Genomic DNA, 57,671 nt, shown 5'->3' on the forward strand with positions numbered 1-57,671 from the left:
CGGGCATTGCATATGCAATGCCCGCAAACATTATGTAATGAAATACAAAAAGACTTAACTTTTACAGATTTTTACTTTTTGCCTGTGGAGAATCCGGATCCATTTGCATGAGCTCTATCCTGTTTCCGTCAGGATCTCTGATCCAGCTTTGATAGTTTAAATCCTTTCCCCTTACGGGTTCGGAGTCGATATGCACGCCCTTTGATCTTATACTTTCAACAGTTTTATAAATATCGTCCACTTCCAGGCACATGTGCGAATAGCTCCTATCACCATTTGCCTTTTCTTTATCAGCTTTTGCGTAGAATAATTCTATGAACTGATTTTCTGAAACTTTTAAATACTGTATGAATGGATTCCCCTTTTCGTCCCTTAAATCAAAAGCCTTTTTCAATCCCAGTGCATTGCAGTAAAAATCCATCGATTTATCCATGTCTTTTACTTCAAATGCAAGATGTCCAATACCCTTTATCATATTTTAGACCTCCGATATAAATAATTTTCTTTAATTATAATTATACCACTTCTAACAGGCAGACTTCATCCTGAGATTGACGGTCGCTTCATATAAAAACGCTTCCCCGATTCTGGTTGCATCAGATAAGAAACATGTATCCAAAGTCGAATTGCTCTCGTGTAACAAGTTAAGGAGGTGATAAATAAAATAAATTATGACAAAAGTGAGGAGATTAAAATGAATTATATCGAGAAGTTCAGAAACATTGTCGTTGGGATAGATACAATGGTGCCCATAGCAGGGGGCAGATTTACAAAGGCGATAAACTTTGATAATGCTGCCACAACGCCGCCTTTCACCACTGTACTCCATGAAATCATAAATTTTGCGCCATGGTATTCTTCGGTACACAGGGGAACAGGGTTTAAGTCAATGGTATCTTCGGACGAATTTGAAAGGGCAAGGTCCGTTGTCCTCAAGTTTGTGAATGCCGACTCCGATAGTGATACGGTTATTTTTGTAAAGAATACCACAGAAGCACTTAACAAATTATCATATAGATTGTGTCAGGACGATAGAGAATGCGTGATATTATCAACCGATATGGAACATCATTCCAATGATTTGCCGTGGAGGGGCAAGTTCAAGGTAGATTATATAAATACGGATAGTTTCGGAATGCTGGATATGAATGATCTTGAGAGAAAGCTGAAAAAATACGGGGGCAGAGTAAAGCTGGTTACGGTTGCAGGTGCTTCAAACGTTACAGGTTATATAAATCCAATATATAAAATCGCATCGATCGCCCATCACTACGATGCCCTTTTATGTGTAGATGGTGCGCAGCTGGTACCCCATGTCTCTGTAGATATGCATCCTCGTCATGCCGGTGAGGATATAGACTTTTTGGCTTTTTCAGCCCATAAAATGTATGCTCCTTTCGGCGCAGGGGTGCTTATAGGACCAAAGCATATCTTCCAAAAGGGGGAGCCTGATTATGTGGGAGGCGGAACTGTAAAAGTTGTGACCCACAACACTGTATTATGGGATGATCCGCCTCACAATGAGGAGGCCGGTACGCCGAACTTAATGGGTATAGTAGCGCTTTGCGAAGCGATAAAGACTTTGAATATGATAGGCATGGACAGAATACACGAATATGAAACATCAATCACCCGTTACACACTTGAAAGGTTGAAAGTTATTCCAGGGGTAAAAGTGTACGGGGATATATCGGGCAGATGCAAGAGGGTCGGGGTTATACCATTTAATATAGAAGGAATGCATCACAGCAAGGTTGCAGAAATACTCTCCCATGAAGCCGGAATAGCAGTCAGGGACGGCTGCTTTTGCGCCCAGCCATATGTTCAGAAACTTTTGAATACAAAAGATGAAGAAATACAAAAATATTTAAAGGATCCTGATATGTTAAGAGCAGGGATGGTGAGGATAAGTTTCGGCTTTTACAATAATGTCAGGGAAATAGATGTATTTTTGGATATGCTAAGAAAAATTGTATATAATATGGAATATTATTCAAAAAAATACAAAAGCTAAAAACAGTATTGAAATTTTACTATATGCATGAGTATTAAAATTATAGTATAATGGAGGATAGAAATTATGGATAAAAAGTTAAATCTGCTGATATTCAGCGGGGAATACGATAAAGCTCTTGCAGCGTTTATACTGGCGAATAATGCGGCCGAGCTTGGTGCCAAGGTAACCATGTTTTTCACATTCTGGGGGCTTCTTTTAATGAGGGATCCTGATAAAATGACGCTTAAGGATAAAACAGCTTATGAAAAAATCCTTGAAATTACAGTTCCCAAGGGGCTTGAAGGACTGCCCCTATCCAATATGAATATTGCAGGTTTGGGCAAAAAGATGCTTCTTGGGATGATGAAGGATTCAAAATCTCCTACGCTTAAGGAATTTGTATCAAACGCTAGAGATAAGGGAATAAGATTTTGCGGTTGCCAATTATCTATCGAAGTCATGGGCTTTAAAAAGGAAGAGTTCATACCAGAGCTTGAAATAGTCGATGCAAAGGAGTACTTAAAGGATGCCATGGAGGCAGATATGCAGCTTTTTATATAAATACTGCGGGGGTGTTGTTATTATGAGCGTTGGAACGATACTTATTCTGACGGGTTTTTTTATTATAATATTAGTAAATATAGTCAGCATGAAAAAGAATAAGAGGTATTGACTTGTGTTTAGGGGGGTATCTGATTGAAGGAAGTTAAAGAATGGATAAAGAGCTTTTTATTTGCGCTTGCCATCGTAATACCGATAAGCATATTTTGCAGGCCGACTGTGGTCAGGGGATCGTCCATGCAGCCTACCTTATATGATAGGAATATCGTTGTAACCCAGAAAAACATCGGGAGTTTAAAACATGGTGAAGTCGTTATTTTTGATGCAAGGCCCATCGATGATGAGCTATACATAAAGAGAGTCATAGGACTTCCGGGAGAAACAGTTGAAATAAAAGGCGGTTTTGTCTATGTCAATAATAAAAAGTTGGATGAGCCGTATCTTGAGAGCGACACAAGGACGGATCCGGATATGAAGGTAATCGTCCCCAAGGGGGAAGTCTTCGTGCTCGGGGATAACAGGTTGGTAAGCCAGGACAGCAGGGTGATAGGTACAATACCGATAAAAAAAATCAAAGGGCATGCATACTTCAGGGTTTTTCCATTTAATAAAATGGGAAAGTTTTAAAGAAAAGTATTTTGAACAATGGGGGAGAAAATATGTTGATATTAAAAGCGATAATAATGGGAATCGTAGAGGGCATTACGGAATTTATACCCGTATCTTCAACGGGACATCTCATAATCACGGGAAGCATAATAAATTTTACAGGTGACTTTGCAAAGATGTTTGAGGTTGTGATACAGCTTGGCGCGATACTTGCAGTAATATACTATTATAGAAAAAAGATAGCAGGTTCATTAAAGAATTTGGCTCCCGGCAAATGGGGTTTTAGCATGTGGTCTAAAATTCTGATAGCTTTTATTCCCGCAGCCATAATAGGAATACTTGCCGATAAATACATACAAAAGTATCTGTTTTCACCTTTTACCGTTTCAATTGCGCTTATTGTCGGTGCCATAATGATGCTTTTAGTAGAAGCTGCGTTTTCAAATTATAAGACGAACACCATGGACGGCACGACAACCGGCCAGGCATTTACGATAGGCGTTGCCCAGTGTATGTCTTTGTTTCCGGGCATGTCGAGGTCGGCCTCGACTATAATGGGAGGAATGATGGCAGGCCTTTCAGTAAAGGCTGCCGCCGAATTTTCATTTTTCCTTGCCATGCCTACCATGATAGCGGCAACGGGTTACTCGCTCTTAAAGGGTTTTATGGCAGTTACCGCAATTGAATGGGCGGCACTTGCCGTCGGATTTATAGTATCTTTTATTGTGGCCTTGTTAGTAGTCGATATGTTTTTAACATATCTTTCAAGGCATCCTTTAAAACCCTTTGCGTATTACAGGCTGTTTGCAGGTGTACTGATGCTTGTTCTTGTATTGTGCGGCATCGTAAAATAGGAGCCTATCTTTATAACTCTCATAATCCTCTCCGCTGTTTGCTGAAGATAGGAGCTTCCATTTTTAATTGCTTCGTCAAGGGTCATAGGTTTATCTACAATTGAAAATATGCTGTCGAATCCCTTGTCATAGAGCGTGCGGGCATCCTTACCTATACCGCCTGCTATGGCTATGACGGGGATATTTTTTTCTTTAGCCGTTTTTGCAACACCATAGGGAGTTTTACCAAATGCAGTCTGGAAGTCTATCATTCCCTCTCCTGTTATTACAAGGTCAGCTCCTTTTATTTTTTCTCTTAGATTCGTCGTCTCTATTACAATATCGATTCCATTTTTTAATTTTGCATTCAGGAAGACTAGAAGACCTGCGCCGAGCCCTCCTGCAGCGCCGGAACCGGGTACATTTTTTATATCCTGTTTTAAGTCTTTCTTTATTATATCGGCATAATTTGAAAGGTTGCTGTCCAGGACTTTCACCATATGGTCATCAGCTCCTTTTTGAGGACCAAATACGTATGATGCGCCATCCGGTCCGCACAATGGATTGTTGACATCACATGCTGCTACAAAATTGCATTCCCTTAATCTTTTATCCATACCGCTTGTATCTATCTTTTCAAGTCTGCCCAAGGCCCCGCCCCCAAGACATATATCTTTCCCGTCTTTATCTTCAAACTTTGCACCAAGTGCTTTAGCCATGCCTTCGCCGCCATCGTTTGTTGCGCTGCCGCCGATGCCTATAATGAAGTTTCTGCATCCTCTGTTTATAGCATGCATTATAAGCTCCCCCGTTCCATATGTAGTTGTCTTTAGCGGGTTCCTTTTATCTTCCGGTACCAGAGGAAGGCCTGATGCAGCCGCCATTTCGATTACGGCTGTTTTCCCATCGCCAAGTATGCCGTAAAAGGCCTCCACATCATTGAAAAGCGGGCCCTTTACATTTGCTTTTATGATTTTTCCACCCGTGGCATCTGCCAGCGATTGTACGGTGCCTTCACCGCCATCAGCCATTGGTATCTTTGTTATTTCTGCGTCGGGGAAAACCTTTCTTATCCCTATTTCTATGTTGTCCCCAACCTCTTTGGCAGTTAAACTTCCCTTGTATGAATCCGGAGCTACTACAATTTTCATATGAAAACCCCCAATCAAATTTAATACCTATATAAAATATAATCTGTATTTATAATGATGTAAATGCCAAAATATATAAAAAATAATAAGAACTTTTAGGCTTATGATATAACCGCAAGATAGCCACTGAAATGATATTATTAAAATATAAAATATGCGCATGAACGTTTTCGGTGCAATTGAAGGCAAATATACTTTCAATTCGTAATTTGAAATCAGGCATAAATAGGATAAGCTCAAATTACAAATCGAAAGAATCGAAGATAAATGTATCAAAAGCTGTGAAAAAGGTAGTAAAATAGTATTAGAATTTCAGAAGGGGGAAGGGGTTAATATATATGGAGTACTTAATAGGTATAGATATAGGCACATCAGGAACTAAAACGGTCATATTCAATAGACTTGGAGAAACAATAGCATCGCATACTGTTGAATATGAGCTTTTTCAGCCCGAAATAGGCTGGGCTGAGCAGCGTCCTGAGGATTGGTGGAATGCCGTATGTAAAACCATAAAGGCAAGCATTGAAAAAGCAAAAATTTCTCCGGAGGATATCAAGGGCATCGGACTTTCAGGGCAGATGCATGGTTTGGTATTACTGGACAGGAATAACAATGTTATAAGGCCGGCACTTTTATGGTGTGATTTAAGAACCGCAAAAGAGTGTGATGAAATAATGGACGGGGTGGGCCGCAGCAGGATTCTTGATATAACAGGCAACCCCGTGTTGCCGGCATTTACAGCTCCCAAAATACAATGGGTGAAAAACCATGAAAAGGAGAATTTCAATAAAATAAATAAGGTGCTTCTTCCGAAAGACTACATAAAATTCATGCTAACAGGTGAGTATTGCTCCGAATATTCTGATGCGAGCGGAACATCCATGCTTGATATCAAAAAAAGGGAATGGAGCTTGGAAATACTGGATTTCTTGGGCCTCAGAATAAATCAACTTCCAAGCCTTAAAGAATCGTGCGAGGTTATGGGATATGTAAATAAGCGTTCATCCGAACTTACAGGGCTTAAAGAGGGTACGCCCGTTGTAGGCGGAGCAGGGGATCAGGCGGCAGGAGCCATCGGAAATGGAATAGTAAAAAAAGGCATGATTTCCGCAACAGTCGGGACATCGGGGGTCGTTTTTGCATATACGGATAAAGTTACAATAGACAGAGAAGGCAGAGTGCAGACATTTTGCCATGCAATTCCAAATACTTGGCATGTGATGGGAGTTACAAATGGCGCCGGTCTCTCTTTCAGGTGGCTCAGGGATAATCTCTGTGATATTGAAAAATCGATGTCTTTGAAAATGGGCAGGGATCCTTATGAATTTATGACAGCGGAGGCGGAAAAGGTTCCGGCAGGGTGTATGGGCCTTATTTATCTTCCATATATTATGGGGGAGAGAACGCCTCACTTGAATACAAAAGCAAAGGGAGTCTTGTTCGGCCTGTCTGCCATACATACCAAGAATCACATTATAAGAGCCTTTATGGAGGGAGTATCATACAGCCTCAAGGATTGCCTGTCGGTTATTAATTCCATGGGAATAGATGCCGCGAATATAAGGCTGTCCGGCGGAGGGGCCAGAAGCGAACTCTGGAAGCAAATATTAAGCGATATATTCGCATCAAGAGTATCGACAGTGAATTCAAAGGAAGGTCCCGCTCTCGGCGTTGCCATACTTGCGGCAGTTGGGACAGGGATCTACAAAAGCATCCAGGAAGCATGCGATGCATGCATAAAGGAAGTATCGGTAAAGATGCCTATCATGGAAAATGTCAACATATATAAAGACTTTTATGGTGTGTACAAAAATTTATATGTATCTTTAAAGGAACAATACGATATAACGGATGCGATAATTAGAAAATATGGCAAATGACAAAAACAAGCGGCCCCTAATCTAAAGGGGCCGCTTGAATCAGAATAGAAGGCTATAGATCTAAATCGAGTTCAATGACCGTATCATTTTCATCAGGCAGTTTTTGGCTTCCAAGTTCAATAAAAAGATCGTCCGGGTAGTTGCCGGTATTCCACGGCTTTAATAGTTTTACTTCAGAACCGTCTGACAGCAGCCGTGCTTTTGCAACCTTACCGTTTAAGCCCTTAAAATTGATGGGCCCTATGCCTCTATCGTAAATATGCGCATAGAGTTTTTTGCCGTTTTGGGTGTAACGTCCCCATTCAGGTTTAGCATATTGGGATTTTCCGCAGCCATAAACGCTCTTGCTGTTTTGTTTCATCCATTTGCCGACTTCGGACAGTACCTTAAGAGATTCCTCGGGTATTTCGCCTTTTGAATTAGGTCCGACATTTAGAAGCATGTTGCCGCCTTTACTTACACATTCGACAATGGCCCTTATAATTTGTTTTGGAGACTTGAAATCCTTATCTTTTGAGCAGTATCCCCAGTTGTTGTTTAATGTGATGCAGGCTTCCCATGGAAGGGGCAAACCGTCTTCATTCAGTACCCCTTCAGGAGGTATTATCTGTTCGGGACATTCAAAATCTCCTGCATATATTTCGGGATTTCTTGATCTTAGATTTCCTCCAAGCCTGTTATCGATTATAATATCGCTTTGAAGCGAACGGACCATTTTAACAAGTTTTGATGCTTCCCATTTTTCACCCCTGTTATCATCATAGGAAAAATCAAACCATATGATATCTATCTTGCCATAATTTGATAATAACTCTTTGACTTGCCCGTGAAGATATTCTATATATCTTGAGAAATCATGCTTTTTATTTTTAAAATTCTCATTGCCTCTCATTGGATGATGGCTGTCTGAATATGCGGGGTAATCTTCATGATGCCAGTCCAGAAGCGAGTAATAAAGTCCTACTTTGAGGCCTTCCGCATGGAAAGCATCGACATATTCCCTGACGAGATCCCTTCCTGCAGGCGTATTTGTAGCTTTATAGTCTGTAAGCTTGCTGTCGAACAGGCAAAAGCCATCATGATGTTTGGCAGTCAGCACCGCATATTTCATTCCGGCATTCCTGGCGGCCCTTGCCCATTCTCTGGGGTTGTAGTTTACAGGGTTGAATTCTTTAAAGAAAGGCTCATAATCTTCAATGCTCATCCTTTCTTTTGATCTTACCCATTCACCCCTTGCGGGAATCGAATAGAGCCCCCAGTGTATGAACATCCCAAATCTTGCGTCGGTGAACCATTTTGTTCTTTTCTGCCTTTCAAGGTAGCAATCTGTAAGAATATTATCTCCCATTTATATTACCTCCATTTATTTGATGGCAGGATACATTATAAGTTTATCTGAAAAATATTATGGAAAGAACCTTGCAGCTTAGCGATCGAAGTAACATTTTTCAAATAATATTGATATGTAACCGGCCGCGAGCTATCAAAATAAATTATACTTATACTGTGATATAATGTGAATGTAGTTAATTAACAATAATCTGTATAAAATTAACCTGTTGTATTGATTGAAATCAGGGTGAAAATATGAAAAATGAAATGGTAATCCTTAAGAATTATTTTGATAATATGCAGGTGAATTTGCTTACAACAGCATACACCAAATGCTGGAATGACTGGAGAGAGATCGACTATATACCCCAATTCAACAAGTTCTATTACATATGCGACGGCGAGGGGTGGCTTAAAATAGGCAACGACGAGTATTACCCGAAACCGGGGGAGCTCTACCTCATGCCTGCCGGAGTTTTGCAATCCTATTCTTATATAAGCAAAAATACATTTTTGAAATACTGGTGCCATTTTACTGCAACTGTCGGAGATATAAACATATTTGATATTATCAAAACGCCGCTGCATATAAAAATCGAAAACAGGGATGAAATAGAAAACGCGTTTAAAGAACTTATATTAAGCTATAAAAGTACAGGAATTACATCCTCCCTCAGGATAAAATCGGAACTTCTTGGCATAATAGCATTATTTTTTGAGAATTTTTCCGCGGATGATATACATATTTCAAGTTCATCGTCTGTCGGTGCGTTGAGCACGGTAATGAATTATATAGAAAAAAATATCGGGAAAAACATAAATGTCGAAGAACTTGCCAGGATCGCAGGGTTTCACCCAAACTATTTTATAAAATTTTTTAGAAAGCATCTGGGAATTTCCCCCATGCAGTATATAAACAGAAAGAGGATGGAAATGGCCAAAGGGTTGATTAAAGCGACAGATATGACCATATCGGAAATTGCACGGCGGACAGGCTATAAAGATCCTTTCTACTTTTCTAAGCTTTTTAAAAAATATACCGGGTTTTCACCTTCGGAGTATCGTAAAATTTGATGTACGAGTGCAATATTATTATAGTTTCAGGCAATTATTTGTGATGTAATGCAATGTTGCCCAATATATAATAAAATAGAAATATTTCTCGACTGCCGTGAAGATGTAGGAAAATTTATATTTTGTGGGGTGATAAATTGTCTATTAAGCCATGCAGGCCGAAATGGAGAGGCACGATGACGGACAGGGAAAGATTCAACAGGCAGATGCATTACAAATCCGTAGACAGATGCTTTAACATGGAGTTTGGATACTGGGATGAAAATTTTAAGGAATGGCCGCTGTTTTACGAAAACGGAATCAAAAACAACTATGAAGCCGATATATTTTTCAACTTCGATACTATGGATGTAATCGGAGGCAATACATGGATGAGTCCGCCGTTTCCAGATACAGTAATAGAAGAAACTTCGAAGACTAAAGTGATGATGAACGGCGATGGGCTTATTGCTGAAGTCCCCAAAGACGGCCACGATACGATACCGCATTTTATGAAATCCACTATTGTGACGCCGGATGACTGGGAAAAATGCAAAGAGGAAAGGTTCAGGAGGGATGATCCGAAAAGAAGAGTCGATATTGAAGCGCTTAAAAAACAATATCCAGAGGACAGGGATTATCCTCTTGGTGTAGACTGTGGATCCATGATAGGCAAGATAAGGAACATGTTGACATTTCAGGGGCTTGCCTATGCATGTTATGACTATCCTGAAATGGTTGAAGACATGGTAGAGACAAGCTGCATCCTAGTCGAAGACTTCTTGGATCAGGTGCTTCCAAACTTCAGCTTTGATTTTGCATCCGGATGGGAGGATATATGTTTTAAAAATGGTTCCATAGTGTCGGTTAGTTTCTTCAAAGATGTTGTTATGCCGAGGTATAAACGGATCAGCAAGAAATTGCATAACCATGGAATAGATATCTGGTATATAGATTGCGATGGCGATGTAAGGCCGATACTGCCCTATTTTCTAGAAGGGGGAGTAAATTGCCTGTTCCCATATGAAGTAAACAGCTGTATGCATCCTGCCCAACTTTTAAATGAATACGGCAAGGACCTGAGGATAATGGGCGGCGTTGACAAAATGGAACTTGGCAAGGGAAAAGAAGCGATCAAAGCATATCTTGAGACACTGGTTCCTGCAGTTGAAAGGGGAGGGTATATCCCTTTCTGTGACCACAGGTGCCCGCCTAATGTAAAACCCGATGATTATCTGTATTATCTGGATTTAAAGGAAAAAATGTTTGGAATGAGATAAATTAAAACACCCGGCATGATGTAATGTGATATGCCCCCATTATGGTCAACAGTTTTATTATTTTAACTGCCTGCCGTAATGGGAGCATATCAGTATTCCGGGTGCTTTTTTATCTCCAATATTTCCTGAACCTATATGGGGTTACCTTTTCTTGTTCTTTGAAAGTCCTGATAAAATTGCTGACACTTTCAAAGCCTATCCTATAAGCTATTTCACAGACTGTAAGGTCAGTATTCTTAAGCAGTATTTTACTTTGATTCAACCTGTAATTGATGAGATATTCGTAGGGGCCAAAACCAGTATATTTTTTGAACTGCCTTGAGAGGTAATATTTGCTAATGCCGAGTTTAGAAGCTAATGTATCAAGATCAATAGGAGTGTTGAATTCATTTTCAATTTCATTTATGGCCTTTTGTATGATCTCAGGTAAAAACTTTCCGCTGTCATTGCCGTGTCTGCTTATCAAGAAAAGCTCCGTAAGCATTTCAACTATTAAGCATGATGATAAAATGTCTGCCCTTTTGTCTTTTTCCTTTAGAAGATTTTGTATTTTATTCATATTATTATATATAATATTATCTATGCTTTTAAAAGTAAAAACAGGGCCGTTTTCCTTCAATATTTCTTCTGCATAGCCCCTGCTTTCCCCTCCGTTAAAGTGCAGCCAAACCATTTCCCACTGCCCATCCTGATGGCAGCCGTAATATTGGTAGTTCATACAGTCTATCAGAAAAGCATCATTTGCCGATAACGTATAATCCTTCTTCATATATTTTAAATGCCCTTTTCCGCTTAATGTGTACAAAAGAAGTATTGAATTATACCCTTCGCGGTCGGTAAAATAACTTTTCCTGCACATAAAATGCCCAGTGCTTTGAACATAATAAAACAAAGATCTTGCAACAAGAGCAGGAGTATTTTCAATACTCCATGAACAGTCTTTCAAATCCATGGTGTTTTTTGCCCTCATAATTTTACTCCTGATATAAATAAATTGGTTATACAATGTGAACGCAAAATATCACTCAGATATAAAATATAATTGCTCTTTCCATAATATTCTTCAAATAATCTTTATGCACTCTTCCTTTCGGTACGGATGACTGACGATTTTTGTTATGTTATAATTATAATATAAAAAAATATAAAATAACAGTGATTGAATGGTGTTCTATTTAAGAAGGGATTCATAAATGGGTATAAATAATGATAAAAAAATACTGATGAGCAGGACTTTTACAAAGATAATAGTATCTTTTTTTATGATCATCTTTTTTACTATATTGATGGTTTCGACGATCGTTTATTATAAATTCACCAGGGCTACTATATCGGATGTGCAGGTCAATATACAGGAAAAGCTTTCACAGAATATGAACCAGCTTGAATTTATGAGAAATCAGGTGAATGGTGTCGGGGAACAGTTATTAAACGACAGCGATATTATAGATTACCTTTATTTGGATATGCCAGATTCAAAAAATGAGTATATAGTCTCAAGGAAGCTGATGCAGACCGTTGATGCCAATCCCATGATAAATTCCATATATGCTTACAACGGCGGTACCAAAAAGTTTGAAAGCAATATAGGATCGTCAGGTTCCCCTATAGATAAAGAAATGGGGCATGTGGTAACCGAATATGACGGCAGGAGCAGGCTGAAATTTACTCCTATGACATTTACGGATGTGGATGGGAGTGAGAAAGGCATCATCTCGATTGTTTTTAATGACTACTCTAATTTGGACTCGGATAAAAGTAAAAGTATGCTGATAATAAATCTGAAAGCTGATTATGTACGGGATTCTTTTACGCTTTTATCAAATACCAAGGATTCCAACGTATTGATAATAGATAATAATGGTGATGTAATATGCGATTCGAATTTTAAATACTTTGGGAAGAATGTATCTAGCTTTGACTATGTAAGGGATATACTAAAGTCCGATAGGGAAAACGGCTACATGATAGTAAAAAATCCTGGGGGTAAATTTCTGGCAAACTATGTAAGATCGGCCGCAAATCCCTTTATATTTATTTACAACACAGATTATAATAAAATATTGCATGAGAATAACGCGCTGTTGAGAAATATTATCCTGATCTGCCTTGTTATATTGTTGATCTCTGCTTTGATCTCTGTTTTAGCCGCTTATAATATATATTTGCCGTTTTACAAATTGATTAAGAGCGTGAAGCTTAAGTGGAATCTTAGAGAATCGGAGACAAAGAGCGCTGTCAGCTCCGGAAATGATGCTGAATATTTGATGAATGCTTTTTTGAGTATCATAGACAGGACAAACAAACTGGAAGATTCCATCAAAAACAATGTGCCATTTATTAAAAATATGTTTTTGAAGGTGCTTCTGGAAGGGAATATGCTGATACCTTCCAAAGATGTCAATGCAAGGGTTAAAGAGCTGAAATTGAACATATCGAACAGCAGGGCCTCTGTCATATTGTTCAGTATAGATGGTTTTAGGAAGATTTATCAAATACAGGATCAGCTTATGGGAAAGGGTTTGGTATCACAGATCGAAAGCATTATCTATGGCGCTCTTTCAAAGGATAATAAGATTGAAGTTGTAAGTACTGCACAGGATCTGGTTGCCGTTATTGTAAATGTTGACAATGCGGAAAAATTTACTGCAGGTATAAAAGATAAAATAAGGTTTATCCAGGAGCAGATAAAGGTAACATTAGGTGTATCTGTAACGGCTGCAATCGGACTTATGACCAATAGTATCGAAGATATCAATATGTCATATAACGATTGCCTTGAGCTTATAAAATACAGGTTTGTATATGGCTACAATTCCATTCTGGATAGAAGTATAGTTACAAATATGGTAAATAAAAAGATAACTTCTGTAGACAAAATAAAAAAGAAAATCATACAGAATGTTAAAAATTGCAATATAGATCTTGTAAGAGGGGAATTGGATAGACTTTTTGAAATGATTGCCGATAACCAGTACGATTATATAAGGCTTACCATAAACCAACTGGCTCTCGATATCATAATGGCTGTAAAGTCCATTTTAGTTTCTGAAGATTATGATATCGACTTTGGAAATATATATACCGATATTAATGATATCGATACGCTTGAAGACATAAAGACATGGTTTATTTCATACTGCAGCGACATTATAGAAAAATTGAAAGAAAAGAAGAATACAAAGCAACTTGAAATGGTAAAGATTGCCGTATCATATGTCAAGGATAATTTCTATAAACCGGAAATATCCACGGAGTGTGTATCGGACATTGTAGGCCTGACACCGGGTTATTTCGGCAAATTGTTCAGCGAGTACATGGGTAAATCCCTAAACGAATATATTGTGGAGCTTAGAATGATTAAGGCGGGGGAATTGCTTAAAAACAGCGAGGTGTCGGTAAATGATGTCGCCATCGATGTCGGCTATACCAATCAATCTTATTTTACCGCTACATTTAAAAAACATTTTGGCGTGTGACACCGAACCAATACAAAATCGATTATAAAAAAGCACAGGGATTAAAATAGGCTGTTTACAGGGTTTATAAAGGTTAAAAATAGTATGGTAATAATTTACTATACTATTTTTTTATTGTTCTGGAAATATTATCAGAGTATAGGATATATCTTTGATGAATAGCATTATTACTTATGAATTGTGAAATTTTGTGATTATTATAAAAATATAAAACAACGAAATAAATGTATTTATTTTAAAAAGTTGTTAAACATTTTTATAAAATTACAATAAAATATTCAAATTTTGTTATGTTCAAACCGGTAAGAGGGCTATTATAATAAAAATGCTGAAACAATTTGAGATAATTGTTAAAATTATAAATATTGCGGAAGGAGGAACTTTACTTGACTACAAAAATAAAAACAAACAGTGCAGATAAAAATTCGGTTGCAGGAGTTAAAAAACATGGCATTATATTTGAACTGAAGAAAAACTGGGTTTTATATATGATGACATTGCCTGCAGTTGTTTTCCTTTTAATATTCAGCTATTATCCTTTGACGGGACTTCAAATAGCGTTCAGGGATTATAATGTGGTAGATGGAATATGGAAAAGCCCTTTTGCGGGTATAAAATACTTTAAGGATTTTTTCCAATCTGCCTTTGCATCACAGGTAACTTTTAATACATTGTATTTAAATCTGTTGTTTATTGTTGTCGGGCATGTATTTGCCGTGACTATAGCAATATTATTAAATGAAGTGATAAATGAAAAACTGAAAAAGGTATTTCAGGTTTCCATGTTTTTCCCATATTTTTTATCGTGGGTAATAATAAGCGCTATTGTCTACAGTTTTCTCAACGATAAATTCGGGGCTTTGAATACTTTTTTAGCCGGCATCGGTTTGCCGACTCATGCGTGGTATAATATGCCGCAGCTATGGAGGGGCATACTTACCGTTATAAATACATGGCAGTCCTTTGGATATAACGTGATAATATATTTAGCCGTTATTGTATCTATAGACAGTCAAATATACGAAGCGGCAAGAATCGATGGCGCCAATAAGATGGATGAAATATTCAAGATAACCATCCCGCAGATGATGCCGACTATTGTGTTGCTGTTGCTTTTAGCTCTCGGGAAGATATTCTATGGTAATTTCGGCATGCTGTATGCCATAATCGGGGATAACGGAGTATTGCTTAAAAATACCGATGTAATAGATACTTATGTCTTCAGGGCTATGAGGACGGACGGTGCGTACAGCCTTGCAACTGCAGTGGGATTATACCAATCAGTGCTGGGATTTGTTCTGGTTTTGATTTTTAACAAGTTGGCAAAGATGTATGATGATACCATGGGATTGTTCTAGGAGGGTGAATCGAATATGAATAGAGGTTTAAAAACATTCAATGTAATAAATACAATTTTTCTGGCTCTGGTATCGTTAGTCACACTGTTGCCTTTTTTAATAGTTTTGTCCGTGTCGTTCAGCGATGAACGAAGCATTGCAAAGTATGGCTACAGTATAATACCAAAACAGCTGTCATTAGCCGCATACAAGGGATTGTTCGGTGCGGGAAGCACTATATTCAATGCATATAAAGTAACTGTATTCATAACGGTCGTAGGTACGCTACTGGCAGTTTTGATTACATCGATGATGGGCTACGCGTTGTCAAGAAAACAGCTTAAATACAAAAACTTTTTTAACATGCTTGTATATATACCCATGGTTTTTAGCGGAGGATTGGTTCCTTTTTATATTGTGCTTCTAAAACTTCATCTTTCAAACAACATATGGGGTTTGATCGTACCGATGCTGTTTAATCCTTTTAACTTATTCCTGATACGAAACTTTTTCAAAGGATTACCTGATTCGATCATGGAATCTGCGAAGATTGACGGCGCAGGCGAATTTCGCATATTCTGGAGCATAGTTTTGAGACTGGCGCTGCCGGGGCTCGCAACCATTACTCTATTTTATGCCCTCGCATTTTGGAATGACTGGACTTTAGCATTACTTCTTATAGATGATACAAGACTGTATCCGCTGCAGTATCTTCTGAGGCAGATACTTTCAAGGGTAACATTTGTGGCTACATCCGGTGCACATGTTACAGGCAATATACCTGCAGAGAGTACGAAAATGGCTACGGTCATCGTGACTATAGGCCCAATAGTTTTAGTGTATCCTTTCATTCAAAAATATTTTATAAAGGGGATAACTATCGGGGCTATAAAAGGTTAGGCTATTTCCGGCAATGCCGGTTAGCATAATAAATACTTGTTGTGCTATAATAATGAAATATTTAGACTGGCACAATCAGTAAAATTGAAAAGGAGTGTAAAGAATGAAGACAAAGAGGAAATTGATGTGTATGCTCATAATAATGAGTATAATGGTTTCTCTGGTAGTTGGCTGTGCTAAACAGGGTAAAAAAGCTACTGAGAGTCCATCTGGCCTGAAAAAGGTGCCTATTACCATTTATGTGGCAGGAGACAGGCCAAAACAGCAAGATGAAGTTTTAAGGAATATCGAGGATAAAACGAAGGATGAATTGAATATCAGCCTTACGGTAAATTATATCCCGTGGAGTGATTATGCAAATCAGGTTAAGCTTAAGGCTTCCGCAGGGCAAAATTTTGATATCTATTTAAGCTTTTTTGGTGATTTATCCGGGAATATCGCAAGGAAACAGTGCATGGATATAACTTCCCTTGTGGATAAATATGGTCCGGACTTGAAAAAACAGATACCGCAGGATCTGTGGGATACGCTTACGATTGACGGTAAAATCTATGGCGTTCCGGCAGTATATCCTATGACGGAAATGGGCAGAGGATTTTTGGACCGCAAAGATTTGAGATTAAAATACAATCTTCCTGAAATAACGGATCAGGCAAGTTTGGAAAAATATCTGGATACCATAGCTAAAAACGAGAAGGGTATGATACCATTCCTCGGCGACGGCTTGAATGTAATACTTGCCGATAAGAGCCATTTAGGACATGTGGAGTATCAGTTCAACGGGATGTATATAGATGTTGATAAACAACCTTACAAAGTTGAAAACTGGTACAAGACGGACGTGTTCAAGACAGTATGGGAAGAGGATAAAAAGGCTATGCAAAGAGGTTGGTTTGAAAAGGACATACTTACAGATACCGACCGTGATGGAAAATTCATACAGGGCAAAGCAGCGGCAATGGCGGGAGATTTATTCAACATAACCGACAGGCAGAATGCTCTTGCCAAGAATGTGCCGGGAGGAGAAATAGAGCTCTCTATCATTAACAAAGACGGCAGATGGGTAAATACGCAGCCTGTTAATAACTATGCGCAGATTTCATCTACGAGCAAAAACCCTGAAAGGGCTATAATGTTTTTGAACTGGCTCAGAAAGAATCCTGACAACTATAATATGTATATGCTTGGAATTCCGGGGAAAACATATAACTTAAAAGGCGATGAGGCCGAAGTGCCGGCAGGAACTAACCCCACCGACAGGTTTGCTCCTACTCCGTGGTTTACAATGCATACACCTTATTTGAAGACATGGACGACAGATCCTCAGTCATTTAAGGATGCGTTGAAATTCTGGAATAATTTGAAGCCGGAAGCTTCGCCTTTGATGAAGTTCTCTTATTCAAATACTAATGTTGTTGCTGAGTCAACAGCAGCCGCAAAGGTAATGACGGAGGAAGGCAGGCCGATAAGCTGCGGGCTTGTAACTTCAGATGCTGCATACCAGAAATTCTTATCCGATCTTGATAAAGCTGGAATGCCAAAGATAATTGAAGATACACAAAAACAGCTTGATAATTTCATGGCAAAACAAGGTAAATAATGGCATAATAGAGGCTGTCTCGAAATAAAGAAATAATACAAAATATTGAGTAGATTAAATTTGTGAACTCAATATTTTGTATATAAAATTTATTTTGAGACAGCCTTTTATAAATAGTGCGAGGATTTGATGTGTATGTATTATTAGAATATAAAATAGGTTATTCGGACATTTGTAACTTTAGTAAATGATATTGGAGGTATTCTATAATGATAGGAAAAGGCAGAGAGAAAGAGAAAACAGGCTTTCAGGAATCCAGACCTTATAATCCCAGGATAGATCTTCAAACAGACTTTGTAATGGTTTATGGCATAGGAGACGATATGCCCGAAAGGATTAAAAAGTGGAAAGAAAGAGGCTATGTCGTACACCTTATGACAGGTGTTGCTTGGGGAGGATATCAGGATTATCTGAATGGAAAGATAGATGGAAGGACTCACTGGGATGAAGCGCAAAAAAACAGCGAATATGATAATATAATTCATGGGACATCAGTTGATATGCCATATATGGTACCTACCATAGCGTATTCCGATTTTCTGACACTTCGGATTAAACGGGCTGTAGACGCCGGAGTAGACGCGATTCATCTTGAGGAGCCGGAATTCTGGGTAGAGGGCGGATACTCCGATGCTTTTAAAAGGGAATGGGAGATCTATTACAAGGAACCGTGGAAGGAACCTCATGAATCTGTGGACGGGCAATATAAAGCCTCGCGTTTAAAAGCATATTTATATACGAGATGTCTTGACAGGTTATGCAGCAATCTGAAGGAATATGCAAAGGTGGAATATAACCGCAATCTGCGTTTTTATGTTCCCACCCACAGCCTCGTCAATTATACCCAGTGGAGGATTGTAAGCCCCGAGTCCCACCTTATTGATCTTCCGTCGGTCGATGGCTATATTGCCCAGATATGGACAGGAACATCGAGGACTCCTAATGTATATGAAGGAGTGAGAAAGGAACGTACTTTCGAAACTGCTTTTTTGGAATATGGAATTATGCAGGAGCTGGTGAGGGGGACGGGCAGGAATATGTGGTTTCTGCATGATCCTATAGAAGACAATCCAAATCACACATGGAAGGACTATAAAGAAAATTATTTTAAAATTGTAGCCGCATCGCTGCTGCATCCGGATGTATCAAACTATGAAGTTTGCCCATGGCCCAACAGAGTATTTAACGGCACATACCCATCAGGGGATGGAAAAGGCAAAGAAGGTATCCCGGGGGAATATGCTACAATACTTTTAACATTGATGAATACTTTAAGGGATATGGAACAGAATGATATCAGGTGGGACAATAAGAGCTCCAAGATAGGTATTTTGCTTGCGGACTCCGCGATGTATCAGAGAAATTACCCTGACTGGCATAAAAGGGTCAAATCTTTTAAATACGATGGAACATCATATGATCAATTGAATGATTTAGAGGTATCAGAGCTTATAGACTGGTCATCCTTTTATGGCCTGGCTCTTCCGATATTGAAGCATGGAATACCCATAAGGCCGGTACAGCTTGATAATATCAGGCGCTTTGCAGGGTATATCGATGATTATAAAGTCTTACTTTTGAGCTATGAGTTTATGAAACCTGAGCATCCTGATATTCACAATGCAATTGCCGAGTGGGTCAAAAACGGAGGAGCGCTGGTGTATGTTGGGGATGGAAGCGACAGCTTTCATAATGTGCATGAATGGTGGAACTCGGGGAAAAGAAAATATAAGACCCCTGCAGAGCATCTGTTTGAATGTTTAGGTTTAAAGGCGGATATTAAACCGGGATTATATAATATAGGAAAGGGCGTATTGGCATATTTGGGAGTACATCCTATAAAGTGCGCCAAAAGCAGGGAATATGCGGATAAGCTGAGAGAGACTGTAAAGGCTGCAGCCGATGCATTAAAGGATGAAGGCGTTAAGATAGAGCCTAGAAATTCTTTCGTACTTCACAGAGGGCCTTATATAATTGCATCCGTAATGGATGAATCTATAAGCAATGATCCTGTAGTGCTCAATGGAAAATTCGTAAATCTATTCGATGAACTCCTGCCTGTATGCGATACTTTTACCATAAGGCCGGGAGAGCAAGCTTTGCTGTATGATCTCAAAAAAGTCAGAAAATCTTTACAGCTCATTGCAGCTTCTTCAAGGATAGAAAATATCAGCGCTTTGAAAAACGGATTCAGCTTCAGTGCAACAGGACCTGAGGCGGTGACAGCTTCCGCAAGGTTTTACTGCGCTCAAAGACCCATTAAAGCGGAGGCTCATGAATCAAAAAGCAGCAAAAATACAAATATCGAACTTAATTGGAATGAGGAAAGCAGCACTGTTCTGCTCAGGTATCATAACTGCCATGATGGGCTGACAATCAGTGTAGAATGGTAGATCCCGCCTGTATGTTAAGAGTTAGCAGCAGAATCAGGTTACAGTGCTTTTATGGAATCGTTTACAGTGATCTTTACAGGAACCCTTACAGTTCTTGTTCCTATTTTATTATTGCTGTCGATTCTATCCAAAAGCATTTTGGCTGCGTTCATGCCGATACCTTTAGACGATTGGGAGACCGATGTCAATTTTGGCTTGAATACTTTGCTTAGCTCAAGGTCGTCGAAACATATTATTGAAATATCATCAGGAATAGAAATATTGTTTTCATTTATCGCAATGATCGCGCCTACAGCCATAAAATAGTTTGATATGAGTACGGCTGTAGGCATATTTTTTTTATCGGATATTATTTTTTTAAATGAATTATATCCGCCTTCTAAGTCATATGAATTTTTATATATATAGCGATCAAAAATCGGTATTTTATGATCTTTCATCGCATTTTTGTATCCCTTAAGCCTCTCGCCGGCGGAAAAGTTTTCTTCTTCTCCTGTTATTATGGCGATTTTTTTATGCCCTTTTAATATAAAATGTTCTGTTGCCTGGTATGCTCCGGATATGTTATCGGAGGTGACAAAGTCGCAGTCGACGCCATCCGCTATGCTGTCTACAACGACGATAGCGGCCCCTTTTTTTATATAATAATCCAGAAAATCGGCCGAGATATTTGTAGTGAATATAATAAAGCCGTCCACACCTTTGCGCAGCAAAAAATCCATTCTCTTTCTGCGTATATCATCATTTTCTTTGGTCTCACAAACTATGCTGGCATAACCCTTTTCATTAAGAAATTCCTCAATGACTGAAATTATACCTGTGTAAAATGTATTTGTAATGCTGTCCACGACTATTCCTATGGTCATTGCCCTGTTGATTTTGAGGCTCCGCGCGAAATTATTGACTCTGTAATCCAGTTTATCGATGGCATTTTCAATATTTATTCTGTTTTCTTCCTTTACGTTGCCGCCATTTAAATATTTTGAAACTGTTGCGATAGAAACATTTGACAATCTGGCGACATCCTTTATTGTAGCACTCAATTTTATAAATCAGCTCCTGTGTTAATATGTCTAAATATTAATTTAATTAAAATGCCGTGTCAAGCGCTGCTGTATTATTTCAATTCGTAATTTGAAATTATGATAAATAGGGTTATGTTATTTTGAGCAACAAATGAGTGCTCAAAATAACATAGAGCTCATATTACGAATCGAAGATATTATTTCAATTCGTCAGATAGTTCATTTGCAAGATAAACCATACTGCTTTATTTATATGAAATTGCAAGTTGCAAATTTGAGTTCTGGCGTATATCAAAAATATTCTTCAAATACAAAATATGCACTCGATAAAAAATTTCCCTTTGACGGACATAAGATTGATTTTAGAGAAACAATGGCATATAATTACATTAAAAGCTAAACGTTTAGCTTTATTGGAAAATCATCTTTTGTGCATAAACTTTATATGCACTGCGGATGAATTCCTTTTATATTTTTAAGGAGGAAGCAAAAATGGCTAACGTTAAAGAGATCAGTGTAAATGAACCTGTAAAAAGGCTTAGGGGAAGTTTACCAAAAGTAGGCATAAGGCCGATTATTGACGGAAGGCGAAGGGGTGTCAGGGAGTCTCTTGAAGGCCAGACGATGAATATGGCAAAATCGGTTGCCAGGTTGATAGAGGAAAATTTAAGGCATCCAAATGGAATGAAGGTCCAATGCGTAATTGCCGATACATGCATCGGCGGTGTTGCAGAGGCTGCGGAATGTGCCGAAAAGTTTGCAAGAGAAGGCGTTGGGTTATCGATAAGCGTTACTCCTTGCTGGTGCTATGGTACCGAAACTATAGATTATGACCCTTACATACCAAAAGCCGTATGGGGGTTTAATGGTACCGAGAGGCCCGGTGCAGTTTATTTAGCAGCCGCTCTTGCAGGGCACAGCCAGAAGGGGCTGCCTGCATTTGGAATTTATGGAAGGGACGTAAAAGATGTATCCGATACCGAAATCCCCGAAGATGTGAAAGATAAATTGTTGAGGTTTGCAAAGGCGGGGCTCGCAGTTGCGGAAATGAGAGGAAAATCATATCTTTCCATGGGGTCGGTTGCAATGGGCATCGCCGGCTCGACGGTAAATCCGGACTTTTTCCAGAAATACCTCGGAATAAGGAATGAATATATCGATATGTCCGAATTCGCCAGAAGGATAGAGGAAGAAATATATGACAAAGATGAATACAAAAGAGCATTAAAATGGGTAAAAGAAAATTGTAAAGAAGGTCCAGACAACAATCCGATAAATTTGCAGCATACAAAAGAGCAGAAGGAAAAAGACTGGGAAACAGTTGTAAAGATGACTTTGATCGCTAGAGATCTCATGATCGGCAACCCGAAGCTTGCAGAAGCGGGATTTGAAGAAGAAGCATTGGGGCATAATGCCATAGCCGCAGGTTTTCAGGGACAGAGACAGTGGACAGACCATTTTCCAAATGGAGATTTCATGGAGACGATTCTAAACACTTCATTTGACTGGAATGGGATAAGGGAACCCTTCATAGTGGCTACGGAAAATGATAGCCTAAATGGGACAGCTATGCTTTTCGGGCATTTATTGACCGGTACGGCGCAGATTTTCTCAGATGTCAGGACATACTGGAGCCCTGAATCTGTAAAAAGGGTTACCGGTAAGGAATTGACCGGTCTTGCCAAAAACGGCATAATCCATCTTATAAATTCAGGATCGACGACGCTGGATGGTACCGGTGAGCAGAGCAAGGATGGAAAGCATGCGATGAAACCTTTCTTTGAGATTACGCCTGAGGAAGCAGGAAAATGTCTCGACGCGACTTCATGGAGGTATGCAAGCCTTGGATATTTCAGAGGAGGCGGATATTCGTCCCAGTTTGTGACAAAAGGCGGCATGCCTGTCACGATGTCCAGGGTGAATATAATCGATGGACTAGGGCCTGTTCTCCAGATCGCAGAGGGTTACACCGTTGAACTTCCCAAGGATGTTCACGATATACTCGATAAACGTACTGATCCAACGTGGCCCACAACCTGGTTTGCACCGAGGCTGACAGGAAAAGGCGCATTCAAGGATGTATATTCGGTTATGAATAACTGGGGCGCAAACCATGGGGCAATAAGCTACGGCCATATCGGGGCGGATCTGATCACATTGGCTTCGATGCTCAGAATTCCTGTTTGCATGCATAATGTACCTGATGATAAGATTTTCAGGCCGAGCACATGGAATGCATTCGGGATGGATGCTGAAGGCGCGGATTACAGGGCTTGTGCAAATTTTGGCCCGTTGTATGGTAAAAGATAGATAGATTTTGGTCTTATAAGCCACGGTGATATTTATAAAAGTCACCGTGGTTTTTTATGCAAAGTAATCTAATATGACCAAAAGTGTAGTAAGATATTATATATAAACTAAATATTGGAAAGGGGATACAGATGTGCAGACTTTAGAAGATAAATTAAAAAGCGTTAAAGATTCCGGTACGGATTATTACGGCAAACGGTTATATTCAGAACTGGAATTTGCGATCGAGCTTTCTAAGGCAAAATCGGGAAAATATGACGATTTGATCGATAAGGCGATGGATTATTCCGTTGCTGAAGTGAGCAAGACCGGCAGTATCAGCGAAGAAATATGCAGCCATGCGGAAAATATGCTCTTCCAGGTTGCAAAAGAAGCTAAAAGATACAGAGTCATATGTGCCGCCCATGCACATATAGATATGAACTGGATGTGGAGATGGGATGAAACCGCTGCAGTTGCATTGGACACATTCAGGACCATGCTTAATCTGATGGATGAGTATCCTGATTTCAAGTTTTCACAATCGCAGGCTTCGGTCTATAGGATCATGGAAGATTACGACCCTGACATGCTCTCTGAAGTAAAGAAGAGGATTGATGAGGGAAAATGGGAAGTCACTGCATCTACATGGGTGGAATGTGATAAAAACATGCCAAATGGCGAAAGCCTCTCAAGACAGTTGCTATATACAAAGAAATATCTTTCCAAACTTCTTGGGATAGATCCTAATAGTTTGAAGATTGATTTTGAACCCGATACGTTCGGACACAGCGTCAATATTCCTGAAATATTGTCGGATGGCGGCGTAAAATATTATTATCACTGCAGGGGATATGAAGGATACAACATTTACAGGTGGACTGCGCCGTCAGGGAAGTCCGTAATTGCATATCATGAACCTTATGGATACAATTCGGATATTAATCCGTCGATGTTTTTATTCGTTCCGGAGTTTTGCAGAAACTACAATATAAATACCGCACTCAAGGTATATGGCGTCGGAGACCATGGCGGTGGGCCTACGAGAAGGGATATAGAAAGGATAATCGATATGAATAAGTGGCCTGTATTCCCAAGGATAGAATTCGGCACTTTTCATGAGTATTTCAATTATCTTGATAATTCCGGAGCCGATTTTCCAGAGGTTAAGGGGGAGCTTAATTTTGTATTTACAGGCTGCTATACCACGCAAAGCAGGATTAAAGCCGGCAACAGGATAACCGAAGCTGTACTTAACGAAGCAGAGGCTTTCTCGGCTCTGTCATCGCTTTATACAGGTTTTAAATACAGAAACGGTTCTTTTTCGAAAGCGTGGGAGGACGTACTGTTTAACCAGTTTCATGATATTATCCCGGGATCGGGCATCATAGATACGCGGGAATATGCCATGGGTAATTATCAGAGGGCACTGGCAATTGCAAACAGTGAAAAGAGTAAAGCCCTTAGAAATATTGCAAATTTGATAGATACAAGAGAATATGCCGATCCCGATATCGATATTAAGGAAACGACATCGGAGGGGGCGGGTGTAGGGTTTGGCGTTTCGGACTTTAAGATCTCCCAGTGCGACAGGGGAAAGGGTACCAAAAGGGTGTTTACAGTATTCAACCCGGCGGACATAGACAGAGAAGAAAATGTTGAGATTACAGTTTGGGACTGGCAGGGAAACATAGAATCCATCATATTTATGGATAGCTATGGTAATACCGTTCCTCATATGCTCCTTAAAAATGGATTTGACTATTACTGGGGGCATTCGTATATAAAAATCTTGCTCGAAGTGAAAGTACCGTCGTACGGGTATTCAATTTATGTGATGAATGGCGGCAGCAAGGGAATCGAAGTACCCCGCAGCGAATACCCTCGTGTTGAAAAAGAGGATAACTTCATACTGGAAAACAGCAGAGTAAAAATAGTATTTGATAAAAATAATGCATCCATAAGGTCGTTTATAGATAAGAAGAGCGGAGAGGAAATGATAGATGCGGGCAAGCCATCCGGCATATTCCGGCTTATAGAAGAGGATACCAATAAGCAGATGACTGCATGGATTGTAGGAAGGTATATGAATATAACAAATCTCAACCGGGATGTCAGGATAAAGAATATCAGTTATCCAAGTGGAAATTTAAGGCAGGGCATTCATTACGAGATACCCTTTAGAAACTCATACCTTAAAGTAGATGCATATTTAGATGATAATAGCACCGCTTTAAAATATGATGTTGAATGCCGCTGGCTCGAAGTTGGGGAAAACGGAATATGCATTCCGCAGCTTAATTTCATAATGTCTGTAAACTACAAGGTTGCATCTTATGTATACGATGTACCTTTTGGAACAATTGAAAGGCAGCCTATGGACATGGATGTACCTGCAGGAAATTTCTCTCTTGCAAAACGCAGCGAAAGAGGCAAGAAAGCCGTGATGCTTGTGACAAACAACAAATATGGATTCAGGGGATTTGAAAATTCCATAGCGGTGACGCTGATCAGAAGCTCTTATGATCCGGATCCGTATCCTGAGCTTGGAGTTCATAAATTCAGTTTTGAGATACAATTAGCAGATGAAACATCAAGGAAGGCGCTTATAGATAGTTCATACTGCTTTAACCATCCTATGTCAACGCTGCCTGTAGGCGTTCATGGGGGAAAGTTAAAGAAAACAAACGGTTTTATATCGCTTGAAGAGGGCAATGTGGCTGTTTCAGCGATAAAAGCCCCCGAAGGTGGGTACGAATCAGAGTCTGGCATTAAGAATCGGTTAATAATGAGGGTTTATGAGACCGAGGGACAAAATGGAAATGTTGTATTCAAATTTTATAATGCGCCAAAGATGGCATGCTTTATGGATATAAATGAAAATATCATTGAAACGGATTTGGGAATCGAGATAATGGGAAAAAGAGTGAAGTTTGACATAAAACCATACAGCATAGCAAATATCTGCATTGAATTCTAAATGCCTGAAGATGCAATTCATAATATGAAATGTATTATTTAAATCGATACATTTCATATTATGAATAAATCCTAAAAACCTGTTTGCAACAATTAGAGAAAAATAGAATATCTCACCGGTATAAGATCGGTATATTCTGGAGGTAAAAATGCTAAACAAACTAAAAAACAATCTGTCTACGAAGATAATATTATGGTACATGTTGATTTTTATATTTGTAATTATCTCTACTGTGATAGTATTTTATTTTAGTTCAACCAAGAATCTTGAAAGCGAAGTTACAAATACCAATATAGCATTTTTAAAACAAATAAATCAAAATGTAGATATGATTTTAAAGGAAATAGACAAGGAAGCGATAAATTTTGTCCAGCAGCCTGAAGTAAGAATTTTTATGGATGGCAATTCTAGTGACAGTACGGATAATTACGAGAATAATTATAAATTGTCAAGTCAACTGATAAATCTTAAGTTTTCCAACAGCAATATCTATTCTATTTATCTTTACTCAAATGTTAAAGGTAAAATATTGTCTGACACTGTAATGGAATCAAGCGATAATTTTTTTGATAACAATTGGATTAAAGATTATGAAAACATGGATGGATATAATAAGTGGCTTTCGACTAGAAAAGTTATGGAGGATTCTCTTTTTTCTATTCAAAAAAATATAATCTCCCTGATAAGACTATATCCAATTTCCAACAGCGTGGGTTTTAGAAAGGGTGCGATGGTTGTAAATGTGGATGAAGATAAACTTTATAGCATTATCAAAAATGCCAGATCCCGTGATACGGATCATATATTTATAATGGATAAATCGGGTCACATTATAAGCCATGATACAAAGGATATGCTTTATAATGATTTGACTAATAACAATTATATATTCCAGATACTAACAGGTCCTAAAGAAGGTTATTTAAATGAAAAAATAGACGGTATGAGATGTACTGTATTTTATATTACATCTTCCTATACAGGCTGGAAATATATAAGCATAATCCCCAACGTAGAAGTAGATAAGCCTCTTGCTACTACGAGAAACGTACTGATTACCATCTCGCTATTCATGCTCGCCATAGGGTTAATAGCCATTGGCTTTGTCGGCAAGCTGACTACAAGGCCAATCGAAAGGTTTTTCCATTCTATAAGGCAAAATATAAAGGGTATTGGCATAAATGGGCAAATAGAGGATGAATGCCAAAATCTTGACTATATGGAGAGAACCATAAATAACGTTATAAAAAATCATGAAAGCATGAGAAAGCAGATTACTGAAACCATGCCCATTATAAAGTGGGGGTTATTGACGGATTTGCTTATGGGGAATACTAAAAATATTGATGATATCAGGAAAAAAATTGCACTTGTAAATGTGAAATTATATCCGTCTAATTTTGCTGTAATGGTAGTGAGCATCGATAACAAAAATGAATTGGTAAATGATAAAAATGATAAGAATATTGATTTTTATATATATACAATTATTGAGAAGGCAGAAGATTTTATAAATCAGGAAAACCTTGGAGTAGGTATCGAAACGAGCAATGACAAAGCCGCAATCATAATGAGCTTTGAAACTGCTGATAATACAAGCAACCAGATAAGAATATTGACTGTGGCAGAAGCTATTAAAGATTTTATGAATGTACATCTCAGTGTTTCCGTATCTATAGGTATAGGCTCATGTTATGAATGTATGGACGATATTTATAAGTCTTATAATGAAGCAGTCGAGGCACTCAAATACAAGGTTATCATGGGTAACAACGCTATTATTTCAATTGATGATGTAAAAGTTCATGATGAACGTCAGCTCTATATGATATTGCCAATAATCGATTCAATAATTAGTTCTATAAGGTGTACAAATACCACAGAAACCCGAAAACAGATTTCAAGGATGTTTAATGAGGCTGTAAAGAAAAATATACCGCCGGATATTATAAGAGAATTTTGCATGCAGCTTGTAATGAAGGCTACTAAAGTAATGCTGGATGCGGGAGTAGACATAACTCAGCTGACAAAACGCAACTACAACAACATATTTGAGGCGTTGATTCAGATGGAAACAATTGAACAAATGGAAGAATATATACAAGGTATATTCAAAGAGTATATTGAAAAGATAGAGGAAAGAAGGCATCGGAAGGGGAATAATGAGCTTATTGAAAATATAATTTCATTTATACAATCAAACTATATGAAATATGACCTGACTTTAAACTCTCTGGCAGAAACATTTGATATAAGTGTGCCTTATCTAAGCAAAGTATTTAAAGAAAGCATGGGGACCAATTTTACTGATTATTTGATTTCAATAAGGATGGAAAAAGCCAAAAATTTGCTTACCCATACGGATTTTAAAATAAATGACATAGTAGAGAAAGTTGGATATGCTAATTGCCACAGCTTTATAAGGATATTTAAAAAATATACGGGCAAAACTCCAGGAGAATACAGGTCGGATACGAGAAATGGTACTTTTCAAAACAGATAATCGATATATATAAATAGCAAGGATAGTTCATGATATTAAAAGATGTACATGAACTATCCTTTTTGTTTTTAAAGAAAAGACTATTTGATTAAAAAAAGTTAATTAAGAAGAAATAAGAAAGGATACTTTAATTAAAAATATGCCATTTAAAAGGTGCGCGTGTGTATATAGAATGAAATTACAGAACATACTAAAAATTCGTTATAAGGAAGCGTATTAAATTGGTACATATGAGTGAAAAAGAATATAAAAGTTTCATTAGGGCCCTTAATAAATGGAATGCATTATATGATGAAAATGAAATGATGGTAAAAAAGCCTTTTTCTTCGCCAGGTTACCATACTAAATTAAAAGAAGAATTTGTACATCCTACAAGGGATTCTCTATCTTATGCGGTAGCGCTGCTCGACAGCGGGATAGAAAAATACAGGCTGAGAGCCATAGACATTCTGAAAAAAGTTATTTCTCTTCAGGATAAAAATCCATCACACGACACTTATGGAATATGGTCGTGGTTTTATGAAGAACCATTAGATAAGATGTCGCCTCCAGATTGGAATTGGGCCGACTTTTGCGGAAAGGAACTGCTTCAGGTTGCATCCGATCATAAGAGCAGAATTCCCGGGGACATATTTAACACGGTAAAATCTTCTATCCTCTGCGCATGTAAATCTATTATGAAAAGAAATATGGGGCCGCACTATACAAATATATCCATTATGGGAACATATGTGACACTTTTTGCGGGAGAGCTTTTCGGCGAGGATGAAATATTTAGCTATGCAAAAAAGCGTCTCATCGGCCTTCATAAATATAATATGGATAATGGAGATTTTACTGAATATAACAGCCCTACTTATACAATGGTGGCATTAGAGGATATATCAAGAATGTTAAATCAGATAAAAGATAAAGAATGCATAAGGATGATCAAAGATTTAAATGACATAGGATGGAGATGCATGGCACATCATTTCCATCAACCTACAGGGCAATGGTCGGGGCCTCATAGCAGATGCTATTCTTCCATTCAGGGAAAAGAACTCTGGTCAAAAATACAGCTGTCTGTAGGAGAAGGACTTCAGTTACTTCCTGAGGATGAGGTAGAGGCAGGCATTGAGACTTACAGAATAAGGCTGAGATGCCCGGATAAATACAAAGTATACTTTGAGAAATTTTGTGGTGCAAGAACTGAAAAAAGTATATATGTAAAAAAGAGTTCCGGAAGGAAAAGTGAAACTGCTATATGTTATATAGACAAATATTATTCTATCGGCACATTTTACAAATCTGATTTCTGGAATCAGAGGAGAGCATTTGTAGCTTACTTTGGTACAAGAGAAAGGCCAATATGCCTTCGACTCCGATGTCTTCATGACGGGTATGATTATTCTTCCGGAACTATTTGTAGCGTACAATCAAAGGGCAGAGTATTATCTGCGATCAATTTTGCAACAGATGGCGGCGATACCCACTGTAACCTCGATATGGTAGAAAATGCTACTATAGGTGCAAAAGATCTGAGGTTAAGATTTGAGATTACCGGTTTAAGAGAAGAAAATGGGGTTCCCTCTAAATGGACTGATGGATGCATAAGCATTGCATCGGAGAATGTAATTTTGAAACTGAAGGTCTTGTATAGTTCCTTCGGTGATAATGACATATGTTATAAGGTTCAAAATGAAGATGGGAAGATATACCTTGATATTATCCTGTACAGCGGCGAGAAGAAAAACATATGCTTTAAAGATCTAAAAGCATCTTGCACTATGGCATTTTTTATTGGTTCTATAAAAGAGGATGTAGATGCTTCTGATGCTATATGCCAAATAAATGATAATAATATTAGAACAATATGGAAAGAGAATGATGAGGTATTAAAAATAGACTCTCCTGTAAAGTGTGGCACATTTGATACGCTTTACAGATCCTGCATAGGTTATGTGAATGATAAGGAGTTCGATGAAGATAGATAATTTGGGCTATGGCATATGATTTCAAGTTAGAAGGGGGAATATCATTTGAGTGAAAAAACAGTTACAGTTCATAGAGGCAAAGGAATAGTAAAAGGGAAATCACCATTATTAAAAGCGATAGTTAGAGACAGGTATCTATATCTTTTTTTGGTTCCAATACTGGCATATTATATTGTTTTCAAGTATGGCCCCATGTATGGAGTAATAATAGCATTTAAAGATTTTAGATTTGCAGACGGTATACTTGGCAGTAAGTGGGTTGGATTTAAACATTTTCAAAGACTATTTACAAGTCGGGATTTTTTAATGATACTTAGAAATACCCTACTTCTTAATATATATAGTGTTGTGTTTGCCTTCCCCATACCAATAATTCTTGCAATATTGCTAAACGAGATACGCTGCATTTTTTTCAAAAAAGTATCACAGAGCTTATTTTATCTGCCGCATTTTATTTCATGGGTTGTTCTCGGGGGTATAGTGGTTGCACTTTTGTCTCCAAGCACAGGCGTTATTAATATCATACTTTCCCGGGTATTCGGGATTAAACCCATATATTTTATGGCGAGCACGAAGTGGTGGCCTGTGGTATTTATACTATCAGGCATATGGCATGACGCAGGATGGGGAACAATAATATTTTTGGCGGCAATAACAGGTATTAATACTGAACTTTATGAAGCTGCCGTACTGGATGGAGCCAATAAATTCCAGCAGATCTGGCATGTAACTCTTCCCGGGATACGGAGTACCATAGCAATTTTACTTATATTGAGAATGGGTTCCATGATGGATGTCGGCTTTGAGCAGATATTTATACTGCAAAATGGTGCGGTTACCAATGTCGCTGAGGTTATAAGCACATATGTGTATAGACTTGGAATACAGGGTATGCAATACAGTTATACTACGGCCCTGGGACTTTTTCAATCTGTTATAAGCATGATACTGGTTTTGGGTTCCAACAAAATAATAAAGGCTATGGGAGAAACAGGGCTTTGGTAAAGGGGGAGAGGTTTTGACTATTAAAAAATCTACCGGTGAAAAGATATTTATTGTGATCAATTATATATTTATAGGTCTTTGTTCTTTTATTGCGCTTTATCCTTTTATACAGATAGTTGCGACTTCATTCAGCAGCAGTCGTGCTGTATCTTCAGGGGAAATATTCTGGAGGCCTGTGGAATTTAATGTTCTTGCATATAAACAATTGCTCCAAGACGGCCAGATATTTGTTGCCATGAAGAATACTGTGATTTTAACCGTTGTCGGCACAATAATAAATATGTCGGCAACAGTGCTTGCTGCTTACTCGTTATCGAAAAAGAGGTTAAAGGGAAGAAAGGTTTTCTTATTGATAATTATTTTTACAATGCTCTTTAACGGAGGATTGATTCCAAATTTTATATTGATAAAAAATCTGGGCCTTATGAACAAGTATGCGGGGTTATGGCTTATGGGGCTTATAAGTACGTACAATATGTTTGTAATGAAAACTTTTTTTGAAGGCCTCCCGGATAGCTTGGAGGAGGCAGCCGCGATAGATGGGGCAAATGACATTCAAATACTTGTGCGTATAGTAATACCTCTCTCCCTTCCGATGCTTGCCACGCTCACGCTATTCTATGCTGTAGGATGGTGGAACTCATATTTTAATGCGATGATTTATATTACAAGCACGGGCAAGATGCCTTTGATGGTGAAACTCATGCAGATGCTCGATATGGCACAGATGATAATGATAAATACAAATCTTTCCGGAGGAACTGAAGGTATCATAGAAAATACTGTAGCGCCTGAAACTCTGAAAGCTGCATCAATAGTCATAGCAACACTTCCAATACTCTGTATATATCCATTCCTTCAGAAATATTTCGTAAAGGGTGTATTGATAGGCTCTATAAAGGGTTGATATTAAGTTTACAAGCTTAATATATAAAATAAATTAAGGAGGAATAAAAATGAAGTTGGAGAAATTCAAAAGGGTTGTTTCAGTATTACTTATGGTCCTTATGGTATTAATTATGCCAGGGTGTGGAAGCAAACCGGGGAATAAAGAAGGAGGCAATGCCGGTTCTAATTCTGCAGACCAGTATGATAAGCTACCTAAGGAGGTAAGCGCTATCATATTAGACAGAGGACAGGTTCCAGCCTCGGAAGGAACATATGAGGAAAACCGCTGGACAAAATACATCAATCAAAATTCAGGCGTTAAGGTAAAATGGGTACCTGTACCAAGGACTCAGGATATTCAAAAAATGAATACGCTTATTGCCTCCGGACAGGCTCCGGATCTTCTCTGGGAATATAGCAGGGATTATATATCACAACTAGTTGACCAGGGAGCACTTCAGCCTATAGATGAATATATACAAAAATACAGCATAGCGTATAAAAACTATCTTGCTAAAAATTCGGAATTAAAACCCTATGTTACTTTTAATAATAAAATGTATGCTTTCACAAGCAAAAGAGGGATAGATTCAATAGCTAACCATGCTATGTGGATCAGACAGGATTGGCTTGACAAACTGGGCCTTAAAATGCCGACTACCGACGAAGAGTTATTTAAAGTTGCAGAAGCTTTCAAGAATCAGGATCCGGACGGTAATGGCAAAGCGGATACCTATGGATTCGCATTCAACTATAATATGGCCGGTATAGTTTCCGCTCTATATGGAGCTGCATGGAATATTGTAGATAATGGTAAAATAATCAATCCGTTAAACACGGAAAGATATAAAGACGTGTTGGCATTTAGAAAAAAAATGTTCGATGAAGGTTTAATAGACAAGGAATTTATAACAGATACAAACTTTACAAGAGAGAGGCAGATTTGGGTTACCGGTAAAGCAGGAATATATTTTGGCGGATGGAATATGGGAAATGAGTGGAAAGATTTAAAGAAGAATGTCCCTAACGCTCAAATGGTACCGCTTGAATCGGTGTCGACCAAGTACGGCAAGTTTGGAATGTGGCAGGAACCCCCTGCGAATCGTATAATAGGTGTCAATAAGGATGCAAAGAATCCAAAGGCTATTGTACAGTTAATGGATTGGCTGATTGACAAGGGATGGTTTACCATAACGTTTGGTATAGAAGGCAGCAACTATAAGATGGTAAATAATGTACCGCAGGCTATAGATGCTGATAAAAACAGAACTGAGCTTGGATATTCAGGTGAATATGCGCTCATAAGCCAGTTAGATCCGAAAGCTGATTGGTTTCCTATAATGGCTGCATCGGATGCTATGTCCCAGGAATATGCCAAAGTTGAATCGCTGTCTCTTGAGACACAGCTTAAGAATAAATTCCCAAGGACAACGCCTTATAATCCTACAAGCACTGATATATCTCAACTTAGTACTGAATTTCAACCGATACAAGCAGATATTGAGACAAAAGTAGTGACGGGTGGAAGCAAATATACTGTTGATTGGGGAATAGAGCAGTTGCGCAATGAGAGAAAGCGTCTTGGCGGTGATAAAGTAGATGCATATGTCCAGGAATGGTATGATAAAAACAAGGAAAGTTTTTCAAAGTAGGAAATATAAAATATGACAGTGGCAAGTCTGATTCATAGGTAAAATATATAAAAATGTGTATTCTTTTGCTTGGGGAATGGAGGTCAAAAATTTGGGCAAAGGCCAAAAGTCTGTAAATATATTTAAAAAATATAATGATAAATATACGGGAAGGAAAGTCGTAAGGCTCACATCAGATAAATATATAAGCCATCATCCATATTTCTATAATAAAATGATAACGAATGATGGAAGGTATTTGATATATGCAAGTAATAGGGACGGCAATAGGAACTATTACAAACTTGATTTAATGAATGGCGCGAATATACAGCTTACGGATGGTTATGAAATCGATGACTTCAGTGCATGTCTTTCAGGAAACGATAAATTTTTATTTTATATTAACGGAGATTCTGTAATAAGACTTGATATGGATTCATTGAATGAAGAAATTATTTACAAAACGCCTGAGAAATGGAAAATAGGTGCGTTTGGAATGAGCTCTGACGATAAATTCATGCTTGTCAATGAAATGAATAAGAAGGACATTGTACAGAATAATAACTGGTCTGCTTTTGAAACTCAATGGGCCGTAAAACCGAACTGCCGCCTGATATATATCGATGTAGATAATAAAAGGAGCAGGGTTATTCATGAAGAGGCCCACTGTTGGCTCGGACATCCTCAAATAAGGCCGCATAATAATAACGTTCTCATGTTCTGCCATGAAGGTCCGGGAACTAAAATAGATGCGAGAATATGGCTTATCAATTCTGATGGCACTAATTTAAGATGTGCCACGCCAAAAGAACCGGATGAGGTGGTTACTACGCATGAATACTGGATAAATAATGGTTCAAAAATAGCATTTATGCACAGGCAAATAAATGGCCGCACTACTATAAGATATGTTGATCCTATTACTTTGAAAATAAAAGAATTAATGGAGTGCTCGAATTATTGTCATTTTACCTCGGATTCAAAAAATACAATAATTGTTGGGGATGCCCAACCGCCTGTAGAACCGTTTCTTTTTATAGTTGATGTCGCAAGTAGAAAAGAAGAGAAATTATGCTTCCATGGCACGAGCTGGAAAAGTTATGGCTCAACTCAGGACTGTCATCCTCATCCAGCTTTTACGCCGGATGAAAATGCTATCATTTTTACTTCAGATATGGATGGGAAGCCATGTGTTTACAAAGTAGAAATATAGCACTTTGGATGCAGTCAAATAGACATTAAACTTATGGATAACGGTTGATCTTATGAATGTATATTTTTTATATGCATCCAGATCCTGCCGTTATCTTTTTTATATCATATCGATTTTGATAAAATATATAATCGAGTAAGAAAATAGATAGCTAACTTTATGTTGTATAATCCCTGTCGACAGTTATTACAGCATCGTAGGCAGGGTGCTTTTTTTTGATCTCTTTAGTTAATTCTTGTTTTAAAAGTTCCTTCTTCGCAGGCGAAACTTTTATTCCGAAAGGGATTACAATATCGAATATAAGATTTTTATCTTTTCCTTTACCGACTACCCGGAAGTCGTGCATAGATCCGATTTCGGGAAATTTTTTGAGAATGGCCAACACTTCTTCCTTTGCATCCGATATCTCTTTTGAATCGTTGCATACAGGATCCATGTGTATTACTGTAAAAATGTTAAGCTTATTTGTTATCTCTTTTTCGGTTTTATCTATTTCAGAATGCAATGTCATTATATCCACATTATAAGGGACTTCTGCATGAAATGAAGCCATGCATCTCCCTGGCCCATAGTTGTGTATTACAAGGTCGTGGATTCCGATTATCAGTTTATGGCTTAAAGCAAGCCTTTTGATTTCCTTTACAAGGGTCGGATCCGGAGCCTCGCCCAAGAGAGGGTCTATAGTATCTTTCATTATAGATATACCGGACATGATAATCGCAAATGCAATCAGTACGCCAACATATCCATCAATATGGATATGCAGAAAACCTGATATGATCATCGACAGCACGACTCCGCTCAAAGTAAAGACATCGTTCAACGAATCCGCTCCGGCAGCTTTTAGGGCGGAAGAATTAATCTTTTTACCTATATACTTATTGAGATGGCTCAAATACAACTTAAGAGGTATCGCAAGTAGAATGATGAGGAAGAATATAATATTAAATTTTACATCTTGAGGCTTGAGTATTCTCGAAAATGAACTACTTATGAATCTTACGCCAACCAGCAATATTAGTGAGGCTACCAGCATGGCTGACAAATACTCTATGCGTCCGTGCCCGAAAGGGTGTTCTTTATCGGCGGGTTTATTGGAAAGTTTAAATCCCGCAAGAGTTATTACGGACGAAGATGCATCCGAAAGCTTGTCAAAAGAATCCGCCGTTACGGCTATGCTGTTTACCAGGATGCCTATTATAAACTCTATTAAGAAAAGCATGGAGTTAATGATCAAGCCTATTATGCTTACCAAGGTGCCATAAGACTGACGCACACTTCTATTCTCAATGTCCTTGTAATTTTTTATGAACTTTTTCGTTATAAATTCAATAAACATGATATCACCTTTTAAAAATCAAAATTTTATACATATAATAATTTAATAACTTATGATACATCAAACCAAGCAAAAAATCAAAAAAATTTATTGCTTCGGATGCATATTCTTCAAATGATCTTTATACACCTTATTGCTTCTGGTCCGATTTGCAATTTGAGCTTGTGTTATTTTAAGAACTAGTTAATTCGCTAGATTCGAGTTTTGTAAGTTAAAAATCGATTAAATAGATGCTAATGGAATAAATGCTGAGATATAAGACAGATAGATGCAAAAAATATAGATAGATATAATAATTCCGCTATATATAGATAATTATCATATTTGATTATTCTCACAATTGCATATATTATTTAAATTGATGATAGTTAGTAGCTATTTTTTGTTTGAACACTTATTCCAACGAATTTAAAAAGTATTTTGATTAATACGGCAGATACTATGCAATTTAACTGATTTCAATTTAAAATTCTATAAATATATAATTTTCATAATATAAAAGATATTCCAAAACGATAGATATAAATTTGTTATATAGACTTATTCCAATGCAAAAATAAAGTAAGGTGAAAATATGAACATAAGAAAGTTAGACCAGGAGACATTAAAAAATCTTAACAGGCAGATAATTCTAAACTACATACGCAAATACAGGGAAATATCGAGGATCGATCTTGCAGAACATACAAAACTGAGCCCGACCACGGTATCATCGATTACGTCTGAACTTATTCAAAAGGGAATAGTAACTGAAACGAGAATAGGCGAATCCAATGGTGGGAGACGTCCCGTAATGGTAGGCATAAACCCGATGTCGGCGTGCATTATCGCGATTATTTTGACACCCAAGGGGATAAGATATGCTCTTGCCGACCTGAACTGCGATATATATGGGGAAAAGTATGTTAAATGTACCATAGATTCCAGCGATAAAGCAATGGATGTCATATTGAACAGCATACAGGATATAAAAGGTGGATTTCCGGATGCGGCGGGTAAAATATACGGCATAACCATAAGTATCCCTGGTGTAATCGATCATGAAGAGGGCAAGGTGCTGTATTCATCAAGGCTCAATATCAAAGATTTCAATATGGCTTCAGAGGTTAAAAGGAAAACAGGGATAGACTGTTACGTTTTTAAAGATACCGATGCATTTATACTTGGCGAGCATAGATTCGGCGTGGCGATTGGGTATGAAAACTTTGTATATATAATAGTAGAAAACGGGGTAGGCATGTCCTATATAAACTCGGGTAAACTTTTTAAGCCGGGGCCCAGCGGTGGTTTTGAACTCGGGCATATGACTATCGACTCAAATGGGCCCGAATGTTCATGCGGCAACAGAGGCTGTCTCGGGACTGTTGTTTCTGAGATTCCGATTCTGAACAGAATAAAGAAGCTTAAAGAAAAAGGATATGAAACCTGTATAGTCAATACAGACAAGCTTTCTTTATCTGATATTGTGGATTTTTCAAATAAAAACGATAAAGCTGCAAGATATGTGCTTGAAGAGCAGGCACGGCTCCTTGGCATAGCAGTGGCAACTGTAGTAAATTTGTTAAACCCGGAGCTTGTTGTAATCGGCGGCCCCTTAAGCAAATGCCGCTGGGGCTTTCTCGATATCTTGAATGACTGTGTCAAAGACAGGGCTCTTCAGATATACAGTAAAAATACGACTATCAAATTTGCAAGACCTGGAGAGGAATCGGCATTAAAGGGTATGGCTGATGAAATATATGAAAGAGACATATTCAGACCGGTTGAGATTTAATTAAAACATGGCAATCCCCATCTTTTAGCCTTGGCGCAGATGGTGGGGAAGTTCGTTTGGTTACAGCAGTCTTATGACTGTAACAAATAAATATAAAATCAAAAGGGGGTCTTTTAATGAAACTTAAAAGATTACTAAGCTTAGCAATTTGTGTATCTATGTTAGTAGTTGTATTTGCAGGATGTTCCAAGAAGGGAACCCAGACTACAGGTACAGAGAACAAAAAGACAGACATAATTTACTGGCAGCACAGCAGCCAGGCAAGGGATGACATGATGAAGACTCTTGCATATGAATTTATGCAGAAGAATTCCGACATAAATATAAAAACCGAATTCATCCCTGAGGAAGATTATTCAACTAAACTTACATCTGCTCTTGCAACCAATGCCGCACCGGATGTATTCCAGGTTGAATCCGGAATGATCCCAAGACTGGTAAAGGCAGATGCAGTTCAGCCACTTGACGAAACGGTAATGCCGTCTGATAAGATAAAAAGCGATTTTGTCCCTGCAGCAGTCGACGGGCTGCAAGTTGGCGGAAAATACTATGGAATGCCGACAGATATGCAGACGATAGTTCTTTACTGGAATAAGGATCTTTTAAAGGCGGAAAATCTTGACGCGGAAAAAGGACCTCAGACATGGGATGAACTTTTGGATTGGGCTAAAAAGCTTACAAAGGTAAGCAATGGTAAAATGGTTCAATCGGGATGGGGAGAAACAGGCTATCATCCTGAAGTTCAGGCATTTGTTTATACTAATGGCGGCAAAATGACTGATGACAGCGGAAAGTATGTATTTGCCGATGATCCAAAGTCGGTTGAAGCAATAAAGTTTATGGCAGATGCATATAAGGTTTCCAAGGTTTATGATACGAAATTCATGGCAACCTGGGCAGGATTCAGACAGGGCAAAGTAGCTATAATGCTTGGTCATCCTGCAATGTTCGGCAACTTAAAAAAGACGGCACCGAATGTAAAATTAGGCATTGGCCTTGTGCCGACTAAAGATGGAAAACGTGTTACGGCAGTTACATCATGGGCATATGTTGCTTCAAAGAAAGCCAATTCATCAGCATCTACTAAATGGATAGAGTATCTTTCAAGCCAGGATGTTGAAAAGAGATGGACCCAGAACACTGGTGAACTTCCTGCAAGAAAGGCCTTAATCAACGACGCGGATCTTGTAAAGGACCCACAGGTCAAGATACTTCTTTCATCTTTAAATGATTCCAAAGTAGGATCACTGCAAACAGGAGCTTTAAACAAGATTTGGAGCGATGCTTTTCAGAAGCTGATACTCAGTGATGCACCTTTTGATGCAACATTAAAGCAGCTGCAAAGCGATCTGAATACCGAGGCCTCAAAGGATTTGAAATAAAACTTAAAGAGGGAGGGAAATTCCCTCCCTCTTGTCAATTAAATAAAAATATATGAAAGGAGTGAGTTTATGGAAAATTCAATGAAAGCAAAAGCTGATGCAAATTTATTTAAAGCTCCTAAAACAAGGAAATTTAAAAGCATAAAAATCGTTCCGTATGTGTTTATTGCACCGGCTATTATTTATCTTTTTATAGTTACAATTATACCTGCTATAATGGCTCTCCCAATAAGTTTTACCGATTGGACTGCCCTAACTCCGCGAATGCATTTTATCGGCATTGAAAATTACAAACGTCTCCTTCACGACCGGGCTTTTTTCCAATCAATACTGGTTATGTCGAAGTTTTTTATCGCGGTTCCTCTAACGATGGCAGCAGGATTGCTCGTTGCGATGCTGCTTAATAATAAACTTAAAGGGATGACTTTTTTCAGAGTGGTTTATTATTCTCCAGTAATTACATCTACCATAGCTGCAGCCATATTATTCGATTGGTTTTTTCAGCCGACTTATGGGCTTTTCAACAGCATATTGAATATGCTGGGAATTCCAGGGATCGGATGGGTGTCGGATGCAAAGACGGCGGCGATGTCCGTAATCATATTCGTAGTATGGAAAAGAGCAGGGAACTCAATGCTCATATATCTGGCGGGGCTTCAGGGGGTACCCGATATGTATATGGAAGCCGCGGATATCGACGGGGCATCGTGGTGGCAAAAGTTCTGGTATATTACTCTTCCACTTTTGAAGCCTGCCAATATCTATCTGTTTATAACAGGCATAATAAGTACATTTATGATATTTCAGGAAACATATATGCTGCAGGGCCCTTTAAAGAGCACCGAAACCGTCGTATATTACATTTACGAAAAAGGGTTTACGAGTACCGAGATGGGCTATGCAAGTGCCATGTCCTTTGTACTCTTTGTGGTAATCCTTATAATTACAATCCTGCAGTTTAAAGTCATGGATGTAGATGCTAATTCCAATTAAGGGGGGAGATAATAATGAGAAAAAATAAAATAAACAAAAATATAATCTTATATATAGTTCTTATTGCATGTTCATTGCTTGTTATTGTACCTTTTGCATGGATGATATTTTCATCTTTCAAAACAGTAGAAGAATTTTATTATATGCCTCCAAAAATTCTCCCCAAGAAATTCATACTTGATAATTTTAAGGAACTGTTTCAAAAGGCAAATTTCGGTCTTTATTATTTAAACAGCTTATATGTAGCTGCAGTGCAGGTAGTGCTGGATATTATCATTGTAACTACTGCGGGATATGGATTTGCCAAGTATGATTTTAAAGGTAAAAAGGTATTATTTACGATAGTACTGGCGACGACAATGGTGCCATGGGTTGCAACGATAATTCCACTTTATATAATGGCATATAAGTCAGGAGTTGTGAACACTTATTTCGGGCTCATATTTCCAGGGCTTGCAGATGCATTCAGCATTTTCCTTGCCCGTAATTTCATGTCGACTATACCTACGACACTGATTGAGGCCGGGAGGATAGACGGTGCAGGGGAGTTTAAAATATTCAGAGTCCTTGTGCTTCCGTTAACAAAGCCTATTATTGCCGTCTTAACCATCAATAAATTTATAGGAAGCTGGAATGCATTTGTATGGCCGCTTCTCGTAGTGACAAGCGAGGAATTAAGAACACTTCCTATTGCTGTCGCTAAGTTTTCCAGTCAGTATTACGATGCATATAATTTAAAGATGGCAGCCGCCACTCTTGCAATAATACCTGTATTGATAGTTTATGTTTCTTTTCAGAAATACTTTGTGGCCGGTATATCTTTAACAGGCATTAAGGAGTGAGATATTTGAAAAGGGTCGATTATCATGTGCACACGAATTTCTCGGATGGTCAGGCTTCCTATGCCGAGGTAATAGACAGGGCAAAGGAAATCGGGCTTTACAGCATAGCTATAACGGATCATTTTGATAGTTTTGATAAAGGGAAAAGCTTCTGCTTAAAAACCGATGATGAACTGATGGACCATTTTGACAGGATACGCGAATATGGCAGTAAGATCGGGCAGAATGTTTTATGCGGCATTGAAACCTGTACGGATTATGAGGGAAACCTCAGGCTTTCCGATATAGTTATAGAAAGCTGCGACATTATCATAACAAGCCCTCATTATGTCGAATATGACGGCCCTTTGATTCCGGGCCACTATTTCAATGATTGTTACTGGGAAGCCTATAAAAGAAAAGTTTTGAATATGGCAAGGGGACCCGGCGATATACTGGGACATTCTGAAGGGTATTTGCCACTTGGAAAGTTGCTCGTCCCGGGAACTACTACTTATGAAGAAAGAAAGAAGTTATGCTATAAGATAGCTTGCAGATATTTCGACAATGAATATATAGATGAACTTGCTAAAATGTTGAAGATATCGGGAAAGGCACTGGAGCTTCATTGTGCGACGCATACGCCGAGGGAGGCAGTCATACAGAAAATGATTGAAAATAAAATTTCCATAAGCCTTGGAAGCGATTCACATGTTCTGCCAAGTGTGGGCAAAGTGGAATGGGGACTTAGCGTGTTGGAAAAGTATAATGGCGAAAAGCTACAGTTTATTAAATAATTGATTTATATTTATTGCAATTGAGATAATCAGGGGAATTCGATGGTTTTATTGTAATTGTACGGACAAAATTTTTTTATCTGGGAGGTAGTAGATGTATGCTAAAAGTAGCGATTGTAGGAGCAGGCACCATGGGCAGCGTCCACAGCAACAGTTATAGGAGCGTTCGGGGAGCAAAAGTTGTTGCCATATGCGATATACGACCTGATAGAGCGACAAAGGCAGCTTCTGCGCATGGAGCGAAGTGCTATGAAGATTATGATATGATGCTCAGGAACGAAAAGATAGATGTTGTGGATATATGCCTTCCAACATATATGCATAAGGGATTTGCCCTAAAGGCTATATCATATGGGAAACATGTGTTTTGTGAGAAGCCTATTGCGTTAAGCATAGGTGATGCCCGGGAAATGGTAGATGGTGCCCGAAACAGAGGAGTTAAATTTTCCGTGGGGCATGTCGTAAGATTTTTCCCCGCATATGCAAAAGCTGTTAAGAACATCAAAGAAGGGAAAATAGGCATCCCAAAACTGATAAGGACGACGCGGACCGGTGCGTATCCTTCATGGAGCTGGAATAACTGGTATAGCAATTATGATTGCAGCGGAGGGCCCATGGTAGATCTTATTATCCATGATATAGACTGGATAAGGTATAATTTTGGAGATGTAGAAAGAGTGTTTGCAAGAGACCTGTATGGCAGGAAAATAGATAATTTAGACCATTGCCTTATAACGCTTAGGCTTAAAAATGGCGCAATAGCACATATTGAAGGGAGCTGGGCATATCCTAAGGGTTCCATATTCGGTACCACATTTGAAATAATAGGTACAAAGGGCCAGATAGAATTTGACAGCAGAAGCAGCGCGCCCATAAAAAAGTACGTACCAAACGGCGACGCCGTGCGGACATCCATCGAAAGTCCGATGTTTCCGGATGAAGAGCCGTATACCATGGAGATTCAGAAGTTTATAGATTGTATAACAGAGAATAAGAAGCCGTTGGTTTCAGGAGAAGATGCCATAAAGGCTCTTGAAATATCTCTTGCAGCGGTCAAGTCTGCAAGGACAAAGGAAGTAGTTCTGCCCGGAGGTGATAATTGATGGAAAAAATTAAAATTGGAATGGTAAGCTTTGAGCATATGCACGCTTTGAGTTACGCAAAGGCTCTTTCAAAGATGGAAGATGTTGAAATTTCAGGAGTTGCGGATAGCGATATGTATAGAGGAACTCAGGCTGCTTCGATGTTTAATACAAAATACTATCAGGATTACAGGAAGCTTCTTGAAACCCCGGTTGACGGAGTTGTAATATGCACATGCAATAAGCTCCATATGCCGACCGTTATCGATGCCGCGAAAGCCCATAAATATATTATGGTGGAAAAACCGTTTGCGACAAATACAAAAGAAGCTGATGCAATGCTGAAAGCCTGCAGAGATAACGGCGTAAAAATGATGACCGCATTCCCTTTGAGATTCAATCAGGCGGTTATTGAGGCAAAGAAGCAGATCGACAGGGGAGATATAGGCGACATATTGTGCATTACCGGGATAAATCACGGCAAGATGCCATCGGGCTGGTTTCTGGATATAAATAAGTCCGGAGGCGGTGCGATAATCGATCATACCGTACATGTAGCGGATCTTATGAGATGGTTTACTGGAAGCGAAGTTAAAACAGTATACGCCGAAACAGGCAATATGCTATATAATACAGGAATAGATGACTGCGGAATTTTAAATGTGGAATTTGAAAACGGAGTATTCGCTACGATCGATACGAGCTGGGCGCATCACAAAAATTATCCTATATGGCCGGAAGTTTATATGGAAATAATAGGGACAAAAGGTGTATTGAAGGTAGATGCTTTCAAGCAGGTGGAAAGGGTTTATAGCGAAGAGAGCGGAGAAATAACCGATGATGTTTGGGGGAGCGATGGTGATGAAGGCCTTATGCGTGAATTCGTAAATACAATAAAGACGGGCAAGGAGCCTTCAGAGACAGGTCTTGACGGCGCGAAGGCCATGTGGATTGCCCTTGCTGCATATGCATCATCGAAAAGTCATAAGGTAGAAAAGGTAGTATACGGGGGATGAAAATATGGAACTTAAAGCAGCAGTCATAGGTTGTGGAAGGATATCTCCGATGCATTTGGTATCTATTAAGAAAACTAAAAATGCAAGGCTTGTCGCGGTATGCGATATAAAAGAAGACAGGGCAAGGGCTGCCGCGGCAGCGAATGGGTGCAGATATTATACTGATTATAAAAAAATGCTGGATGATGAAGATTTGGATGTGGTGCATATTTGCACGCCCCATTATCTTCACCATGATATGGCCGTTTATGCAGCGCAAAGGGGTATTCATGTCATAACAGAAAAACCTATGGCGATTAATTATGGAGATGCCCTGGACATGGTTAAAAAATGCAGGGAAAATGGCGTTACTTTATCTGTGATGTTTCAAAACAGATATAACAGGGCGGTTCAATATATAAAGCAGGAAATAGGAAGCGGAAACTTGGGAAGAGTTCTTTCGGCCAGGATAATAGTTACGTGGGACAGAAGGGATGAATATTATCTTAAAAGCGACTGGAAGGGTACATGGGATAAAGAAGGCGGCGGGGTCGTAATCGATCAGGCTATCCATTCCATAGATATCGTAAGATATATTATAGGAAAAGAAGCGCTTTCTGTGGAGGCATGTATTCATAACAGGAGGCATAAAAAATTCAAGATAGAGGATACGGCAGAAGGAATCATAGAATTTGAAGATAACATACTCGCAAGCTTTTATACGATGAATTATTTTACATTCGATATGCCTATAGAGATCACTTTTCACTGTGAAAAGGGCGTTTGCGGGATAAATGGCGATGAAGGATTTATATCGTATAAGGACGGCAGATATGTTTCCATAAAACCACTGGATGAAGATAAAATCGATTATGGGAATGGCGCAAAAAAATACTGGGGTTACTGCCATTTTATCGAAATAAAAAATGCCTATGAGGCTATAGAGGACAAAAGGAATGTGGATGTAAACGGAGAGGATTGCCTCAAGACGCAGCAGATAATAAATTCTATATATGAATCAGGGAAATCAGGGTTTAAAATATATCTGAAGCATGATGCAAATATTTAGGTTGCTTCAAACAAGAAGGTGCTTCTTTGAATAGCGCGATGGATACAAGAAAACAAAAGGAACATGTAGTATATATAAATTGGGATGGGTTTGCATGGTATTATTATGAACTGGCTAACAAAAACGGAAGCTTAAAAACACATTTTATAAATGAGCTTGCAAAATCAGGAGTGCTGTTTACAAACGCATACACGGGGATACCGTCAATAACCAACCCTATGCAAACGGCAATCGTATGCGGAGCATGGCCTAAAACTACGGGTAACTGTTATAGATATTATGACAGGAAAACAAACAAAGTTATCCAGTTTGGAAGAGAGAATAAAGCTGAAACCATAGCCGAGGCGGCAGTAAGGCAGGGCATTAATGCCGCCTCGGTGCAGCAGTTTATTTTACAGGACAGGGGAACTAAAGCCGGCGATAATAAAAATCCGTATATACAATATGAAAAGGCCGATTATTCTTTGCGCTTCGATACAGCTATAAAACTCATAAAGGGGGAGGCTGTCGGTAAATGGGGACAGAGAATAAGGCTAAGGGAAATACCGGGATTTTTAGCCCTTTATATGGATGACCTCGATGGCATAGGTCACAACAACGGGACAACTTATGGCGTACGGCGGGTAAAGACTGAAGAGGACAGGGTAAATAGCGTATTAAAAAGGCTAAATGAAATGGATGAAAAACTTGAAGAATTTGTACAGGCCTCCAAGGATGTCGGCATATATGACGATACATCGTTTATACTTACATCTGACCATGGCATGGCCCCATATGGGCAGCAGGACTTAGAGTATGATGGATATGGTTATACAAAACTTATCGATCTTATAAAAACTATAGAAAGTTTGAATTACAGGGTTGATGTATTAGATAAGGGACAGGGAGCATCACATGACGCTGATATCGTAATAGTATGCGTGGGGCTTGAGGCACAGCTTACATTTGCAAGGGATTATTCAGATGATGAAATTGTAAGGATTATAAATGCCGTTAAGGATAAGCCTTATACAGGCGCAATAATGACAAGGGATGAAATGGAGAAAAGGGGAGCCATGGAAGGTTTTGCAGATTTGCTGATATCTCCAAAACCGCCGTATAGCTTCCAGCCGAGCAGAAGACTTTTTATAGCCGGCGGGCAGCATGATTCACTGGATGAAAGCGCCCAGCATATATTCTCTATGATGTGGGGAAAAGGCATAAAAAAGGGTTATGTATATACAAAGAAGATGTACAATATCGATTTTGCAAGGACCATGGCAAAACTTCTCGGTATCGATGGACCAAAGGATGCGACAGGTGGTATACTAGAAGGAGCTTTGCTGCAGAGGTGACCAAAAGGGATTGCCAGGAGCAAAATATATTTCTATTACTCTAAAGAGTTCACCTAAGGTATAATTACCAAGGTTTTTTAAAGGAGATGGCAATATATGAAAAAGAAAAAATTTGCATGTCTTTTTTTGATATCTGCAATGATTTTTTCAATACTTCCGGTTATAAGATTTGCAAAACAAGTACATGCTAAGAATGCCGATAAACATGGTACACTTACATCGATGGAGAGCGATGTGGATTATATTGATCCCGATGACGATTACGTCGTGTATATAAACTGGGATGGATTTGCAAAATATTATTATGATTTGGCAAATAAGGGGAAGAATACAAAGACGCTTGTACTTAACAGTCTGGTAAAAAGCGGCGTGATGTTTGAAAATGCTTATACAGGAGTGCCTTCTATAACAAATGCAATGCAGCCTGCAATAGTATCGGGGGCATGGCCTTTTGTTACGGGGAATGCATACAGGTATTTCGATAAAAAGACCAATACCGTGATTCAATTTGGAAGGGAAAATAAAGCGGAGACTATTGCGGAAGCGGCAGGAAGGCAGGGCCTGATGGTTGCTTCGGTGCACCAGTTTACGCTGGAGAACAGGGGGACTGTTGCAGGAGATCCTGCAAAGCCCTATATCACGGCAGGTGATAATGCTGACTATGCCGCAAGATTTGATGAAGCTATAAAGTTGATTAAGGGTGAAAAAGTAAAGAGCGGCAGCGGTGAAATCCAGCCCGATGGGATGCCGAGATTTTTAGCTCTTTATATGGACGACCTTGATGCTCTCGGGCACAATGAAAAGACTGCATATGGAGTGCCTGTCGCAACAACTGAGGATGGAAGGCTTAAAAATGTGACAGAAAGGCTGCACGAGATGGACGCCAAACTTGGGGAATTCATACAGGCCTGCAAGGACAGGGGCATCTATGACAACATGACTTTTGTGCTTACGACTGATCATGGGATGGCGCCATTTGGCCAGCAGGGAATACTACCTGATAAATATGGATATTCCAAGCTTGCCGATCTTGTAGATACAATAGAGAGCCTTGGTTATAAAGTCGAAGTGCTGTCCCAGAACCAGAGTCCAAAACCTGATACCGATATCGTAATTGTATGTGTAGGACTTGAAGCCCAGATATCCTTTACAGGAGATTATACAAATTCCGATATTGACAAAATCGTAAAAGCCGTAAGGCGCAAAAAGTATGCCGGCGAAATAATGGATAAGCTTGAGATGCAAAGAAGAGGGGCAATCGACGGCTTCGCCGACCTTGTAATATCGCCAAAACCTCCATATAGTTTTAAAACAGACACAGGCAAATTATATATTGCAAGAGGACAGCATGATTCATTGGATGAAAGCGCCCAGCATATATTCTCAATTATGTGGGGAAAAGGAATAAAAAAAGGATATGCATATACAGAGAAGATATACAACATCGATTTTGCAAGGACCATGGCAAAACTTCTGGGAATTGAGGGACCCAAGGATGCAACAGGTAATATACTGACGGAAGCTTTTTCAAAGAGTTATGGATCGGGAAAATAAAAATTGAACATATTGACATTTTATAGTCAAAGTGTTATTTTATAGATGATAATAAAATTAATATTGCATGGTTTCGGTTGGACAAACGCAAGTTTGATTCCAAGACTTTTTAAGGTTTCTAGGGTGGGAAGCTCAATTTTGAGCTTTCCACTTTTTGTATATATGTGCATAGGGAGGTGAGCTTATTTGATAAATGAGATAATAGGCGCCATAAAAAAGGCTGAATGTGAGAGCGAAAACATCGAAGAATCTGCGCTTAAAAAGGAAAAGCAAATGGCAAAAGATGCATACAAGCAGGCAGAAAAAGTAATTTCTGATGCAACTTCTAACGCTGAAATAATTTCGAGGGATATCATAAAGAATAAGGAAAGCGAGGCGAAGATAAAAGCAGAACAAATTTTAAGCAAAGGCAAAGCTGCTGCTGCGGCTGTAAAATCAACGGAGGAAGGAAAGATAAGCCTTGCAGTTAAACTGATCATCGGAAGGATAGTGGATGTCGATGGCAATAGTTAAGATGAAAAAAATAACCCTTGCAGCATCTGTCGGCTCAAAGGATGAAATTTTAAATGTGCTTTTGGAGAATGGTTCTGTCGATATTGTAGATTTAAAAGATGCAGATGCTTCGTTGGGCGAAGCCGGCTGCTTTAAAGATCCACCGGCTTTAAGAGAGGCGGAAGAGGAATACAATAAAATAGGACTTGTCTGTGGATTTCTCAAGAAATATTCGAATGTAAAGGAAAATTTATTTACTAAAAAGGAGATACTTACGTTAAAAGAATTCAAAGAGGCTGGAAGCAATGCCAAGTGGAAGGAAATTTACGGCAAATGTGCATCCATAAGCAAAGCAATGGATGAAAATAGAAGCGAAAGAACAGCGGCTGCAAATAAAATAGGTTCCTACTTCGGATGGGAAAACATGGATACTGATTTAAGCCAGCTTGACAGTTTAAGGATGACTGTATATTTTATAGGCACGATAAATGCAAGATATATAGATGAATTAAAGACCGAAGTAAGCACTGCATCCGATGATGCCATTGTAATAGAGGTATCCTCAAGACAGAAAAAAATAAATTTATTTGTGCTGGCGCATAAAGATGAAACAGGGAAAATATCTGAGATTTTGAAAAAGTACGGTTTTGCCAAAACAGGTATAGATCTTGATATGGCGCCGAAAGAAAAAATAGAATACTTGGAAAGCAGGGTAAAAGAGCTCGACAGGCAATATGAAGATCTTGCAGGCCAGGCTTTTGACTTGGCTTCCAATCTCAAGGATATGGAAAAGGTTTATGATTTTATGGCATCCAAGCTTGAAAAAGAGAAGACTATATCCAAACTTGCAAGGACCAGGGAAACATTTGTCCTTGAAGGATGGGTTCCCGGGTGCAAAGCGGATAGAATAAAAAGTATACTAAAGCATAAATATCCCGATGCGCTTGTAATTTTGGAGGAACCTGCAGAGGACGATGCACCGCCTATACAGCTTAAAAACAATGCATTTGTAGAGCCGTTTGAGGTAATAACGTCGCTCTACAGCCTGCCCCTTAATGATGAAATCGACCCGACTCCGGTTTTGACGCCGTTTTTCATACTTTTCTTCGGCATGATGATGGCAGATGCCGGGTATGGTTTGATTATGGGCATTGCTGCGGCGCTCATGCTTAAGTATACGAATATTGAAGGCAACATGAGAAAAATTGTAAAAGTGCTTTTATACTGTAGCCCTCCTACAGTTATATTCGGATTGCTGTATGGGAGCTTTTTTGGCGGAATAATTCCTCTTAAGCCTCTTTGGGTAAGTCCTGTAGACAATACCATGGAAGTTTTGATAGTATCGATCGCCTTGGGGCTCATACATATTTTTACGGGGCTTGGTGTCAAAGCATATGAGCTTATTAAGTCCGGACATATTCTTGACGCCGTATACGATGTGTTTTTCTGGTATGGACTTATCATAGGGCTTATCTGGATGCTGCTTGGAGGCGGTCAGGCTGCAAAAATAATATCGGCTGTAAGCGCTGTCGGACTTTTGCTTACGCAGGGCAGAAGCAACAAGACCATAATGGGAAAGTTTTTTGGAGGGCTTTACGGATTGTATGGTATAACATCATATCTTGGAGATGCACTTTCCTATTCGAGGCTCCTTGCTCTCGGGCTTGCTTCGGGGCTTATAGGATGGGCTTTTGACCTTTTGATAAATATGCTCGGCAGCGGTGTCGCCGCAATAGTAGGTGGGACTCTTATATTCTTGGTTGGCCATACGTTTAATTTGCTTGTCGGCGGCCTTGGTACTTTTGTCCACACATGCAGGCTTGAATATTTGGAGTTCTTCGGTAAATTTTATCAGGGCGGCGGAAAGGCTTTTAATCCTTTAAAAATAAATACTAAATTTATAAAATTAGATACGGAAAAATAGGGAGGTTATTTATTATGGAATGGACAAATTTTCTTGGCTTTATAAAACAATATGGCGGACCGATATTTGCAATTTTTGGCGCGGGCTTTGCAGCGTTTATGGCAGGCATGGGTTCAGCGAAGGGTGTTGGCTTGGTAGGAGAGGTATCGACAGGGCTCGTAACCGAAGATCCGGATAAGTTCGGAAGGACATTGATACTACAGGTTATTCCGGGAACGCAGGGTTTTTATGGTTTTATCACGGCTCTTATAATATTATCCAGGATTGGTCTCCTTTCAGGTAACTTGAAGCCATTGACACTGTATCAGGGGCTTTTGTTTCTTGCAGCATCGCTTCCTGTAGCATTTGTCGAATACAGTTCCGCAATATCCCAGGGAAAGACTGCCGCAGCGGGAATACAGATAATTGCTAAAAGGCCTGAAAAATTTTTCGACGGCGTCATATATGCAGTAATGGTTGAAACATATGCGGTGCTTGCACTTATTGTATCGGTTCTTATGATTGTCAATATACCTCTTTAGGAGGGGTTGGATTTATGGCTGAGATAGACAACTTAAAAAACAGGATAATCAAAGATGGAATGCAGAAAGCCTCGGAAATTGAGGGCGAAGCTTTAAAAAAGGTCGATAATATAATCGCCGAGGCCAGAAAAAAGGCTGAAAAAATAGTAAAGGATGCAAAAGAAAGAGCTAAAGAGGAAGGATTGAAAAGCAGCGAGAGGATTATATCAGGCGCTGAACTCGATAAACGGAATATGATACTTGCCGCAAAGCAGGATTTGATCGATAGCGTTTTTAAAAGCGCAATCCAAAAGATACGAAGCATGAAAGACGATGAATATACCGCATTAATCGAAAAGTTGCTGTTGAGAAACGTTGAATCAGGTGATGAAGAAGTAATTTTTGCGGAAAATGACAAGCACAGGATAGATAGTGGATTGTTGAAAAGGGTAAATGAAAAGCTCGCAGGTTTAAATAAACAGGGCAAGCTCACAGAAAGCCGGCAAACGGTGGGCATTGAATCGGGTTTTATATTAAAGAAAGGTGGAGTTGAAGTAAACTGCTCCATAGAAGCACTTGTGTGGTCTCTTCGGGAAAGCCTTGAAACTTCAATTGCCGCCATGCTGTTTGGCGGCAAATAGCGAAGGTCTGAGGAGGTTTATTTATGGATAATACGGTTTTTGCCGGTATAACCGGCCGAATAAGGTCCATGGAAACGAAGCTTTTAGGTATGCCGAAATTAGAATCTCTTTCGGATGCATCTGATTTTGAGGGATGCATTGAAATGCTAAAGGGAACAAGATATGACAAGTATATAAACATGCCGTCATATGATGAAGGCTTAAAAATAGCTGTACAGGATTTGTATAAGGAAATGCATAAAATGTCTCCTGCTCGTGAAGTAGTTGATATAATGGCTGTAAAATATGATGCGCACAATATTAAATGTCTGATAAAGGGCAGACTTTCAGACTTGAATGTGGAAAACATTTTGATAGATGCGGGCACGATACCTGTTCCGGATTTAATGAGAATAAAGGATGAGAAAAATTTCAAAGGAATTCCAAACATCCTGGCAAGACGCATGCGGGAATCTGTTGAGGTTTATAAAAAAACTCATATTTCAAACGATATAGATGTCAATATCGACAGAGGTACGTTTGAATATATGATGGAAATTTCGAAAAAAAGCGGCATGAAATACCTTACAGAATATACTTCGCTTATAATCGATGTAACAAATATCATGTCGTTTATAAGACTGAAGGCTGTCGGAGACGAGCTTGCGACATTTGAAAAGATGTTCATACAGGGCGGAAATATTGGGTACGATATATTTTCGCCGTTTTTCGGGCAGTCTCTCGATAAATTTGCCTCCAAGATATTTTATACCGGCTATTATAAATGGGCAAACGCTATCAGCGAATATATGAAAGCTAATGATATAGGTTATCTTGAAAAATTCAGGGATGATTATATAATGGATTTCATAAAAAAAGCGAGATATGTAAGTCTTGGACCACAAATCGTAATTGCCTATATTGCCGCAGTTGAAAATGAGATCAGGATGCTGAGGATAATATTGACAGGCAAAAAGAATAATGTTAAACCAGAAAGTATAAAAAAAAGGCTGCGTGATGTCTATGTATAAGATAGGGGCTGTAGGTGAAAGGGACGCTCTCATGGCTTTCCTTGCCATCGGCATTTCTATAAAAGCAGTTGAAAATGCAGAAGATGCCAAAAATGCCGTAAATAAAATGGCCGATGATGGATACGGATTGATTTTTATAACGGAAAACACTGCGAAAGATATAAAAGATACTATAGATAAATATAAAAATAAGCTGGTTCCAGCTATAATATTGATTCCAGGAACACAAGGGAGCCTTGGCATAGGGCTTCAAAACATAAAAGAAAACGTTGCGAAGGCTATCGGAGTCGATATTCTATCTAAGAAAGAAGGTTGATGGCTTGAATACAGGGAAAATTTTGAAGGTATCAGGACCCCTTGTTGTTGCAGAAGGGATGAGCGACGCCAACATGTTCGATGTTGTAAGAGTAGGAGAAAAGAAACTAATAGGTGAAATAATAGAGATGAAGGGTGACAGGGCGTCCATACAGGTATATGAGGAAACCTCCGGATTAAAGCCAGGAGAGGAAGTTGTATCGACCGGAGAACCTTTAAGCGTGGAGCTTGGTCCAGGACTTATCGAATCGATGTTCGACGGAATACAGCGCCCGCTGGAGGGAATAGCCAAGATAGCGGGGGATTTCATTGCCAGAGGGGTGAGCATACCGGCTCTTGACAGGAAAAAGAAATGGCATTTTAAACCTGTCAAAAAGATAGGCGACAGGGTTGTTCCAGGAGATATAATAGGTATCGTTAAAGAAACTGTTATAGTGGAACATAGGATAATGCTGCCATTTGGAATAGAAGGCGAACTGACGGAGATAAACGAAGGCGATTTTACCATAACGGATGTTGTCGCAAAGGTCAGGAAGGGTGACGGAAACACAGTAGAACTTACCATGATGCAAAAATGGCCTGTAAGGAAGGCAAGGCCGTATAAAGATAAAATCGCGCCGGATGAGCCTTTGATAACCGGGCAAAGGGTAATAGACACGTTTTTTCCGGTGGCCAAGGGAGGAACAGCGTGTGTTCCGGGACCTTTCGGAAGCGGAAAGACTGTTGTGCAGCATCAACTGGCGAAATGGGCCGATGCTGAGATAGTAGTTTACATAGGCTGCGGTGAGAGGGGAAACGAAATGACCGATGTGCTTATGGAATTTCCGAAGCTGAAGGACCCTAAAACCGGGGAACCCTTAATGAAAAGGACGGTGCTTATTGCAAATACGTCAAATATGCCTGTTGCAGCGCGTGAGGCCTCTATATATACAGGAATCACCATTGCGGAATATTTCAGGGATATGGGATATTCGGTAGCGCTTATGGCCGATTCCACGTCAAGGTGGGCCGAGGCGCTCCGCGAAATGTCCGGGCGCCTTGAGGAGATGCCGGGGGAGGAAGGGTATCCGGCATACCTGTCTTCGAGGATCGCGGAGTTTTACGAGCGTGCAGGAAAGGTTAGATGTATCGGAAGCGAGGACAGAGTAGGCGCTTTAAGCGCAATAGGAGCCGTTTCACCTGCAGGAGGAGATCTATCCGAACCGGTTACACAGGCTACGCTTAAGGTCGTCAAGGTCTTCTGGGGGCTTGACGCGGATCTCGCTTACAGGAGACATTTCCCTGCCATAAACTGGCTGCTTAGTTATTCACTTTATAAGGATAAAATAGGTTCATTCATACAGAAAAATTTGGGGATAAAGGATTGGAGTGAACTTACGCAGGATGCCATGAACGTGCTTCAGGATGAAAATGAGCTTCAGGAAATCGTAAGATTGGTAGGAATAGATTCATTATCCCTAAAAGACAGGTGGACTCTCGAATGCGCAAGATCCATAAGGGAAGATTATCTTCATCAAAATGCTTTCCATGAAATAGATACTTATACTTCTATAAATAAACAGTATAAAATGCTCAAGGTCATAATGAATTTTTATCATTCAGGTGAAAAAGCCATCCAAAGGGGTGCCGATTTTGAAAAATTAGCTCATCTTCCCCTAAGGGAAAGGATAACAAGAGCTAAATACGTAAGTGAAAAGGAACTTGAAAAGATAGATGAAATCAATAATGATATAAAGACGGATATTGAGAATTTGATTGAAGGGGGCCGGAAAAATGCTTAAGGAATACAAGACAATAAAAGAAGTAGCGGGCCCGTTGATGTTTGTAGATAAGGTTCATGGCGTGGCATATGATGAACTTGTAGAAATAGAGACCCAAAGCGGGGACATACGCAGGGGAAAGGTGCTGGAGGTAAATGAGGATAAGGCATTGGTTCAGCTTTTTGAAAGTTCTGAAGGCATAAATATAAAGAAGAGCAAAGTTAAGTTTCTGGGAAGGTCCCTGGAACTTGGGGTTTCACTGGATATGCTTGGAAGGGTATTTACCGGGCTTGGAAATCCGAGGGACGGAGGCCCTAAGATAATACCGGAAAAGAGGATGGACATTTCAGGACAGCCGATAAACCCTGCAAGAAGGGATTATCCTTCTGAATTTATACAGACGGGGATATCTTCGATAGACGGGCTGAATACCCTTGTAAGAGGGCAAAAGCTTCCTATATTTTCAGGATCGGGACTTCCTCATACACATCTTGCAGCACAAATTGCAAGGCAGGCGAAAGTTTTAGGGAGTGAAAGCAATTTTGCCGTGGTATTCGCAGCCATGGGCATAACTTTCGAAGAAGCAGACTTTTTCATAAGCGATTTTAAAAGGACTGGTTCCATAGGAAGGACTGTACTTTTTATAAATCTCGCCAATGATCCTGCAATTGAAAGGATTGCAACTCCGAGGATGGCTTTAACATGTGCCGAATACCTGGCGTTTGAAAAGGGCATGCATGTGCTGGTCATAATGACGGATATGACTAATTATGCAGAAGCATTAAGGGAAGTTTCTGCGGCAAGAAAGGAAGTACCCGGAAGAAGAGGATATCCGGGCTACCTTTATACCGATCTTGCAAGCTTATATGAAAGAGCAGGGAAGATCAAAGGAAGAGAGGGATCCATAACACAGATACCTATTTTGACAATGCCAGAGGATGATAAAACTCATCCCATTCCCGATCTTACAGGTTACATAACCGAGGGGCAGATAATATTAAGCAGGGAACTTTACAGAAAGGGCATTTTGCCGCCAATAGACGTTTTGCCTTCACTTTCAAGGCTGAAGGATAAGGGGATAGGCAAAGGCAAGACGAGAGAAGATCATGCAGATACCATGAATCAGCTTTTTTCAGCTTATGCCCAGGGCAAACAGGCAAAGGAGCTTTCGGTAATATTAGGGGAAACGGCGCTTTCCGATGTCGATAAGATTTATGCGAAATTTGCAGATGAGTTTGAAAAAAGGTATGTATCCCAGGGTGAATATGAGAACAGAAGCATAGAGGAAACGCTGGACCTAGGATGGCGGCTTTTGTCTATGATACCTAGGACAGAGCTTAAGAGGATAAGCGATGAATATATAGATAAATACATGCCCAAGGGTGATGATGAGCGATGAGGCTTAATGTTAATCCTACAAGGATGGAGCTTAGCCGCCTGAAAAAAAGGCTGACTGTTGCTGAACGAGGTTTCAAGCTTTTGAAAGATAAGCAGGATGAGCTCATGAGAAAGTTTATAGACTTGATCAAAAAGAACAACGAACTCAGGAAAGAAGTTGAAGATGAACTGTCCATGTCCATGAAAGAATTCATGATGGCAAAGGCTGCCATGTCGTCCGATATGCTGGAAGAGGCGATAATGATGCCTGTGAATAAGATAAGCCTTGATATTGCAGTTAAAAATGTAATGAGCGTAAATGTGCCTGCCATGAAGTTTTCCGTGGAATCGGATGAGCATGCTCCCATATATCCTTATGGATTTGCCCAGACATCCGGGGAACTTGACGGCGCAATAAAAAAATTATATGACATATTGCCTCATCTTTGGGAATTGGCTGAGGTTGAAAAAACATGCGAGCTCATGGCCCTTGAGATCGAAAAGACCAGAAGAAGGGTTAACGCCCTTGAATATGTGATGATACCCCAGCTTCAGGAGACCGTGAAATATATAACCATGAAACTCGACGAGAATG

General features: G+C 39.2%; 45 protein-coding genes and 1 other annotated feature (1 of these 46 running past the window's edge). Of the genes, 39 read left to right on the forward strand and 6 right to left on the reverse strand.

The window, feature by feature from the left end; genetic code table 11:
* Positions 1 to 61 precede the first annotated feature (61 nt).
* Entirely contained in the window at positions 62 to 475 is a 414-nt protein-coding gene (locus tag QME45_03240) for a VOC family protein (GenBank protein MDI6617677.1), read from the reverse strand.
* Positions 476 to 694: 219 nt separating this feature from the next.
* Between QME45_03240 and QME45_03245 the strand changes: the two genes are divergently transcribed.
* The 4 genes from QME45_03245 (at position 695) to QME45_03260 (ending at position 4,020) form a co-directional block, all read left to right on the forward strand.
* On the forward strand, positions 695 to 2,014 hold the full coding sequence (locus QME45_03245) for an aminotransferase class V-fold PLP-dependent enzyme (protein MDI6617678.1): 1,320 nt from the start codon (positions 695 to 697) through the stop codon (positions 2,012 to 2,014).
* A 66-nt stretch (positions 2,015 to 2,080) separates the two neighbouring features.
* Positions 2,081 to 2,557, forward strand: coding sequence for a DsrE/DsrF/DrsH-like family protein (locus QME45_03250; GenBank protein ID MDI6617679.1), 477 nt, complete (start codon positions 2,081 to 2,083; stop codon positions 2,555 to 2,557).
* Positions 2,558 to 2,692: 135 nt separating this feature from the next.
* Complete coding sequence (gene lepB / locus QME45_03255; protein MDI6617680.1) at positions 2,693 to 3,184, forward strand: signal peptidase I; 492 nt, start codon at positions 2,693 to 2,695, stop codon at positions 3,182 to 3,184.
* A gap of 32 nt (positions 3,185 to 3,216) precedes the next feature.
* Positions 3,217 to 4,020, forward strand: a complete 804-nt coding sequence (locus tag QME45_03260; protein MDI6617681.1) for an undecaprenyl-diphosphate phosphatase — start codon at positions 3,217 to 3,219, stop codon at positions 4,018 to 4,020.
* On the opposite strand, the gene QME45_03265 is transcribed toward QME45_03260, so the two are convergent.
* The gene (locus QME45_03265; protein ID MDI6617682.1) at positions 3,960 to 5,150 is read right to left on the reverse strand and encodes a glycerate kinase; all 1,191 of its coding nucleotides are present in this window, start codon (positions 5,148 to 5,150) and stop codon (positions 3,960 to 3,962) included. The two genes, QME45_03260 and QME45_03265, sit on opposite strands and share 61 nt — an antisense overlap.
* A gap of 338 nt (positions 5,151 to 5,488) precedes the next feature.
* On the opposite strand from QME45_03265, the gene xylB reads away from it, so the two are divergent.
* A complete protein-coding gene (xylB, locus tag QME45_03270; protein ID MDI6617683.1) occupies positions 5,489 to 7,030 on the forward strand; it encodes a xylulokinase in 1,542 nt (513 codons plus the stop codon).
* Positions 7,031 to 7,082: 52 nt separating this feature from the next.
* Here xylB and QME45_03275 read toward each other — a convergent pair whose 3' ends face one another.
* On the reverse strand, positions 7,083 to 8,378 hold the full coding sequence (locus QME45_03275) for an alpha-L-fucosidase (protein ID MDI6617684.1): 1,296 nt from the start codon (positions 8,376 to 8,378) through the stop codon (positions 7,083 to 7,085).
* A 239-nt stretch (positions 8,379 to 8,617) separates the two neighbouring features.
* On the opposite strand from QME45_03275, the gene QME45_03280 reads away from it, so the two are divergent.
* Entirely contained in the window at positions 8,618 to 9,436 is an 819-nt protein-coding gene (locus tag QME45_03280) for an AraC family transcriptional regulator (GenBank protein MDI6617685.1), read from the forward strand.
* 137 nt (positions 9,437 to 9,573) lie between these two features.
* Entirely contained in the window at positions 9,574 to 10,695 is a 1,122-nt protein-coding gene (locus tag QME45_03285) for a uroporphyrinogen decarboxylase family protein (protein ID MDI6617686.1), read from the forward strand.
* A 109-nt stretch (positions 10,696 to 10,804) separates the two neighbouring features.
* Here the strand turns inward: QME45_03285 and QME45_03290 are convergent, their stop codons facing one another.
* Positions 10,805 to 11,665, reverse strand: a complete 861-nt coding sequence (locus tag QME45_03290; protein ID MDI6617687.1) for an AraC family transcriptional regulator — start codon at positions 11,663 to 11,665, stop codon at positions 10,805 to 10,807.
* 223 nt (positions 11,666 to 11,888) lie between these two features.
* Between QME45_03290 and QME45_03295 the strand changes: the two genes are divergently transcribed.
* The 5 genes from QME45_03295 to QME45_03315 all read left to right on the forward strand — a co-directional run bounded on the left by QME45_03295 (position 11,889) and on the right by QME45_03315 (position 20,404).
* Entirely contained in the window at positions 11,889 to 14,174 is a 2,286-nt protein-coding gene (locus QME45_03295) for a helix-turn-helix domain-containing protein (GenBank protein ID MDI6617688.1), read from the forward strand.
* Positions 14,175 to 14,560: 386 nt separating this feature from the next.
* Positions 14,561 to 15,532: an ABC transporter permease subunit gene (locus tag QME45_03300; protein MDI6617689.1), complete on the forward strand. Its 972-nt coding sequence runs from the start codon at positions 14,561 to 14,563 to the stop codon at positions 15,530 to 15,532.
* 15 nt (positions 15,533 to 15,547) lie between these two features.
* The gene (locus QME45_03305) at positions 15,548 to 16,411 is read left to right on the forward strand and encodes a carbohydrate ABC transporter permease (protein MDI6617690.1); all 864 of its coding nucleotides are present in this window, start codon (positions 15,548 to 15,550) and stop codon (positions 16,409 to 16,411) included.
* Positions 16,412 to 16,514: 103 nt separating this feature from the next.
* A complete protein-coding gene (locus tag QME45_03310) occupies positions 16,515 to 18,011 on the forward strand; it encodes an extracellular solute-binding protein (GenBank protein MDI6617691.1) in 1,497 nt (498 codons plus the stop codon).
* Positions 18,012 to 18,220: 209 nt separating this feature from the next.
* Complete coding sequence (locus QME45_03315; protein MDI6617692.1) at positions 18,221 to 20,404, forward strand: hypothetical protein; 2,184 nt, start codon at positions 18,221 to 18,223, stop codon at positions 20,402 to 20,404.
* Positions 20,405 to 20,442: 38 nt separating this feature from the next.
* Here QME45_03315 and QME45_03320 read toward each other — a convergent pair whose 3' ends face one another.
* Positions 20,443 to 21,447: a LacI family DNA-binding transcriptional regulator gene (locus tag QME45_03320; GenBank protein ID MDI6617693.1), complete on the reverse strand. Its 1,005-nt coding sequence runs from the start codon at positions 21,445 to 21,447 to the stop codon at positions 20,443 to 20,445.
* 474 nt (positions 21,448 to 21,921) lie between these two features.
* On the opposite strand from QME45_03320, the gene QME45_03325 reads away from it, so the two are divergent.
* The 8 genes from QME45_03325 (at position 21,922) to QME45_03360 (ending at position 35,917) form a co-directional block, all read left to right on the forward strand.
* Positions 21,922 to 23,739, forward strand: a complete 1,818-nt coding sequence (locus QME45_03325) for an L-fucose isomerase (protein MDI6617694.1) — start codon at positions 21,922 to 21,924, stop codon at positions 23,737 to 23,739.
* A 133-nt stretch (positions 23,740 to 23,872) separates the two neighbouring features.
* Positions 23,873 to 26,698 (forward strand): glycoside hydrolase family 38 C-terminal domain-containing protein, encoded by a 2,826-nt coding sequence (locus tag QME45_03330; GenBank protein MDI6617695.1) that lies wholly within the window; start codon positions 23,873 to 23,875, stop codon positions 26,696 to 26,698.
* A 148-nt stretch (positions 26,699 to 26,846) separates the two neighbouring features.
* Positions 26,847 to 29,201, forward strand: coding sequence for a helix-turn-helix domain-containing protein (locus QME45_03335; protein ID MDI6617696.1), 2,355 nt, complete (start codon positions 26,847 to 26,849; stop codon positions 29,199 to 29,201).
* A gap of 221 nt (positions 29,202 to 29,422) precedes the next feature.
* Complete coding sequence (locus tag QME45_03340) at positions 29,423 to 31,177, forward strand: hypothetical protein (protein ID MDI6617697.1); 1,755 nt, start codon at positions 29,423 to 29,425, stop codon at positions 31,175 to 31,177.
* Between the two features lie 45 nt (positions 31,178 to 31,222).
* Positions 31,223 to 32,182, forward strand: a complete 960-nt coding sequence (locus QME45_03345; protein ID MDI6617698.1) for an ABC transporter permease subunit — start codon at positions 31,223 to 31,225, stop codon at positions 32,180 to 32,182.
* A gap of 13 nt (positions 32,183 to 32,195) precedes the next feature.
* Entirely contained in the window at positions 32,196 to 33,089 is an 894-nt protein-coding gene (locus tag QME45_03350; protein ID MDI6617699.1) for a carbohydrate ABC transporter permease, read from the forward strand.
* A 49-nt stretch (positions 33,090 to 33,138) separates the two neighbouring features.
* The gene (locus tag QME45_03355) at positions 33,139 to 34,722 is read left to right on the forward strand and encodes an extracellular solute-binding protein (GenBank protein MDI6617700.1); all 1,584 of its coding nucleotides are present in this window, start codon (positions 33,139 to 33,141) and stop codon (positions 34,720 to 34,722) included.
* Between the two features lie 91 nt (positions 34,723 to 34,813).
* Complete coding sequence (locus QME45_03360; protein MDI6617701.1) at positions 34,814 to 35,917, forward strand: oligogalacturonate lyase family protein; 1,104 nt, start codon at positions 34,814 to 34,816, stop codon at positions 35,915 to 35,917.
* 157 nt (positions 35,918 to 36,074) lie between these two features.
* On the opposite strand, the gene QME45_03365 is transcribed toward QME45_03360, so the two are convergent.
* On the reverse strand, positions 36,075 to 37,256 hold the full coding sequence (locus QME45_03365; GenBank protein MDI6617702.1) for a cation diffusion facilitator family transporter: 1,182 nt from the start codon (positions 37,254 to 37,256) through the stop codon (positions 36,075 to 36,077).
* A gap of 574 nt (positions 37,257 to 37,830) precedes the next feature.
* Between QME45_03365 and QME45_03370 the strand changes: the two genes are divergently transcribed.
* The 19 genes from QME45_03370 to QME45_03460 all read left to right on the forward strand — a co-directional run.
* Positions 37,831 to 39,030, forward strand: coding sequence for an ROK family transcriptional regulator (locus tag QME45_03370; protein MDI6617703.1), 1,200 nt, complete (start codon positions 37,831 to 37,833; stop codon positions 39,028 to 39,030).
* Positions 39,031 to 39,146: 116 nt separating this feature from the next.
* A complete protein-coding gene (locus tag QME45_03375; protein ID MDI6617704.1) occupies positions 39,147 to 40,412 on the forward strand; it encodes an ABC transporter substrate-binding protein in 1,266 nt (421 codons plus the stop codon).
* 69 nt (positions 40,413 to 40,481) lie between these two features.
* Positions 40,482 to 41,405: a sugar ABC transporter permease gene (locus QME45_03380; GenBank protein ID MDI6617705.1), complete on the forward strand. Its 924-nt coding sequence runs from the start codon at positions 40,482 to 40,484 to the stop codon at positions 41,403 to 41,405.
* Between the two features lie 14 nt (positions 41,406 to 41,419).
* Positions 41,420 to 42,247: a carbohydrate ABC transporter permease gene (locus QME45_03385; protein ID MDI6617706.1), complete on the forward strand. Its 828-nt coding sequence runs from the start codon at positions 41,420 to 41,422 to the stop codon at positions 42,245 to 42,247.
* Between the two features lie 5 nt (positions 42,248 to 42,252).
* Positions 42,253 to 43,023: a PHP domain-containing protein gene (locus tag QME45_03390; GenBank protein MDI6617707.1), complete on the forward strand. Its 771-nt coding sequence runs from the start codon at positions 42,253 to 42,255 to the stop codon at positions 43,021 to 43,023.
* Between the two features lie 98 nt (positions 43,024 to 43,121).
* On the forward strand, positions 43,122 to 44,126 hold the full coding sequence (locus tag QME45_03395; GenBank protein ID MDI6617708.1) for a Gfo/Idh/MocA family oxidoreductase: 1,005 nt from the start codon (positions 43,122 to 43,124) through the stop codon (positions 44,124 to 44,126).
* A complete protein-coding gene (locus tag QME45_03400; protein MDI6617709.1) occupies positions 44,126 to 45,121 on the forward strand; it encodes a Gfo/Idh/MocA family oxidoreductase in 996 nt (331 codons plus the stop codon). The genes QME45_03395 and QME45_03400 overlap by 1 nt, the downstream gene beginning before the upstream one ends.
* A 4-nt stretch (positions 45,122 to 45,125) precedes the next feature.
* The gene (locus QME45_03405; GenBank protein ID MDI6617710.1) at positions 45,126 to 46,169 is read left to right on the forward strand and encodes a Gfo/Idh/MocA family oxidoreductase; all 1,044 of its coding nucleotides are present in this window, start codon (positions 45,126 to 45,128) and stop codon (positions 46,167 to 46,169) included.
* 26 nt (positions 46,170 to 46,195) lie between these two features.
* Positions 46,196 to 47,503 (forward strand): alkaline phosphatase family protein, encoded by a 1,308-nt coding sequence (locus QME45_03410; protein MDI6617711.1) that lies wholly within the window; start codon positions 46,196 to 46,198, stop codon positions 47,501 to 47,503.
* A gap of 96 nt (positions 47,504 to 47,599) precedes the next feature.
* On the forward strand, positions 47,600 to 49,057 hold the full coding sequence (locus QME45_03415) for an alkaline phosphatase family protein (GenBank protein MDI6617712.1): 1,458 nt from the start codon (positions 47,600 to 47,602) through the stop codon (positions 49,055 to 49,057).
* 75 nt (positions 49,058 to 49,132) lie between these two features.
* Positions 49,133 to 49,190, forward strand: a sequence feature (sodium ion sensor (DUF1646 type); this cis-regulatory element may regulate processes involved in with the transportation of sodium ions).
* Between the two features lie 53 nt (positions 49,191 to 49,243).
* Positions 49,244 to 49,570, forward strand: a complete 327-nt coding sequence (locus tag QME45_03420) for a hypothetical protein (protein ID MDI6617713.1) — start codon at positions 49,244 to 49,246, stop codon at positions 49,568 to 49,570.
* On the forward strand, positions 49,551 to 51,473 hold the full coding sequence (locus tag QME45_03425) for a V-type ATP synthase subunit I (protein ID MDI6617714.1): 1,923 nt from the start codon (positions 49,551 to 49,553) through the stop codon (positions 51,471 to 51,473). The genes QME45_03420 and QME45_03425 overlap by 20 nt, the downstream gene beginning before the upstream one ends.
* Before the next feature lie 14 nt (positions 51,474 to 51,487).
* Complete coding sequence (locus QME45_03430) at positions 51,488 to 51,994, forward strand: V-type ATP synthase subunit K (GenBank protein ID MDI6617715.1); 507 nt, start codon at positions 51,488 to 51,490, stop codon at positions 51,992 to 51,994.
* 14 nt (positions 51,995 to 52,008) lie between these two features.
* Positions 52,009 to 52,614 (forward strand): V-type ATP synthase subunit E, encoded by a 606-nt coding sequence (locus QME45_03435; protein MDI6617716.1) that lies wholly within the window; start codon positions 52,009 to 52,011, stop codon positions 52,612 to 52,614.
* A gap of 23 nt (positions 52,615 to 52,637) precedes the next feature.
* Positions 52,638 to 53,624 carry a V-type ATP synthase subunit C gene (locus tag QME45_03440; GenBank protein MDI6617717.1) on the forward strand — a complete coding sequence of 329 codons (987 nt, stop codon included), beginning with the start codon at positions 52,638 to 52,640 and terminating at the stop codon, positions 53,622 to 53,624.
* On the forward strand, positions 53,617 to 53,940 hold the full coding sequence (locus QME45_03445; protein ID MDI6617718.1) for a V-type ATP synthase subunit F: 324 nt from the start codon (positions 53,617 to 53,619) through the stop codon (positions 53,938 to 53,940). Before QME45_03440 ends, QME45_03445 begins: the two co-directional genes overlap by 8 nt.
* Before the next feature lie 4 nt (positions 53,941 to 53,944).
* Entirely contained in the window at positions 53,945 to 55,720 is a 1,776-nt protein-coding gene (locus QME45_03450; protein ID MDI6617719.1) for a V-type ATP synthase subunit A, read from the forward strand.
* Positions 55,713 to 57,098: a V-type ATP synthase subunit B gene (locus QME45_03455; GenBank protein ID MDI6617720.1), complete on the forward strand. Its 1,386-nt coding sequence runs from the start codon at positions 55,713 to 55,715 to the stop codon at positions 57,096 to 57,098. The genes QME45_03450 and QME45_03455 overlap by 8 nt, the downstream gene beginning before the upstream one ends.
* Positions 57,095 to 57,671 carry the 5' portion of a V-type ATP synthase subunit D gene (locus QME45_03460; GenBank protein MDI6617721.1) on the forward strand. Its footprint extends 62 nt past the window's final position, so 577 of the gene's 639 nt are visible here — the first part of the coding sequence; its start codon is at positions 57,095 to 57,097; its stop codon lies off the right edge, out of view. Before QME45_03455 ends, QME45_03460 begins: the two co-directional genes overlap by 4 nt.

The organism is Clostridiales bacterium (assembly GCA_030016385.1).
Classification (GTDB): domain Bacteria; phylum Bacillota; class Clostridia; order Clostridiales; family Oxobacteraceae; genus JASEJN01.

What these genes read in the sequence shown, in the direction of transcription:
- QME45_03240 (MDI6617677.1), bottom strand. Translation starts at nt 475, where the DNA reads ATGATAAAGGGTATTGGACATCTTGCATTTGAAGTAAAAGACATGGAT.
- QME45_03245 (MDI6617678.1), top strand. Translation starts at nt 695, where the DNA reads ATGAATTATATCGAGAAGTTCAGAAACATTGTCGTTGGGATAGATACA.
- QME45_03250 (MDI6617679.1), top strand. Translation starts at nt 2,081, where the DNA reads ATGGATAAAAAGTTAAATCTGCTGATATTCAGCGGGGAATACGATAAA.
- QME45_03260 (MDI6617681.1), top strand. Translation starts at nt 3,217, where the DNA reads ATGTTGATATTAAAAGCGATAATAATGGGAATCGTAGAGGGCATTACG.
- QME45_03265 (MDI6617682.1), bottom strand. Translation starts at nt 5,150, where the DNA reads ATGAAAATTGTAGTAGCTCCGGATTCATACAAGGGAAGTTTAACTGCC.
- xylB (MDI6617683.1), top strand. Translation starts at nt 5,489, where the DNA reads ATGGAGTACTTAATAGGTATAGATATAGGCACATCAGGAACTAAAACG.
- QME45_03275 (MDI6617684.1), bottom strand. Translation starts at nt 8,378, where the DNA reads ATGGGAGATAATATTCTTACAGATTGCTACCTTGAAAGGCAGAAAAGA.
- QME45_03280 (MDI6617685.1), top strand. Translation starts at nt 8,618, where the DNA reads ATGAAAAATGAAATGGTAATCCTTAAGAATTATTTTGATAATATGCAG.
- QME45_03290 (MDI6617687.1), bottom strand. Translation starts at nt 11,665, where the DNA reads ATGAGGGCAAAAAACACCATGGATTTGAAAGACTGTTCATGGAGTATT.
- QME45_03295 (MDI6617688.1), top strand. Translation starts at nt 11,889, where the DNA reads ATGGGTATAAATAATGATAAAAAAATACTGATGAGCAGGACTTTTACA.
- QME45_03305 (MDI6617690.1), top strand. Translation starts at nt 15,548, where the DNA reads ATGAATAGAGGTTTAAAAACATTCAATGTAATAAATACAATTTTTCTG.
- QME45_03310 (MDI6617691.1), top strand. Translation starts at nt 16,515, where the DNA reads ATGAAGACAAAGAGGAAATTGATGTGTATGCTCATAATAATGAGTATA.
- QME45_03315 (MDI6617692.1), top strand. Translation starts at nt 18,221, where the DNA reads ATGATAGGAAAAGGCAGAGAGAAAGAGAAAACAGGCTTTCAGGAATCC.
- QME45_03325 (MDI6617694.1), top strand. Translation starts at nt 21,922, where the DNA reads ATGGCTAACGTTAAAGAGATCAGTGTAAATGAACCTGTAAAAAGGCTT.
- QME45_03335 (MDI6617696.1), top strand. Translation starts at nt 26,847, where the DNA reads ATGCTAAACAAACTAAAAAACAATCTGTCTACGAAGATAATATTATGG.
- QME45_03355 (MDI6617700.1), top strand. Translation starts at nt 33,139, where the DNA reads ATGAAGTTGGAGAAATTCAAAAGGGTTGTTTCAGTATTACTTATGGTC.
- QME45_03365 (MDI6617702.1), bottom strand. Translation starts at nt 37,256, where the DNA reads ATGTTTATTGAATTTATAACGAAAAAGTTCATAAAAAATTACAAGGAC.
- QME45_03370 (MDI6617703.1), top strand. Translation starts at nt 37,831, where the DNA reads ATGAACATAAGAAAGTTAGACCAGGAGACATTAAAAAATCTTAACAGG.
- QME45_03375 (MDI6617704.1), top strand. Translation starts at nt 39,147, where the DNA reads ATGAAACTTAAAAGATTACTAAGCTTAGCAATTTGTGTATCTATGTTA.
- QME45_03380 (MDI6617705.1), top strand. Translation starts at nt 40,482, where the DNA reads ATGGAAAATTCAATGAAAGCAAAAGCTGATGCAAATTTATTTAAAGCT.
- QME45_03385 (MDI6617706.1), top strand. Translation starts at nt 41,420, where the DNA reads ATGAGAAAAAATAAAATAAACAAAAATATAATCTTATATATAGTTCTT.
- QME45_03395 (MDI6617708.1), top strand. Translation starts at nt 43,122, where the DNA reads ATGCTAAAAGTAGCGATTGTAGGAGCAGGCACCATGGGCAGCGTCCAC.
- QME45_03400 (MDI6617709.1), top strand. Translation starts at nt 44,126, where the DNA reads ATGGAAAAAATTAAAATTGGAATGGTAAGCTTTGAGCATATGCACGCT.
- QME45_03405 (MDI6617710.1), top strand. Translation starts at nt 45,126, where the DNA reads ATGGAACTTAAAGCAGCAGTCATAGGTTGTGGAAGGATATCTCCGATG.
- QME45_03415 (MDI6617712.1), top strand. Translation starts at nt 47,600, where the DNA reads ATGAAAAAGAAAAAATTTGCATGTCTTTTTTTGATATCTGCAATGATT.
- QME45_03425 (MDI6617714.1), top strand. Translation starts at nt 49,551, where the DNA reads ATGTCGATGGCAATAGTTAAGATGAAAAAAATAACCCTTGCAGCATCT.
- QME45_03430 (MDI6617715.1), top strand. Translation starts at nt 51,488, where the DNA reads ATGGAATGGACAAATTTTCTTGGCTTTATAAAACAATATGGCGGACCG.
- QME45_03435 (MDI6617716.1), top strand. Translation starts at nt 52,009, where the DNA reads ATGGCTGAGATAGACAACTTAAAAAACAGGATAATCAAAGATGGAATG.
- QME45_03440 (MDI6617717.1), top strand. Translation starts at nt 52,638, where the DNA reads ATGGATAATACGGTTTTTGCCGGTATAACCGGCCGAATAAGGTCCATG.
- QME45_03445 (MDI6617718.1), top strand. Translation starts at nt 53,617, where the DNA reads ATGTATAAGATAGGGGCTGTAGGTGAAAGGGACGCTCTCATGGCTTTC.
- QME45_03455 (MDI6617720.1), top strand. Translation starts at nt 55,713, where the DNA reads ATGCTTAAGGAATACAAGACAATAAAAGAAGTAGCGGGCCCGTTGATG.